The sequence below is a fragment of the Mesorhizobium sp. WSM4871 genome, assembly GCF_055811295.1.
The window spans coordinates 110596-163135 of record NZ_JBVVPU010000016.1 but is presented as its reverse complement, the minus strand read 5'-3'; the positions used below and the strand labels follow the sequence as shown (position 1 = coordinate 163135).

The window sequence follows — 52540 nt, the reverse complement described above, 5'->3', positions numbered from 1 at the left end:
CCCCCCCCCCCCCCCTCCCCCCCCCGCCGCCCCCCCCCCCCCCCCCCCCCCGCCCGCCCCGCCGCCCCCCCCCCCCCCCCCCCCCCCCGCCCCCCTCCCCCCCCCCCCCCCCCCCCCCCCCCCCCCCCCCCCCCCCACGACCGGCAGGCCGCAGATGAAGGCGACAAAGGTGTTGAGCGACGGATTTATCGACAGGCCGAAGATCGGAGCGACGACCAACGCGTTCCAGACCGGCGCCAAGGGCACGAACCAGACGAAGGCGACCGTCGCCGCGACGCCAAGCAGCGGCGGCAGCATAGCGCTCGCGCCCGGCCGGAAATGCTTCGACAGGCGGAGCAGATCGGTCTCCACCGTCATCTTGGTGCCGAGGACCGACAAGGTAAGGAAATCGACGTCGCCGGGCGCGGACAGGATTTGGACGAACCTTCGGCGTTTGACGAGCGAAGCCGCGTAACGGCCCACGAGGGCACCGATCAGCACAGGCACGGGCGCCAGCACCAGGACGGCCACCAGCGCGACTGCGACAATGACGATCTGCATTCCTATCCCCCCAAAACCTGGGCGACATCTGATTTCAGCCTCGTGCCTTAGTCAACTGCGCGAGGGAATAGCCAAACTGCTGGAACGATTCACGGAAGAGCGCGATGCCTTTGCGAGTTGCAGGCTTATCGAGATTGACAAAGTCAGGTGCGCGGCTTCGACGGCGTGCTCGGCATCTCCGTGGCCGTCCTGAACGTCCCACAGAGTCAAACTATCTGATCAAACTGACGCTCAACGAGGTCGCCGCAGCATCGGGATGAGCGTCGGCGACGAACCGACCTGGATCGCGCCGAGCGGTTCGAAGCCGTGCCGCTGGTAGAATGATATGTTGCGCGGGTTCGAGGATTCCAAATAGGCCGGCGCGTGATCGCGGTCGCACTGCGCGAGTGCGTACGCCATCAAGGCATCGCCGTGACCTGCGCCTTGATGCGCCGGGTCGACGCCGATCAGGGGCAGGTACCAATGCGGTTCGATCGGGTGGTACGTGGCCATCTGCTCGAATATGGCCGCGGTTTCAGGGGCGAGGGAGGATTCAACCGTGCTCTCGAGCACGGCGCCAAGCTCTTCCTCGTCGGAATGCACGCCGGGTGGCAGCCACAGCGCCGTCCCGGCGTAGCCGTCGGTGCAAAAGGCGCTTCCGTTAGAGAATGCCCTGCGCCCGAACGCGCGGGTCATTCGCGGCATGGCTGCAAGGTACGGGTGTGCATGCGGCCAGGTCCATCGCGCCATAGGGTCCGCTGCAAACGCCAGCACGATTATCTCGACCGCTGAATCTTCATCGGCTGAGGCCATAACTCTCACCGTCGGCGATTTCACGCTGTCCTCCTGACGTAGGTGGTTCGACGAGGCGCCCGCGCCCGTTCTCAGCCACACATCGTAACCCGGATGGAATGGGAGCGATACCGGTTGCTGTCGGCTCAGCGGTTCTGGAAAAGCTGAAGCGTCCTCCTGGTCACCAGCGATGTCCGCTTCTGGAGGACGGCAGGGGCCAGCGGAATGACCGGGATTGGGCGCAAAGCCGTCAACCGGTTTTGTTCACGGGAACGTCCGCAATCGCGCCCGCTGCTCGAAAGCCAAGTGCCCCTTCCCACCAATCCCAGCCATTGCCAGCAGCCAGCGTACTGAATTTTGACCCGATCCCTAGCCCAGCAGAAAACCCAGAGTAATCCCCAACTGGGCGGCGTAGTACAGCGCCCAGACCGCGTAACGCATCCACACGCGGTGCGGCGAGATGGCGGGCGCCAGGAATTTTTCCGCGGCCAGCAGCCCGTCGGAGGCCATGAACAGAACCGCGCCGCCGATGATCCAAAGGCTATTCAGGGTGAGCGCGGAAATCCCCATGGCGAGGATTGCCGCGATATAGACGCTGACCGGAAGGCGCAGGGCGGGGCTGACACGGCGCCAGAGCGCAAGAAGCATGGCGAGCGCGAAGACGGCCATCGCCACGGCAATCGCCCCGCGCCATGGTTCGGCCGAGAGCAACCCGAACCCGCCGCCGGAGCGCGCGAACAGCGCGACATAGAGCACATGCGCGGCGAGAAAACTGGCGAGTCCGCCGAGAAAGGCCTTTTCGCCGTCGCGCGACAGGAAGGCATCGCCGACGGCACTGAGCGCCAGCGCCGCGACGAGCAGCAATGGCCCGCCCTGCAGCGCTGCCAGCACGGCAAGCATTGCCACCGCCAGCGTCTTGGCCGCCGAACGCGCCAGCGTCGGCCGCATGTCCAGGGTGAAAGCGTAGATCACCGCCGCCGCGACGGAAAACACCAGTGTCGCATTGGCGTTGGCGTCGATGCCGCCGGGAAACGGCATCATGTCGCCGCCTCGCTCGCCGTCGGCTTGCGCAGGAACAGCGACTTCGCCGCCAGCGCCGCGCCACCGGTGATGAGCACGCAGGCCGCGAGAATGCGCAAGGAAGGCTCGGCGAAGCCCGCCGCAATCAGCACCAGCGTCGACAGCAGCGGCGCGGCATAGCTCGCCGCGCCCAGCACCTGGATGTTGCCGCGCTTGACGCCGATGTCCCAGGCATAGAAGGCAGCACCGACCGGCATCAGCCCGAGGCCGAGCACCGCCAGCCACTGGACGGCGCCGTCAGGCCACACCGTCTCTTCCAGCAGGAGATGGCAGACGAGCGAAAGGGCTGCCGTCGCCGCGCAGAACCAGGTGACGATGCTGGTCGGCACCGAGGGGAAGCGCCGCGACAACAGCGAATAGGACGACCACAGCACGGCGCAGACGCCGGCCATCGCATAGCCGAAGGCATAGCGCGCGTCGAAAGCAAGACCACCGCCCTTGGTGACGATCAGGAAAGTGCCGGCAAGGCCGAGCAGCGCGCCGGCGACATGGTTCCAGGCCAGCCGCTCGCCCGGCATCAACGCCGATCCAAGCACGATCAGCAGCGGCCACAGATAGGCGATCAGGCTCGCCTCCACCGCCGGCGCGTTGCGCAGTGCGGTGAAGTAGAAGAAATGATAGCCGAACAGGCCGGCAACGCCGATCAGCCAGACCTGACGTGGTATCTTCTGGCTCCTGTCGGCGACCGGCATGAACAGCCGCGCGACGAGCCCGACGCCGGTGCCGATCGTAAAGGTGATCGCAGACAGCAGGAAGGGCGGCACGGCGCCGGAAGCGTCGGTAAGCAGCGCCAGCAGCGCCCACATGGCGACCGCCGAGAAGCCGATCAGTGTTGCGCGCGCCATGCCCATCGGCCCTGTGCCTATTTCTGGCGGCGCGCAAACGCGCCTACTCGGTTGCTTCGAAACGCCCGGCGCTGACGGTGAGTGTGCCGATCTGCGTGGTGACCGTGGCGTGGATCGGCGCATATACGCCGGTTTGGCCGACCGGCGCAAACGTCACCATGATGACGGCGCGATCCCTGAGGTATTTCAGTGCTTTGCGGTTCTTGCGGTAACCCGCCACCGGCTCGAAGCCCATCTTGCAGGTGACGGTTTCGCCCTTGTAGCCCCGCACCGAGGTCGAGCCTTTCGAATCGTAGGTCAGCACCAGATTGGCGCGCATCTCGCCGTCATAGAGTTTCACCGTGCGCCCGCAGACCTTGTCGAGGCTGTCGGCATGGACGACGGTGGCGGCCATCGGATCGAGCACCGATGACAGGTCGCTGGCTGCCAGCGCTATCCAGTTCTTGGGATTGCGCTTCCTCGGCTCCGGCACGACCTTGGTCGATGTCACGACGCCATTGGCGAACTGGATATCGATCATCGAGGCCTTCTTGCCCGACTTGTAATCGGCGCGGAACGCCTGCGGCTGCAATTGCTTGCCCGAAATCTTGCCCTTTGACGAGATCGTGCCCTGCGTATCGTCGAACAGCGTGGCCAGCCCGGCGCTGGAGACGCTCCCGTCGATCGAATAGGTATCGCCTTCGTAACTGCTGGAGAATGTCGCCTTGGCCACCGAAAGGCCAAGGAAAGACACCGTGTACTCGCCCTTGAAGGATTGCGGCGCGGCAGTAGGCGCCGCAGTGGAGGTCGCGGTCGGCAACGCAACGGCAAGCAAGGCGAAAACAGCATGTGACGCACGAAGCATGGCGGGGATCGGTCCTCGTTTTTCGGCCGGAGATCGGCGGTATCGGCCTGGCATGTCCCTTTGCGACCGCTTATAGGCTGAATTCCGGCCTTAATATGAAAGGCCGCCGTCAGGGCTTGAACTCCAGTGGATGGTCAATGGCCAGGCGATGGGGGTAAAGCGATGGGGGCCCAGAAATAAAAAGCCGCCTTGCGGCGGGTCCCGCAGGCGGATCGTCGGCGCAAATCAGCACCATACCGAAATTAGTAGCATAACTGAGTGCACAAAGCAAGAACAAACCTGCCTGCCATCGGCTTTGGAGATGGCGAGAACCGACGGTGATATCCGACCTCGCCCCTTGCTGGGGTGATTGGCAGCTTGGCCGACGGAGCTTGACGCACGGGCGAAATGCAACTATGGAACGCCAACTTTTTCCATAAGGCCGCCTGACCGAAACCGCGCGCCACCCGGCGCGGGTCGAATGTTTGGCCAGACCGCGAACTGAAGGTTAGAACCATGTCCCGCACCTGCGAACTCACTGCCAAGGCAGTCATGTCCGGCAACAATGTGAGCCACGCCAACAACAAGACCAAGCGCCGCTTCCTGCCGAACCTCGTCAATGTGACGCTGATCTCGGAGGCGCTGAACCAGAATGTGCGCCTGCGCATTTCGGCCAACGCGCTGCGTTCGGTCGAGCATCGCGGCGGCCTCGACGCCTTCCTGGCCAAGGCCGACGCCAAGGAGCTGTCGCAGCGCGCCCGCCTGCTGAAGAAGCAGATCGCCAAGAAGCTGGCCGAACAGCCGGCCGCTTAAGCATTTCTTCGGGCGACCGCCTCTAAACACAAGGGAACGCGATCCGGCTTTCGGGTGGCGCTCCGCTGGTTCCATTACCCAGGATAAAAAAATGACTTCCTTCCAGCGATATTTGCCTTTCGTGGCCGCCATGGCGCTTGTCGTCGTGGCGTCGAACATTCTCGTCCAGTTCCCGATGCAGGGTGCGGTCGGCGGCCTGTCGCTGGGCGACTTGCTCACCTGGGGCGCCTTCACCTATCCCTTCTCCTTCCTGGTCACCGACCTTGCCAACCGCCGCTATGGCCCGGCCGTGGCGCGCAGGATCGTCCTTGTCGGCTTCATGACGGCGGTGGTCTGTTCGATCCTTGTGCCGCCCTTCCTGTTCCGCCACGGCCTGATCGAATTCGAGACGGCCGCCGACCGGCTGGTGCGCATTGCGGCGGCTTCGGGAGCAGCCTTCCTGACCGCGCAACTGCTCGACGTCACCGTGTTCAACCGGCTGCGCCGGCAGAGCTGGTGGCGCGCCCCGATCGTCGGCACGTTGGTCGGCTCGGTCGTCGACACGCTGGTCTTCTTCACCGTCGCCTTTTCGGCGGCCTTCGCCTTCGCCGGCCCGAGCGATGGCTTCGCGCTGGAGGCAGCGCCCCTGATGGGCGTGCTACCGGTTGAGACCATGCGCTGGGTGTCGTGGGCACTCGGCGATCTCTCGGTCAAGCTGCTCATCGCCGTGGTGGCGCTGATCCCCTACCGGTTGCTTGCCGCCCGCTGGAGCCAGCCGGCACTGGCTGTCTAGAGCATGATCCCCTGGGTCCAAATAGACTCCGCAAAAACCCCTGACGGCGCACAAGAGCTTCGCCTGAAGCGGCGCGGCACCGAATTCTCGATCATGCTCGGCGCCAACGAGCTGATGAACAGCCGCCTGAGCGGCTCCGAGGAGGCGCTGGCCAGGCTCTCCTGCGAAAGGATCGCCGGCCGCATTGATCCCAAAATCCTGATCGGCGGGCTGGGGATGGGTTTCACGCTGCGCGCCGCCCTTGCCGAGCTTGGCGCCGATGCCGGCGTCACCGTCGCCGAACTGGTGCCCGCCGTGGTCGCCTGGGCGCGCGGCCCAATGACAGAGGTGTTCGGCGGCTGCCTCGACGATCCGCGCGTCAGCATTCGCGAGGCGGATGTCGGACAGCTCATACGATCGGAGAAATCCACCTGGGACGCCATCCTGCTCGACGTCGACAACGGCCCGGAAGGGATCGTCTACAAAGCCAATGATGCTCTCTACGGTGCGGCCGGCCTCGGCGCCGCCCGTGCCGCGCTCAAGCCTGGCGGCGTGCTGGCGGTGTGGTCGCAGGGGCCGGACGCAGGCTTCACGCGGCGGCTCAAGCAGGCAGGCTTCGCCGTCGAGGAGATCAAGACCCGCGCCAACGGCAAGCGTGGCGCACGCCACGTCATCTGGCTGGCGACCAATGCGCAGTAGGTTTGGGCGGCCGAGGCCAGGCCCTTCCCCTCAATCCTCGTGCAGGATGAATTCCAGATAGAGGTTGCGCTGCAGGATCGAGTGGTTGTCGTCCGAGACCAGCGACACCATCAGCGCGCCGTCGTCGCGGGTCCAGATGTCGAGCCCTTCCATATTGTCGATCTGGTAGCTCATATCGGCTTCCAGCAGCACCGGCCCATCGGCAACGGCGCCCTTTTCGACACTTTCGCCGTAGATGCGCCGGACCCGCATTTTCAGGCCGCCGGCCATGGTAAAGCTGCGCTCCAGAAGCAGAAGGTCGCCGCTGGGCAGGAAGGCGCCATCGGTGATGTCGAAATCGCCATTGCGCTTGACGGTGAAGACGCCCTTTCTCGGCCCTTCGATGATGGCGGCAAAGATGTTGCCTGATTTGTCGAGGCTCTTTTCCGACACCACGACCAGCCCGCCCTCGTGCTGCCCGTAGGGATTGGCGCGGGTGACGGTCTCGAAGCCGCGATTGCGACGCAGCTCCCAGGCCGGAATCAGGAAGTCCAATTGCTTGAACGGCGCCTTCATATCGTCCGGATCGATATTGAACTGGGAAACGCGGTGGTCGCGTTCGAAGCCGACGGTGGCGATGCCGTCCTTGACCGCGAGGCCTTCGGCGTCGACCTCCGCTTTTTCGTCGACCGGCAGGCCCGATGCCTCGACCATCTGCTGCATACGGAAGTTCTGGATGCCGGAAGGACGCTTGTCGGCATCGTGGGTGATCGTGCCGAAGAACCAGAAGCCGGTGTCGGCGACGCCGATGAAGTCGCTGCCGGGTTTGAGGAAGCGGAAGGCCGACAGCGCGCCGAAATCGCGCGACGACGAGGTCATTTCCAGCCCGCCGACGAATTCGAGCGGCCCGAATTTCGTCTCCGCGCGGCCGATGTGGAACGCACGGATCGGGCGGGCGGAAATTTCGATCGGCTCAACCGATTCTGGGTCGGCAATGACCGGCGCCAAGGCCGCATCGGCAACGAACAGCGCTGCGGCGGCGAAAAGCGTCTGCCGAAAGCCGCCCCGCGAAAGGATCATCCGGCACGCCGCGTACCGCCGCGCCGCGTCTCGCGCGCGCTTTCCTCGCCAAACAGCGACGCCAGCTGCTCGGTCATGGCGCCTGCCAGTTCCTCGGCATCGACGATGGTGACGGCGCGCCTATAGTAGCGCGTGACGTCATGACCGATGCCAATGGCGAGCAGTTCGACCGGCGAGCGCGTCTCGATCAGCTCGATGACGGCGCGCAGATGCCGTTCGAGATAATTGCCCGGATTGACCGACAGCGTCGAATCGTCGACCGGCGCGCCATCCGAGATCATCATCAGGATCTTGCGCTGCTCCGGCCGCGCGATCAGCCGGTTGTGCGCCCACAGCAGCGCCTCGCCGTCGATGTTTTCCTTGAGCAGGCCCTCGCGCATCATCAGCCCGAGGTTGCGGCGCGCCCGCCGCCACGGATGGTCGGCGGATTTGTAGATGATATGGCGCAGATCGTTGAGCCGGCCGGGGTTCGGCGGCTTGCCTTCCTTCAGCCATTTCTCGCGCGCCTGCCCGCCCTTCCAGGCTCGGGTGGTGAAGCCGAGGATCTCGACCGAAACGCCGCAGCGTTCCAGCGTGCGCGCCAGAATGTCGGCGCAGGTGGCGGCGACCGTGATCGGCCGGCCGCGCATCGAGCCCGAATTGTCGAGCACCAGCGTCACCACCGTGTCGCGGAACTTGGTGTCGCGTTCCTGCTTGAAGGACAGCGGCTGCATCGGATCGATGACGATGCGCACCAGCCGCGCCGGATCGAGATAGCCCTCTTCGAGGTCGAAATCCCAGGAACGGTTCTGCTGCGCCATCAACCGGCGCTGTAGCCGGTTGGCGAGCCGGCCGACGACGCCGGACAGGTTGGCGAGCTGCTTGTCGAGGAAGGCGCGCAGGCGATCCAGCTCTTCTTCCTCGCACAGTTCCTCCGCACCAACGGTCTCGTCGAAGGTCGTGGTGAAGATCTTGTAGTCGATCTCCTTCGACAGATTGGTGAAGGGATTGTCGTTGCGGCGCGCCTCGCCGGGCGTCTCGGCGTCCGCATCGTCCTCGTCGGACAGATCGTCGGCGGTGGCGTCGGACGCCTCGGTCTCGGCCGACTGCTCGTCCTCGGACGACGCCTCGGTATCGTCGGACTGCGACTGCTCGGAGCCGGAATCGTCCTCGCCGCCCTCCTCGCTCTGCTCCTCGCCTTGCGGCTGGTTGTCGTCATTGTCTTCCGAGTCTTCGGTCTCCTGGTCGTCGCCGAGTTCCTCGGCCATTTCCATGGAGGCGAGCATCTCGCGCACGACACGGGCGAAAGCCTGCTGGTCATCGAGCTTCGCCGACAGCCCGTCGAGATCGGCGCTGGCCTTCTCCTCGACCCAGGGACGCCAGAGGTCGACCAGCCGCTCGCCGCTCTTCGGGACAGTGCGGCCGGTCAGCTTTTCGCGCACCATCAGCGCGAGTGCTTCCTCGATCGGCGCATCGGCCTTGTCCTTGACGTCGACGAGATTGGCCTTGGTGTATTTGTCCTCGAGCATCGAGCCGATATTGTCGGCCACACCCTGCATGGCGCGGCTGCCGATCGCCTCGACGCGGGCCTGCTCGACCGCGTCGTAGATGGCTCGGGCCTGTTTGCCCTCGGGCGCCAGCTTGTTGTGAATGCGCGCATCGTGGCAGGCGCGCTTCAGCGCCATGGAATCGCCGAGCCCGCGGGTGATGGCGATATCGGCCTTGGAGGCCTTCTTCGGCAGTTCGGGTAAGCGGGCGCGGCTGCCGGCAAGTGCGGGCCGATCCTTGGCGAACCCGACCTCGAGTTCCTTGTCGCCGGCAATCGCACGCATGCAGACCGTGACGGCGCGCTTGAAGCTGTCGGCTTCAGCCCCCGTCTTCGACTTGTTGCGCGTATTGTCGCCCGGACCCGCCATCGAGACCCTGCTTAGCCCAGCACCACATTGGCTGCTGATTCCGGCAGATCCTCTCCAAACGCGCGCTGGTAGAACTCGGCCACCACCGAGCGTTCCAGCTCGTCGCATTTGTTGAGGAAGGTCAGCCGGAACGCCATGCCGATGTCGCCGAAGATCTCGGCATTCTCGGCCCAGGTGATGACCGTGCGCGGGCTCATGACGGTCGACAGGTCGCCATTGATGAAGGCCGAACGCGTCATGTCGGCGACCCGCACCATCTTGTTGACGATCTCCTTGCCCTTGCCGTCGCGATAGTGCTTGGCCTTGGCCAGCACGATGTTCACCTCATTGTCGTGCGGCAGATAGTTCAGCGTGGTGACGATCGACCAGCGGTCCATCTGCGCCTGGTTGATCTGCTGGGTGCCGTGGTAGAGGCCGGTGGTGTCGCCCAGACCGACCGTATTGGCGGTCGAAAACAGCCGAAAGGCCGGGTGTGGGCGGATGACCCGGCTCTGGTCGAGCAGTGTCAGCCGGCCGGACGATTCCAGCACACGCTGGATGACGAACATCACATCCGGGCGGCCGGCGTCATACTCGTCGAAGCACAGCGCGACATTGTGCTGGTAGGCCCAGGGCAGGATGCCGTCGCGGAATTCGGTGATCTGCAGCCCGTCCTTGACCACGATCGCGTCCTTGCCGACGAGGTCGATGCGGCTGACATGGCTGTCGAGATTGACGCGCACACAGGGCCAGTTGAGGCGGGCGGCGACCTGCTCGATATGGGTCGACTTGCCGGTGCCGTGATAGCCCGACACCATGACGCGGCGGTTGTAGGCGAAACCGGCGAGGATCGCCATCGTCGTGTTCTTGTCGAACAGATAGTCCGGATCGATGTCGGGCACATGCTCTGATGTCACCGAATAGGCCGGCACCACCATCTTGGAGTCGAAGCCGAATTTCTCCTTCACCGACACCGTTGTGTCGGGCAGGTTGGCGATGTCGCGATCGACCTTGTTCATCTCTATCAACGTCTCCACGGGCGAAACGCCTGATTTCGCCGGCAATCTATTTTGTCCGGGGGCGGTCTTAGAGCCTTTTCCAACCTTATGAAAGTTGGAAAACGACACAAACCGTAAGGCTGCTCAGCACAATCCTGCCTGCTTGAGCACGCGATAGGCCTGGAGCACATCGCGGAACCGGTCTTCCGAACCTCTGTCGCCGCCATTCGCATCCGGATGGTGACGCTTCACCAGTTCCTTATAGCGCGCCTTGATATCCTTGCCAGTCGCCTTTGTATCAAGGCCAAGCGTTTCCAGCGCCTTGGCCTCAAGCGGCTTGGCCTTGCGCTCGCGCGGCGCCTTCGGGTCGTTGAACAGGTTGAAGGGGTCGCGCATGCGGTTGTAATAGCCGGCGCGGCCGGAACGCTGCTGGGCAAAGTCGGGCGAAGAGCGCGTCGAGGCGCCGGCGACGCCCATCTTCCAGGTCGGCCGGTGGCCGGTCATCGCTTCCTTCTGGAAACGGGCGACCTCGCTGTCCGGCACACCGGAGAAATAATTGAAGCCCTTGTTGTACTCGCGCACATGATCGAAGCAGAACTGGAAATACTCGCCCTCCTTCATGCGTCCGACCGGCGCGCGATGGGTGCCTGCCTCCTTGCAGCCATCCCACTGGCAGATCGGCGAGCGCGACTTCAGCTCCGCGTCCTTCTCCGGCCGGATGCGAAGCTTCTCGAAATATTTGGGGTACGGTTTCATCTCACCCATTTATGGGCTGTTCGCTAGTGCGAAACAAGAATTGACATTTTCGCGTTGATCGCCCTAACCGCTGAATCGCGGGATAAAGCGGGCGATTGGCATATTTTGTCGCGGCGGCGGCATTGCGCGTCCTTCGGGCGCGAAAAAAGGGCACTGATTTTCGGGAGTAGCTGCCCGCTACATGTGGTGAAGGGAAGTGCGAATGTCCATACAGGCAACGATGGAAGACAAGCTGAAAAAGGCATTCTCGCCGGAGCGGCTCGTCATCATCAACGAAAGCCATCTCCATGCCGGTCATCACCACCATGGCTCCGACCATCATGGCGCCTATGACGGCACCGGCGAGACGCATTTCCGCGTCCGCATCGTCTCCCCGGTCTTTGCCGGCATGAGCCGCATCGACCGCCACCGCGCGGTCAACGAATTGCTGGCGGAGGAATTGCAAGCTGGCGTGCACGCGCTGGCGATCGAACCGGCAGCACCCGATGAAAAGACCAGGTGGTAAGTCTCAGACGACTGTCGCCTGCAGGAAAGTCATCACCGCCGCGGTCAAGGCGTCGCCCTCCTCGCCGAAATCGCGATTGATCGACATGTGCGAATAGGCGCTGCCGTCGAACAGCGTGACCTCGGTCCCGGAGGCGCGTAAACGCGCGGCAAAGGCCTTGGAATCCTGCTCCCGCCCCGTTGCGCGCGAGTAGGCGACGAAGGTCGGCGGATGTTTGCGGCTCTCGATATACGTAGCCGGCGACAGCGCGCGCCACTGTGCCGGATCTGGAAAGGCCCGGGCATAGGTGCGCGTCATGCCGCCACTCCTGGCCAGCGCCTCGAGATCATAGGCCCTTGTATCGTCAAGGACGAGGGCCGCGACGCTGGGCAACCCGCCGCGCAGGCCGGTCAGCGCGGCAAGATGGCAGCCGGCCGAGTGGCCCATCACGGCGATGCGGTCGGGATCGCCGCCATATTTGGCGATGTTGGCGCGCACATAGGCATAGGCTTTCTCGACATCGCCAGCCTGGGTCGCGACGCCGGCCTGCGGCAGCATGCGGTAGTCGATCGAGACGAACAGGAACCCGTTATCGAGCAGGAAGCCCGGCTTGGCGTTGACATTATTGCGGTTGCCGATCCGCCAGGCGCCGCCATGGATGAAGAAGACCACGGGCCAGCCCCTTGCGCCGTCGGGCGCATAGATGTCGAGCTTGGCGGGTCCATAGTCGACGGTATGCGGCGACGGCTGGCTCGGCCGCCAGGCCGCCGACGCACCGGCAGGCAACAACGCCGCCATGGACGCCAGGACAAAACTTCGCCGATCGATCATCGCCATCTCCGACCGCTTTGCGGCAAGAGCAAGAGAGTGCACGCGAGCGCCGCGCGCGTCCAGTTAAGGATTGGCAACAGGTCGAGCGGATAGCGGCGCCTTCCTCACAAAGAAGGTTCCCGAAAACCTTGGTGATCGCGGCCGACTCGAGTATGTTTGAAGGGAACAATAGTGCTTTCCCACAGTTAGAGGGATGAGCCGATTGCGCATCAGGTCGGCTCCGAGGCAACCATCATGCGTGACAACCAATCCGACGTCTTTGATCTGTTTTCGGAGATTTATGCCAACGCCGCTCAGGAGGAGATCAGTCTTCAGCAATATATGCTGGCCTGCCGCGAAGACAAATCCATGTACGCTTCGGCGCCTGAAAGGATGGTCGAGGCGATAGGCGAGCCGAACCTGGTAGACACCAGCAAGGACGAACGGCTCGGCCGCATTTTTTCGAACCGCACGGTCAAGGTATATCCCTCCTTCTCCGACTTCTACGGAATGGAGGACACGATCGAGCGCATCGCCGGGTATTTCCGCTATGCCTCGCAAGGCCTCGAGGAGCGCAAGCAGATCCTCTATTTGCTCGGCCCGGTCGGCGGCGGCAAATCCTCGCTCGCCGAACGGCTGAAGAAGCTGATGGAGCAGCGCCCGATCTACACGCTGAAGGCCGGCAACCAGATCAGCCCGATTTTCGAATCGCCGCTCGGCCTTTTCCATCCCGATCGCATGGGCGACTTGCTGGAGGAAAAATACGGCATCGCCCGCCGCCGCCTGAACGGGCTTATCTCGCCTTGGGCCGCAAAACGCCTCGACGAACTGTCCGGCGACATTTCCAAGTTCAGCGTAGTCAAGCTGTTGCCTTCGCGGCTGCGTCAGATCTGCATCGCCAAGACCGAGCCCGGAGACGAGAACAATCAGGACGTTTCGGCCCTGGTTGGCAAGGTCGACATCAGACAATTGGAAAATTTCAGCCAGTCCGATCCGGATGCCTATTCGTACAGCGGCGGGCTGAACCGGACCACGCAGGGCCTGCTCGAATTCGTCGAGATGTTCAAGGCGCCCATCAAGGTCCTGCATCCGCTGCTGACGGCGACCCAGGAAGGCAGCTACAACGGCACCGAGAATTTCGGCGCCTTCCCCTACCAGGGCATCGTCGTTGCCCATTCCAACGAATCGGAATGGCAGCAGTTCAAGAACAACAAGAACAACGAGGCTTTTCTCGACCGCATCCTCGTGGTCAAGGTCCCGTATTGCCTGCGGATCACGGAAGAGAGGCAAATCTACGAAAAGCTGCTGCGAGAAAGCGAACTGGCCGCCAGTCCCTGCGCGCCCGAGGTGCTGGATATCCTCAGTCGCTTCACCGTCTCCACCCGCTTGGCGGAGCATGACAATTCGCCGCTCTACACCAAGATGCGCGCCTATGACGGAGAGAACCTCAGGGAAGTCGACCCCAAGGCGAAGTCGGTGCAGGAATACCGCGACGCCGCCGGCGTCGACGAGGGCATGACCGGCGTAAGCACGCGCTTCGCCTTCAAGATTCTCTCGCAGACATTCAACTACGACACCAAGGAGGTGGCCGCCGATCCCGTGCATCTGATGTACATCCTGGAGGAGGCGATCAAGCGCGAGCAATTCCCGAAGGAAACGGAAGCCGCCTATCTCGAGTTCATCAAGTCGGACCTGGCAACGCGCTACGCCGAGTTCATCGGCCATGAAATCCAGAAGGCCTATCTGGAGTCATACAGCGAGTATGGCCAGAACCTCTTCGACCGCTACATCGCCTACGCGGATGCCTGGATCGAGGATCAGGACTACAAGGATCCGGACACGGGACAAATTCTCAATCGCGAGGTCCTGGACAAAGAACTGTCGCAAGTCGAAAAGCCGGCCGGCATCGCCAATCCCAAGGACTTCCGCAACGAGGTGGTCAAATTCACGCTGCGTGCCAGGGCGCGGAACCACGGCCGCAACCCTTCCTGGACAAGCTATGAAAAGCTTCGCGAGGTCATCGAGAAGCGTATGTTCGGCCAGGTCGAAGACCTTTTGCCGGTGATCAGTTTCGGCTCCAAGCAGGACAGCGTCACGGAAAAGCGGCACAATGAATTCGTTCAGCGAATGATCGAACGCGGCTACACCGAGCGGCAGGTGCGCCGGTTGGTCGACTGGTACATGCGGGTGAACAAGGCGGGCTGAGAAAAACCCGGATGGTCCCATGCCGATCTTCATTGACCGCCGCCTGAACCCGAAGGACAAGAGCCTCGGCAATCGCCAGCGCTTCCTCAGGCGTGCGCGCGAAGAGCTCAAGCGGAACATTCGCGACCAAATCCGGTCGGGTCGCATCGCCGAGGTCGATCGGGAGCATGCCGTGCCGATGCCTCAAAAAGACACCAGCGAACCAACCTTCAACGATGCCAGGGACAGCGGCCGGCGTCAGCACATCCTGCCGGGCAACAGGACTTTCTCCCCCGGCGACCTGATCCCCAAACCTGGCGGGGGCGGTGACGCGGGCGGCTCGGCCCCATGGAGCAAGCCGTCAGAGGACGACTTTCGCTTTGTGCTTTCGCGCGAGGAGGTGCTCGATCTCTTTTTCGAAGATCTCGAATTGCCAGATCTGGTCAAGCTCAATCTCAAGCAGATCCTTTCATTCAAGTCCAAGCGGGCAGGTTTCGCGGCAACCGGGTCACCGACCAACATCAATGTCGGGCGCACCATGCGAAACAGCCACGGTCGCCGCATTGCGCTCGGGCGCCCCAAGCAGGCGGAGCTGGATGCGATCGTCGAGCAGCTCGATGTGCTTGAGTCGGAGCCCCCGGACGCGAAAGCGCGCGAGCGCATCCAGGCCTTGCGGGACGAACTCGAGCGGCTTGAGCGGCGGCGCAGGCGCATCGCCTATGTCGACCCGGTCGACATCCGTTTCAATCGCTTCGATCCCCGCCCGCAGCCGAATGCCAGCGCCGTCATGTTCTGCTTGATGGACGTATCCGGATCGATGGGCGAGCGCGAGAAGGATCTGGCCAAACGATTCTTCGTGCTGCTGCATCTGTTCCTGACGCGACGCTATGAGCGCACGGAAATCGTCTTCATTCGTCATACTCACGAGGCCCAGGAGGTGGACGAGCATACGTTCTTCTACCACACCCAGAGCGGCGGCACCGTCGTTTCCACCGCGCTCGCGGAAATGCACCGCATTATCGAGCAACGCTATCCGGCCGCTGAATGGAACATCTATGCCGCCCAGGCTTCCGACGGTGACAATTTCGCCACCGACTCCGAACGCTGCATAGAACTGCTCGACGGCAAGCTCATGCGCCTGTGCCAATATTTCGCTTATGTAGAAATCATCGATGAACGGGAAAGTCATATTTTCGGCAGGACAGACAATGGGACGTCGCTCTGGCGCGCCTACAGTGCCGTCGAGCAGAAATGGCCAAACTTCCAGATAAGGCGCATCGCCGCTCCGGCCGATATCTACCCGGTCTTTCGCCAACTCTTCGCCCGACAACCGGCTCTCAGCAAGAGCGCATGAGATATGGCGATGGTCAGTCAAGCCGACAAATCCGGGTTGCTGTTCTCCGGCTCCGACTGGGATTTCAAGAAACTGTCGCGTATCCATGACGAGATCGAAGCGCTGGCGATCGAGGAGCTTCATCTCGATACCTATCCGGTGCAGATGGAGATCATCTCCTCCGAGCAGATGCTCGACGCCTACTCATCGGTCGGCATGCCGCTGATGTACCGGCACTGGTCGTTCGGCAAGCATTTCCTCTACAACGAACTTCTCTACCGCAAGGGCGGACGCGGCCTGGCCTATGAATTGGTCATCAACTCCGACCCCTGCATCGTCTACCTGATGGAAGAAAACACTTTGCCGCTGCAGGCCTTGGTGACTGCCCATGCCGCGCTGGGACACAACCATTTCTTCAAGAACAATCACCTCTTCCGGCAGTGGACGGACGCCGCAGGCATACTGAGCTATCTGGACTTCGCCAAGGGCTACATCGCCCGGTGCGAGGAACGGCATGGCCTGGCCGCCGTCGAGGCCATCCTCGATGCGGCGCACGCGCTGATGGAGCAGGGCGTATTCCGCTATCATCGGCCGCCGAAACTGTCGTCGGAGCGGCAGCGCGAAGGGCTTCGCGAGCGCCTCGAATATGAGGAGCGCTCCTACAACGATCTGTGGCGGACGCTGCCGCTTTCGCAGGGCGCGGCGGGCAAGGCCGAAGCGAAAGGCGTGGCGGAGCGGAAGAAATCGCTCAATCTGCCAGAGGAAAACCTGCTCTATTTCCTGGAGAAAAACAGCCTCATCCTCGAGCCTTGGCAGCGCGAGATCATCAGGATCGTGCGTGCCGTAGCGCAGTATTTTTATCCGCAGCGGCAAACTCAGGTGATGAATGAAGGCTGCGCCACTTTCGTGCATTATACGCTGATGAACATGCTGTTCGAGCGTGGCCGGATCAGCGAAGGCGCCATGCTCGAAATCCTGCGCAACCATTCGAATGTGATCTTCCAGCCGGCCTTCGACGATCCGCGATTTTCCGGGATCAACCCCTACGCCCTTGGCCTCGACATGATGCAGGACATAAAGCGCATCTCGACCGAGCCGACGGCGGAAGACCGCGACTGGTTCCCCGACATCGCCGGTTGCGGCGCCTGGCGCGAGGTCCTGCTCGACGCCTGGGCCAATCACCGCGACGAATCCTTCATCCGCCAGTATCTTAGCCCGACCTTGATGCGGAAATGGCGGCTCTTTGTCCTCGACGACGGCGCCGGCCAGCCGCACTATGAGGTCGCATCGATCCACAACGAGCGTGGCTACGACAAGATACGTGCCGCGCTGGCCCACAGCTACGACGTGGGCGCGACCCGGCCCGACATCCAGGTGGTGGATGTGGACCTGCTCGGCGACCGGCAGTTGCGACTGCAGCACAAGGTGAAGGACGGCATCGTGCTTGAGGGTGACAGCCGCGACGCCACGCTCCGCCATATTCGCAGCCTCTGGGGTTATGAAGTCAGCCTGGCGGCGGTCGATGCCGAAACGGGCGCAACGCTGAGCGAACGCTCGACCAAGGAATTTTAAGAGCCGGAACCCACTGCGGCTAACTTTCACCGGCGGGGCGAATCCGCAATCTTGCAATCCGGTTCTTGTCGCGCTTCATCACGACGAAGCGCTTGCCGTGGAAGGTAAACGCCTGTTTCTCCTCCGGAATCGACTGCGTCTCGTGGATGACGAGACCGGCAATGGTGGTGGCTTCCTCGTCCGGCAGGTTCCAGTCGAGCGCCCGGTTCAGATCGCGGATCGGCACAGTGCCGTCGACGACGACCGAACCATCGGCCTCCTGCTTGACGCCCTGGATCTCGATATCATGCTCGTCAGCGATCTCCCCGACGATCTCTTCGATGATGTCCTCCAGCGTCACCAGCCCCTCGACCTCGCCATATTCGTCGACGACTATCGCGAAATGCGCCTTGCGGCGCAGGAAGGCGTTGAGCTGTTCCTGCAACGTCGTGGTGTCGGGCACGAACCACGGCTTTGACGCGATCTTCATCACGTCGATCCTGGAAAAGTCGTTGCCGACATCGTTCAGCGCGCGCAGCAGGTCCTTGGCGTGCAGCACGCCGACGATATTGTCGAGCGAGCCTTTCCACAACGGCATGCGGGTATGCGGACTCTGCAGGATCTCGCGCACCACCGCTTCCGATGGATTGTCGGCATTGACCGAGCGCATGTTGGTGCGGTGGACCATAACATCGGACACTTCGAGCTCGGCGAGGTCGAACAGGCCGCCGATGCGGTCGCGATCCTCGCGAACCACCTGGCCGTCGCGGCGGAAATCATCGACGGCGCCGCGCAATTCGTCATGGGCCGAACGCTGCGGCTCGATGCGCTGCAATTCATAGCCGAAGGCCGCGAGCAGGCCCGCGCGGAAGGCGAACGCCAGCAGGCCAAGCCCGGCAAGGATAGCAGCGACGATCCAGCCGGTCTCGCTCATATCCTGCTTTCCGCTGAGCCCGGATGGTTCTCCCTTAGGAACGACAGCACTTCCGACGCGGGCACATCCTTGGCGATGAAGGCCTGGCCGACGCCACGCGTCAGGATGAAGGTCAGCGCGCCGCGCGAGACCTTCTTGTCCTGGGCGATGAAGGACAGCAGCGCCTCGGCATCGGGCAATTCGCCTGATATGTCGGCCATGCGCCAGGGCAGGCCCACGGTGCGAAGGTGCGCCTCGACCCGCGCCGCATCGTCGGGGCTCGCCAGGTTGAGGCGTGACGAAAAACGGTGCGCCAGCGCCATGCCGATGGCGACGCCTTCGCCATGCACGAGCCGGGCGCCGTCATAGTGCGTGGCGGCCTCGAGCGCGTGGCCGAACGTGTGGCCGAGATTGAGCAACGCGCGGTCGCCGGTCTCGAATTCGTCGCGAGCGACGACATCGGCCTTGGCGCGGCAGGCCTCGGCGATGGCCTTGGCCCGCGCCGGGCCACCGGCAAACACCTCGCGCCAGTTCTCCTCCAGCCAGGCGAAGAAGTCCGGGCGATCGATAAGCCCGTATTTGGCGAGCTCGGCGTAGCCGGCGCGGAATTCGCGGATCGGCAGCGTGTCGAGCACCTCGGTGTCGGCCAGCACCAGCTTCGGCTGGTGGAAGACGCCGACGAGGTTCTTGCCGCGCGCGCTGTTGATGCCGGTCTTGCCGCCGACCGAGGAATCGACCTGGGCGAGCAGCGACGTCGGCACCTGCACGAAATTCATCCCGCGCCGCACGATGCCGGCGGCAAAGCCGGCTAGGTCGCCGATGACGCCGCCGCCGAGCGCGATGACGACATCGCCGCGCTCGAGTCTCGCGGCCAGCACGCCGTCCACCACATCCTCGAGATGCGCAAAGCTCTTGGTCTTCTCGCCCGCCGGCAGCGTGATGACGGCGCTCTGGATGCCGCCCTTTTCGAGGCCGACCCTCAGCGTTTCGAGATGTGCCGCGGCGACATTGTCGTCGGTGACCACCGCGGCGCGCGTGCCCGGCAAGCGCCGCGCAATCTCCGTGCCGGAGCGTTCAAGCATCCCCGGACCGATCAGTATATCGTAGGCGCGCTCGCCAAGCCCGACCTCGACGGTGACTGTATCCGCGCTCACGACCGCACCTCGCCCGTCACGGCTGCAACGCCGAAATGGCCGCAAAGCGCGTCCAGCACCTCGGCCGCGATGACCTCCTTTCGGTCGTCGCGGGTCGACACCGTGACATTGGCGGCGGCGTAGACCGGATAACGCTCGGCCATCAACCGCTCGAGCACAGCGCGCGGATCGGCGCTTTTCAGGAGCGGCCGGTTCTGCTTCTTGGAAACGCGCTCCATCAACAGGTCGATCTCGGCCTTCAGCCATACCGATACGCCATGGCCGGCAATGGCCTCCCGCGTCTGCGCATTCATGAAGGCGCCGCCGCCGGTCGACAGCACCTGCGGGCCGTGTTCCAGCACGCGCAGGATGACGCGCTGCTCCAGCGCCCGGAACTCGGTTTCGCCGTAGCGTTCGAACAGTTCGGGCACGCTCATGCGCGACACGCTTTCGATCTCCTGGTCGCTGTCGATGAAGGGCAATCCCAGCATCGTCGCCACCTTGCGGCCGATCGCCGTCTTGCCGGCGCCCATCAGGCCCACAAAGACGATGGATCGGTTGCCCAACAGGCCAAGCAGCGCGGCATGGCTCTCATCGGGAGGATTTGCTGGCAGCGCGTTCATGACACAGCGATATTTCCAAGCCTCTTTGCCGGGTATCGACATCAAAAGCCTGTTTGCGTCAAGCGCGGCGGTCGTCCGGCGTCGTGCGAGTTCCGTCCTTGAATTGGCCGGATTGGCGTCACATAAGGGCACAGGGTTTGGAAACGCAAAACAAAAAGACGGGCGAAAATTGATGCCGACACTGTTCCGCTTTGTCGTGACGCTCACGATTCTGGCCGGCATTGTCTATGGTGCAATGTTCGCATTGGCGATGTTCGTCGAGCCGAGAAAGACCGAGATGAGCGTGCGCATTCCCCCGGAAAAGCTGAACCCCCAGAAAAACTGAACCCCCAGAAAACTGAACCCACAGAAAACCGAACCCAAGAGAAAAACCGACCAAAAGCAATGAACAGCGCGGCCCGCATCGAAGCCTTTCTCGAAATGATGAGCGCCGAGCGGGGCGCGGCCGAAAACACGCTTTCGTCCTATCGCCGCGACCTCGAAAACGCCTCGGCCGGGATCGGTGGCGGGCTGGCGGCCGCCGGTGCCGCCGATATCCGCGCCTATCTCGATGACATCGCCGCGCGTGGCTTTGCCGCCACCTCGCAGGCGCGCAAACTGTCGGCGATCCGCCAGTTCTTCAAGTTCCTCTATGCCGAGGGCCTGCGCGGCGACGACCCCACCGGAACGCTGGACAGCCCGAAGAAGGGCCGGCCGCTGCCCAAAACGATGAGCGAGGCCGATACCGGCCGGCTGATCGACCGGGCGGCCGAGGAGGCAAGGGATGCCTCGCCCGGCGACGGCGACGACTTGGCGGCGCTGCGCCTGCATGCGCTGGTCGAGGTGCTCTATGCCACGGGCCTACGCGTTTCCGAACTGGTCGGCCTGCCGGTGACGGTGGCGCAGCGCGACGACCGCTTCTTCATGGTGCGCGGCAAGGGCGACAAGGAACGCATGGTGCCGCTGTCGGCCAAGGCGCGCAGCGCGATGCGGGCCTGGCTCGCAGCCCGGGCCACGGTGCCGGCCTTCGCCGATAGCCCGTTCCTGTTTCCGGCGGCAAGCGACAGCGGCTATCTCTCCAGGCAGGTCTTTGCCCGCGACCTGAAAGGCCTCGCCGCCAGGGCCGGCATTTCAGCGGCGAAAATATCGCCGCATGTGCTGCGCCATGCTTTCGCCAGCCATCTCCTGCAGAATGGCGCCGATCTCCGGGCCGTGCAGCAGTTGCTCGGCCATGCCGATATTTCAACGACGCAGATTTACACGCATGTGCTGGAGGAGCGCCTGGTCCGGCTGGTCAACGACCATCATCCGCTTGCCGACTAGGCGCCATATCGCTATGTGAGGACGACGTTTCGCCGCTCGGAGCCTTGATTTCAAGGGTCCGTCAGTCATTGCCTTCCGGTCTATCGGTCCGCCCAAGAATGTATAATTACCTCGATTTCGAAAAGCCGGTCCAGGATCTCGAAGGCAAGATCCTCGAGCTGAAGAAGCTTGCCGAGAATGGCGAGGCGGTCGATGTCGGCGACGAGATCAGCCGTCTCGAGAAGCGTTCGCGCGATGCGCTGCGCGACGCCTACAAGGCCCTGACGCCATGGCAGAAGGTGCAGGTGGCGCGCCATCCCGACAGGCCGCATTGCGTCGACTACATCAAGGCCCTGTTCAGCGATTTCACGCCGCTGGCCGGCGATCGCAATTTCGGCGAGGACCAGGCGATCGTCGGCGGCTTCGCCCGTTTCCGCGGCGAGCCGGTGGCGATCATCGGCCAGGAAAAGGGCTCGGACACGGCGAGCCGCCTCAAGCATAATTTCGGCTCGGTGCGGCCGGAGGGCTACCGCAAGGCGGTGCGGCTGATGGAACTCGCCGACCGCTTCAAGATCCCGCTCTTGACGCTGGTCGACACCGCAGGCGCCTATCCCGGCGTCGGCGCCGAGGAGCGCGGCCAGGCGGAAGCCATCGCCCGCTCGACCTCGGCCTGCCTCGGCCTGAAAGTGCCGTCGATCTCGGTGGTCATCGGCGAAGGCGGCTCGGGCGGCGCTATTGCGATTGCCACCGCAAATCGCGTCTACATGCTCGAACACGCCATCTATTCGGTGATCTCGCCGGAGGGTGCGGCTTCGATCCTGTGGCGCGACACCACCCGCTCGAAGGATGCGGCGACCAACATGAAGATCACCGCCCAGGATCTTCTGGAACTGAAGATCATCGACGCCATCATTCCCGAGCCGCTCGGCGGCGCCCATCGTGCCCCGGAAACCGTGATTGCCTCGACCGGCGACCTCATCGCCAGGACGATGAAGGAGTTTTCCGGCGCCAACATCGATTTTCGCGAGCAGCGCCGCGAGAAATACCTGTCGATGGGCCGCAACCTTTAGTTTGAGCTGGTTTCAGTGCCGCAATGTGGCGAGATTGGGCGCTTTCGCCACAAAATTGCCTTTGCATTCGGTTCAATCAGATTGCCGTGGGGGAATGGGTCCAGCGCTTGCGGTAAGGAATTTATTAGGCTTAACGGGCTTAGGGTCCGTCAATGTTCAGCATGCGGACCTTGCAGCGCCTGAGGCTGCGGTCCAAAAAGATGAAGACATAGCGACATCCATGTTTGCCAAGCTCGCCCGCACCGGACTTCTGATCGCCGCCCTAGGCGTCGCCGGCTGCAATGATTCTTCAATGAAGGACTTCGCCCCCTCGGCCAACAAGCCGTTGCCGGACAAGATATTGGCCGACATGAGGGCCAAGGGAATGGCCCGCACCTCGCCGGTGTTGGCCCGCATCTTCAAGGAAGAGGGCAAGCTCGAGATCTGGAAGGCCAAGACCAACGGCCGCTACGACATGGTCGCCAGCTACGATATCTGCAAATGGTCGGGCAAGCTCGGGCCGAAATACACCGAGGGCGACCGCCAGGCGCCGGAGGGCTTCTATACGGTCCGCCCGGCGCAGATGAATCCGAGGTCGAGCTACCATCTTTCCTTCAATATCGGCTATCCCAACGCCTACGACCGCGCCAATGGCCGCACCGGTTCCAATCTGATGGTCCACGGCGCCTGCTCGTCGTCGGGCTGTTATTCGATGACCGACGCGCAGATCGAGCAGATCTACGCCTTTGGTCGGGACGCCTTCCAGGGCGGCCAGACTGAGTTCCAGATCCAGGCCTTTCCGTTCCGCATGACCGCCGCCAACATGGCGCGCTATCGCAAGGACCCGAACTACGACTTCTGGAAGATGCTGAAGGTCGGCTACGACAATTTCGAGATCACCAAGGTGCCGCCGAAGGTCGATGTCTGCGAGAAGCGGTATGTCTTCAACCAGGTGGCGGCCGATGGCGCGACATTCAATCCGACCGGCGCCTGCCCCGCGACGACGCAGCCTGATTCGCTGAAAACCGCCTACAGCGCCTACCAAAGCACCTATGACGCGGCCTTCAATGGCGCGGTCAAGGCCTCGGTGCCGGCGCCCAGGCCGACGATTGCCGGCATCAAGGAAGCCAGCATCGTTTCCGATTGGTCGAAACGCCGCGCCCGCGGCGAGCGCGTGCCGATCGAGCCGCCGTCGCTCAACGCCGACGGCTCGGTGAGCGAGACGGCGCGCATGGGCCGCATCGATTCGCCGGCCGGTCGCAAGATGGCCGCGATCGACGCGGAAAAAGCCGCCAAGCAGAAGGCCGAACAACAGAAGCTTGCCGCCGTGGAAGCCGCGAAGGCCGAGAAAGAGGCGGCCAAGGCGCAGGCTCTGGCCGAAAAGGAAACGGCCAGGATTAATTCTCTGGCGGAAGAGGAGGAGGCCAGGACCGCCGCCGAAGCGCCTGTCGCGACCGCGACTATTGCGCCGCCTGAGGCCGCCGCGGCCGAGACGCAGGCGGCGAATGCCGATGAAGGCAGGGTAACAAAGCTGAAGAACAAACTGCTCGGCATGTTCGGCGGCTGAGAGCCTCGCCTTGACCAAGCGCGCTGTCGTTTACGACCTCAAAGGGCTGAACTGTCCCCTGCCCGTGCTCAAGGCGAAGAAACGGCTGGCCGCCATGGCGCCAGGCAGCCGGCTCTGGCTCGAGACCACCGACCCGCTCGCGGTCATCGACATCCCCGCCTTCTGCTCGGACGCCGGTCATCAATTGGTCGAAACGGCAGCGGTTTCCGGCGGCCATCGCTTTCTGGTAGAGCGCGGCGGCAATCGCAGATGAAAAGCCAAGGCCTTCGCTCTACGATTACCCCCACCCCTAACCCCTCCCCACAAGGGGGAGGGAGACTTCCGCTGGCGCTGACCACGGCAAATTGTCTTCTCTTTCGACGCCAAAGAGGGAAGTAAAGGCGTGCGGCAGCGTTCCCTCCCCCTTGTGGGGAGGGTTAGGGTGGGGGTCCTCTTCGCAAAAAATCCATACGCGATTGCCCTGCCGTTCACGGGGAGATTGGCTGTCGCTTCGGCTTTCGCCAATCACCAACGCTGAACGAAAAGCCTACCGCCCGGCAATCGCCAGCGGGTTGTCTTCCAGCGCCGCACGATCCGGAGTGTCGATCGACGGCTTGTTGGTGAAGGCCGCGAACAGCCGCCGCACATAATCTTCCGGCATGTCGAGCGTGATCAGCACCAGCCGCGTGCCGCGCTGGCCGTCCGGCCAGGACGACAGTTGCACAGGCGGATGCAGGATCTTCTGCACTCCGTGAATGACCAGCGGTCGCGACGGGTCTTCCCCGAGCTCGATGACGCCCTTCATGCGCAGCAGGCGCTCGCCATGCGCCGAGCGCAGCAGGTCGAGGAACATCTCGATCGCCGAAAACGGCACCGGTTCATCATGGACGAGCGAATAGGAGCGCACCCGGGAATCGTGCCGATGGTCATGCTCGTCATGATCGTGGTCGCCATGATCATGATCGTGATGCGCCTCTTCTCCCAGCCAGCGCTGAACATCGGCGGATTTGGTGGCCGGATTGTAGAGGCCGCAATCAAACAGCGCCGCCACGCCTGTGCTTGTGTCGCCAACATCGAGCACTTGCGCACCCGGATTGATCTGCCGCAGCCGGGCTTTCAGCGCCTCGACCTCGCGAGGATCGGCGGCCAGGTCGATCTTGGTCAGCACGATGCGGTCGGCGACGGCCACCTGCTTGACCGCCTCGACATGATCGTCGAGCGTCGCATTGCCGTTGACCGCGTCGACCAGCGTGATGACGCCGTCAAGCCGGAAGGCCTGGACCAGCGCCGGATGCGCCATGATCGACTGCAGCACCGGCGCCGGATCGGCAAGGCCGGTGGTTTCGATGACGACGCGGGCAAGCCGGGCGATGCGGCCGGTCTGCAGCCGGTCGACGAGGTCGGCCAGCGTGTCGACCAGTTCGCCGCGCACCGTGCAGCAGAGGCAGCCGTCGGAAAGCTGGATGATGCCGTCGGAGGCCTGCTCGACCAGGAGATGGTCGATCGCCACCTCGCCGAACTCGTTGATGATGACCGCCGTATCGGCGAGCGCGGGATCCCTGAGCAGCCGGTTGAGCAGAGTCGTCTTGCCGGCGCCGAGAAAACCGGTCAGCACCGAGACGGGGATGGGAAAGCCGGCCATTGGCCTAGTTCAAGACCTTGGCTGGCTCGTCGCCCTGGGCAGCGGTGGAGGAGCCGGCCACCGTCGGCTCGGCACCGGGCGGCGGCGGCACATCGGGGCGCCAGGTCGGCAGCGGCACATCGGCATATTCCTGGCCGGTCTCATCGAGCATGGCCCTCGGCTTCGGCCCGGTGGCGCCGCCAAGGCCGACGGCGACCAATGTCGGCACATGGTCGAGCTTTTCCTGGTAGGGAGACTTCGGCACTTCCTTGTCGCCGACAGGCGCTGCTGCCTCCGATTGCGCCTCGGGCGGCTTCTTCGTGCAAAGCTCGTCGCGCAGGTCGTTGACCGACGTCGTGTCGCCATAGGCGGGCAGCGCCGCGATCGTGACCCAGTTCGGCTGGGACGTCGCAAAACCCTGGTCGAGCAGTCTGGCCGCCGTCTCGGCGCGGCTGACGGCGGACTGTTCGCCGAGCACCACGGCGACCAGCGTGCGGCCGTTGCGCGTTGCCGAGCCGATCATGTTGAAGCCCGAGGAGCAGACGAAACCCGTCTTCATGCCGTCGGCGCCGGGATAGCGGCCGATCAGGAGATTGTAGTTCGCAATCTGCTTCTTGCCGACGGCCAGGCCCTCGATCGAGAACCAGGGAACATATTGCGGAAAGTCCTTGCGTATCGCCATCACCAGCAAAGCGAGGTCGCGCGCCGTCGTATATTGCTCCGGCGAATAAAGCCCGTTCGGATTGACGAAATGCGATCCGGTCATGCCGAGCCGGCGCGCCTCGGCGTTCATGCGTTCGGCGAAAGCGGCTTGCGAACCGCCGACATTCTCGCCGACAGCCATGGCAATATCGTTGGCCGATTTGACCAGCATCATCTTCAGCGCATTGTCGAGCCGCATGACCGAACCTGGCTTGAAGCCCATCTTGCTCGGCGGTTCGCCCGCGGAATGCTTCGTCACCTTGATCGGCGAATCGAGCTGGACCTCACCGGCCGCGATCGCACGAAACGTCACATAGGCGGTCATCAGCTTGGTCAGCGACGCTGGATACCAGCGCTTGAAAGCATCCTGGTGCTGGAGAATCTTGCCGCTCTTCAGGTCGAACACGATTGTCGGATTGGCCAGAGCCGGTCCGGCCAACATTGCAAGCGCCACGGCGCCCGCCAACAAAATTCCAGGGAAATGCCTGTAGCGCATGGTGTAATCCGAAATCGCCTCTTGCCGTAGTCGCCCCTGGCTCCGTAAGATTTCGTTACGCGATTGCCAGCATGATGGTCCGATCCCTCAACCCGGACAATAGTGTTTGCGGTGCTATTTACCCTATGTGACGTCAAGATGGCAAAGCGCCTGAATGACAATTGTAAACGAACAGGCATAATAGCAAAACAGCAGGCGCAACCTGCCTGCTCCAACAAGCCAAGATGGAACCATCATGCCAATCCTGAACCGCGCCGCCGAAATGCAGGACGAGGTCGCCGGCTGGCGCCGCCATTTGCACCAGACGCCAGAGCTGAATTTCGACGTCTTCAAGACCGCGGCTTTCGTCACCGACAAGCTCAGGGCATTCGGCTGTGACGAAGTGGTGACCGGGCTCGGCAAGACCGGCGTCGTCGGCATCATCCGCGGTCGCCAGGGCGACGGCGCGACCATCGGGCTGCGCGCCGATATGGATGCGTTGCCGATCAACGAGATCACCGGCAAAACCTACGCCTCGACCGTTCCGGGCAAGATGCACGCCTGCGGCCACGACGGCCACACCGCGATGCTGCTGGGCGCCGCAAAGTATCTTGCCGAGACCCGCAATTTCACCGGTTCCGTCGCGGTGATCTTCCAGCCCGCCGAAGAGGGCGGCGGCGGCGGCAATGAGATGGTCAAGGACGGCATGATGGACCGCTTCGACATCTCCAAAGTGTTCGGCATGCACAACATGCCGGGCCTGCCGGTCGGACAGTTCGCCATCAGGCCGGGCCCGATCATGGCGGCGACCGCCGAATTCACCATTACCGTCAAGGGCCGCGGCGGCCATGCGGCAATGCCGCACGGCACGATCGACCCGATTGTCATCACCAGCCAGTTGGTCGGCGCGCTGCAGACGATCGCCTCGCGCAGCACCGATCCGGTCGAGGCGGTCGTGGTGTCGGTGACGAAATTCCACGCCGGCGATGCCTATAACGTCATTCCGGAGAGCGCCGAGATCGCCGGCACCGTGCGCACGCTGAAGAAGGAAATCGCCAAGAAGTCCGAGGAACGCATCCGCACCATTTGCCAGGGGGTGGCCACGGCCTTCGGCGCAACGATCGAGGTCGATTACAACGCCAACTATCCCGTCACCTTCAACCATGCGGAAGAAACGGTCTTTGCCAGCGATGTCGCGGCAGGGATAGCCGGCGACGCCCAGGTGCACCGTGCCATCCAGCCGGTGATGGGCGGCGAGGATTTCTCCTATATGCTGGAAGCCCGGCCCGGCGCCTTCATCTTCATCGGCAATGGCGAGACCGCCGGTCTTCACCACCCGGCCTACGACTTCAACGACGAGGTCATCCCGCACGGCATGAGTTACTGGGTGAAGCTCGCGGAGACTGCGCTGGCGGCGTAGCTGGCGGCATCGGGCGGCGCGGCATAATTGCCTCAGTCCGCCTCTTGGCGAACCGCCCCGAAGCGGTTATGTGTCGGGCCGCGTGGTCCCGTAGCTCAGTAGGATAGAGCGGCAGATTCCTAATCTGTAGGTCACAGGTTCGATTCCTGTCGGGATCACCAATGTTTTCAAAACCTTAGGCAAATCACGCCGAAATTTTTGCGAAATTGGTACGGAGAATTTCGTAGACCAACGGACTCTGGCCACACATGTTGCAAGAACGAAGTGGCGCAATCCGTTGCGAAGCGAGGCGCCAGCTTACGGATGTTCCTAATCGCTTTGCTAGAGCATGATGCCTAGAAGTGTGAAGCGGTTTTCGGACGACATCATGCTCTATCTCTTTGATTTGGAGCCGGATTCAGATTTCAGATCGACTTGACCTGAAATCATCCGGCTCTAGCGTGCCGCCGGCATCCACTCACCCCGCCCTCTTGGTGACGGCCAATCCACCCAAAGTCGCCATGCAAAAGCCTCTCGGCGATGGTCGAGATCAGCAGGTTTGGTCGATGATCTGAACGGAGACTCAAGCTGCGGCCAATGCACCGGCAATGGCCTCGGTGGAATGTTTCGCGAGATCCTTGGCCAGCTCGCCCATCAGCTTTGCTCTCAACGGAGCCTGAAAGTGCCTGCGCAGCTCACCCAGCGTGCGCGGATCGGCGATCACGACGACATGCTCGAATGCGTCCGTCAGCGCCTCGCGATTGAGATAGGCAGCCACGGCTGCGGCCAAGTCGTCTTCCCGCAGGCGGGAGTCGTCAGGATTGGCGGTGGAGCTGCGATGCCTGCCGCCCGAGCCAGTGTTCGCCAGGTGCAGCTCCGGCTCGGGCATTTCGACCAGGTCGATCCGAGGTTCGTGACCTTTGTTGCGGAACAGACGCAGCTTGTCGCCGTCGGCCACCGCGACGAGGGTACCATTGGTCAAAATCATGTTGTTTTCTCCTTTGACGTGCGGATCAATATCCAATGCAGTCTCTGGCCATCGTTGGCGACGCAGCGGCCACCGATGAAGTCGCCGCATCGAACTCGTGAGCCATCAGATTATGGAAATACGATCGTCCACGGTTCGCACGCCCGGTGACGACCAGGCGGCACGTTCCGCTGCCTGGCGCTCTGACCACGCCCGGACCTTGCCTTCAAGGGTAACCTTGCCATCCAGAACGTTGACGCGGATCGAGTGTGCTTCGGTTTCGGCATCGCGCTTCAGGGCATTCTCGATGCGCTTCTTGATGTCGGATACCGAGGCTCGTGGAATGATGTCGATCTGGTTGGCAACGCCGACGACGCCCGCCAGGCCGCGCACGGCCTCGGCCGCGGCATTCTTCTGGTACTGCCATTCGAGTTTCCCCGTTAGCGTGATCCATCCGTCCTGCACCTTGACCTGCACCTTGTCCCTCGGAATGGAGACATTCCAGGTGATCGCATCGACCGCGCGCTTGGCGATCTCGTCGTCGGCGGTTCCTTTCAAGCCGACCAGCCGAACTTCGATTTCCTCGGCGAGGCCCTTCACGCCCTTGACGCGCTTGACCACATTTTCGGCGGTTATCTTTTCCCAATAGGAAGAAACATGCCCGGTCAGTGTGACGATGCCGTCTTCGACGGCGACGCCGATGTGGGCACCGTCGATGCTCGGTTCGAATTCCAACTCATCGAGAATGTTCTGACGCAACGTTAGATCCGTCATGGTCTGTCTCCTGTTTGTTGAGCGGACTTCTCGCCCGCAACGACAACAAAAGCATTCTTTGCGCCCCTGCTCATTGATCCGGCTCAATGTCGGCTCAGAGACGCGGCGCGTTCTAACGATCATGCTCGCAAGCGAGTATTGACGCCAGCCGCTGAAGCAAGCTGTCCCTCATCCAAGGGGCAGCTCTTCCAGTCCGCCCCGTCGCTCTCGCGACGCGCCGGAATCCCGCCCAGACCTGTCAAGAGTCGGCGGGCAAATTTCAAAAAATAAATGGGATTCACTTCTCCGATTTTCGCCCTAGAATCGTAGCCTGCATCTCAAGAACAGTCGCCGAAACGCCTGCGCGCACCCACGCGCGGGGCCAGCCGGAGGGCGTCATGAGCATCAGCCGCCGAGAGTTTGTTTCCGGCGCGGCAATCACTGCCGTCGGCACCGCTCTGCCGGTGTCCGTCGCGGCGGTGCCGCCGCTGACAGAGCCCGACGACATCGCGCTGATGCTTGATGCCATGGAACGGCAGATCGGAAAAATTCGCGAAGCCCTGGCGGAAGGCGGACCTGATCCGGCCGGGTCCGCTCTCGATGTCAGGCGTTTTGCCCTTGTCCTCTACCACCGTGCCCACATGCTGGCGGGGAATGCGGATGTGGTCCGGAAGTTGGCTTTGAACGAAAGCTTTGCAGAGCAACAGGCGAAGCATGAAAGACGCCGACGCGACAGAGGCATGGCCTGGACCAAAGTCAGAGATCGGGCGGACGCCATTCAGAACGTCGGCAAGCATATCGCGGGAGGAGAATGCACGCCCGGACAGCGGCAAAGCTATGCCCGAAAGATCGGGGAGGAATGTCGCGCCCTCGCCGGCGACGTGGATGAACTGCTCAACGTGATTGTGCGAACAGTGTAGGAAGGTCGTGGGGCACGAGTTGACGCCACGCGATTATCGCGAGCTTGCCGAGCAGAGCAAACGCAGGCGCCTGGCGATTGTGCCGGACACTGCGATGAACCGGTACTCTATCGCCGCGATGATGATCTTTGAAGAAACGATGGATCGCCTTTCACGAAACCCGAGCGCGTTCGAAGACGAAACGACAAGGATGATCCAGCGCCAATCAGCCGTTGCCGAAGAGTTCGGAGTGCAGCCATAGGCAGGGTGAGCTGAAGAGATCAAGATCCCGGAGCAGTTCAATTTAACGCCCGCGCCGCGCGGGATCACGAGGAGGGTGCCATGGGTATTAGTCGCAGGCAGTTCGTTTCGGGTTCCGCGGTGGCCGCCATGGGCGCGGCAGTCCCGTTCTCGGAGGCTTCGGCGGGCGATTATTCGCCGCTGAAGCAGCAGAAGGACATGATGTCGATGCTCGAAATCCTCGAAAGACAGATCGGGACGATGCGAAACCTGATCGCCGCGAGCGAAGCCGATCCGTTCAGGAGTGGAAAGGTTGCTCGCGAGCAAGCCAGAAGGCTCGCACTCCGCGCCCAGATGTTCGCGGCCAGGGCGCGTGTCGTGAAAAATCTTTCAATAGGCGAAAGCCTTGAGGCGCAGAGGGAAGAGCACGAACGGCGGCGTCTCGCACAACAGGATGCGGGATATTTCACGCGCAACCGCCTCCATGCGATCAAGGATTTCGGCAAGCTGGTCGATCAGTCGATAGACGATCCGCGTCGTCAGCGCCGATACGCGCGAATGGTGACGCGAGAAGTCAGATGGCTGGAAAGCGACATTGAGCGCCTTCTCAAAGCCGTTCTGTAGAAGGCTCAGTGTTCATGGCGGCACTTCCCGAGCCGGTTCCCCGCAAGAACCTGTTTGCCAATGGAGACGACGAGGCATGGCAGGAGCAGTTTCACATGCTGCGCTATGTGCTTCACATGAGGCCGCTGCAAATCGCGCAGATCGATTACGGTCTCGACCCTGATAATCCGGATGCATGGATGGCGTTTTCCTGGGCGCATGAGATCGGTGGATTATTCCCTCGTGTGGATGCGGTGGCGATGATGGCAGCCGTTCTCCGGGAGCGAGAACATGCAAAAAGGATTGACGCATGAAAATCGTGAAAACCGGCGAAGATGCTTTTCGCATGGATATGGAAAAGGAGGACGCAGAGGAACGACAGATCGAGCACAGCATCCGCACCATCTCCAGCATGCTGGCCTACATCAACGAACATGGGTTCAGCCCGGAAGTGCGGTCGCGGGACCGGGCAGGATACTGGCGGTATGCGGAAGTAGAACGCTCGCTGGGATTGATCAGAGACGCGGCGGTTACGGCGCTTTTGCATATCAAGTTTCTGGATTTTCCAGAGCAGGGCAGACCGCCCGACAAGACGGGTATCCAGTAGCACTCCGCAAACCGGCTATCGCTTCAACGCCGTGTGATTGATGCGTGGATGCTCTTCATCCTTAGTCGAAAGCGAGCAGAGGGTTAGAAATAGCTAACTCCGCGCAATTGGCTCCCGAGGTAATGTTAAGCCATGCCGGCAGCTTTCTAGGTGGAATCCCATAAGGACCAAACCGGATTTCGCGATTTCGTCTATTGCACCATTGATCTCATAAGCACGGGCAGATGGTCGTATCGATCTTGGTGATATCAGCCTCACAATCGGGACCGACTTCCCGTGCCTCTCCGCCCCCCAGGCAGAAGGCATGAGCAACTTGCCGGGCCTGCGCACCAGTGAGATCGTGAGATGGCAGACCCTGCAGCACGTAACGGCCCAGCGGCGGTAAACTCGACCGCCGGTCACCGTCCGGAACACCTTCCCGTGCCCGGCACGCAAGACGAAAGTCGTCGGATTTGACTTGCGTCAAGGATGCCTTCGCCATTCCATCCAAAGATGAATCCATGTGGCAACCGATATCGACCGCCCCTTTCGATCGGGATTTGGAATTGGCCGTTATGGACAGGGACGGCCCTCACGCGCTCGTTTTCCCCTGCAGGCGTGTACTGACAGGCTGGATTAAGTCGGACACGAAGGAGCGGGTCGGTATCTCACCTAGCCATTGGCGAATATGGGAACCTGCCAATAACGAGTCTAGAGCATGATGCCGAAGCCGGATCCAGATTTCAGGTCGACTTGACCTGAAATCATCCGGCTCTAGCAGCGTTGGCGCATTTTTCTATTTATTTTGCCTGTTTTTTTCCCTCATCAGCCTGCCCGGCTTGTCTGAGTTTTTCTTCCTCTTTCGCAAGCAGGTCGAGCAGGGTCTTCCGCTTGACCTCGTCCTGTTCCCCGGTCAAGCGCTGTCGAAAATGCGCGATATTTAACTGGGCGATCCGCTTATCCACTCATCACATAGCAGCCGCAGCGGCTTCCCTGTTTGTACGTTTACAACATAGCATAGCCGGATTTACAGGCATCGCGACAAAAATCGGGTGCATCGAGTAGCCGCAGTTCGATCCCTTTCAAACCGCCGCGCCTGATCCCGCCAGTATGCGTCAGTTCCACCAAAGGCGTGCTTCAGGTGCGCGGGACCTCAGCAGCCTTGGAACCATTCCCGAGACGAATGTCCCCCCTTGAGCAATCCGCACCTGCGACGATGCCGTCTCGTTGATGCAGGTCAAGGCCGCCAACGTCACCGTATGATTTCCTTGGCTTCAGGCAGTTTGCTGTGAAGGAGGCAATCAATGTTGAATGTGCGAGGTATTTTAGCTGCAGGACTGATGCTGAGCGTAGTCGCAATGCCTGTTGTGGCTGGGGCGGAAGACAATGAGTCCGGTTGGTGGCCTCGGTGGGGCATGGGCCGGATGATGATGGGTCAATGGAGTATGGGCGGCCCCATGGGCGGCTATGACTCGGACGAGATACTCGATCGTATTGACGGGCGCCTCGCTTTCCTCAAGACGGAACTGAAGATCACCGACGAGCAGACCCCTTCCTGGGACGAGCTTGCCGGCGTGATCCGCAGTACAGCCGAAGCGCACAACGCGCTGATGCAGGCCATGATGAAGGAATTCCAGGGCGGTGAGTTTCTGAAGAAGCCCCTGCCCGAGCGCCTGGCCTACCAACAGAGCCATCTCGAAGCGCGCCTTGAGCAGGTGAAATCCATCAGGGCGTCGGTCGAAAAGCTATACGCAACGCTGAGCGACGAGCAGAAGAAGGCAGCCGACGACATCGTCCTGCCGATGATGGGCATGGGCATGGGGCGCTCCGGCGGCTTCGGGCCTGGAATGATGTCCCGATGAAGAAATCGCTTCGTCAGCTCTGGCCGGTGGATTGACCGATGTTTTGCGATCGTCAGGAGGCCGGACAAAAGCTTGGCGTTGAGTTGGAGAAACTCGGTTTACATCAGCCGGTCGTTCTCGCCTTGCCGCGAGGTGGTGTCCCTGTCGCGGTGGAGGTGGCCAAAGCCCTGAAGGCGCCACTCGATCTGGTGATCGTGCGCAAGGTTGGCGCGCCGGGAAATCCTGAACTGGCTGTCGCGGCCATCGTGGATGGCAACCCCCCGGACATCGTGCTGAACCGCGAGATCGTCGAGGCCTACGCACTCGACGATGACGAGCTTCGCGTCTTGATCGCCAAGGAGCGCCCAGAACTGGAACGGCGCCGGCTCACCTATCGTGGCAAGCGCCAACCCTTGTCGATCGCCGGAAAGACGGCCATCATCGTCGATGACGGCGTCGCGACCGGGACGACCATGAAGGTTGCGATCCGGGCGCTGAAGCGACGGTCGCCGCGCGAGATCGTCGTGGCAATCCCTGTTGCGTCGCCCGACACGTTGGTCGAGCTCGCACAGGAGGCGGATTGGATCGTATGCCTTAGCCAACCGCCGCGCTTCCATGCCCTCGGTCACCACTACCGCAGCTTTCCCCAGCTTACCGATGATGAAGTGACGGAAGCACTGGCCAAAGCTGGGCAGGAACGCAATGCGGATCAACGAACAATCCGACATGTTCGAATATAGCGTTGAAGCCCGACGGACCGATGCGCGAGGCAGCGTCGCCACGACCAAGAATGCCGCGCTTGTTCTCGACACTTGCCTTGAAGGTCGTTCCGATGCCTTCAATCCAGCCGAACTGCTTCTGGCGGCCATCGCCGCCTGCATGATCAAGGGCATCGAGCGCGTCACGCCGATGCTCGGTTTCAAGCTGCGCGGCGTCAAGGTCGCGTTGCACGCGGTTCGGCGCGACAGCCCGCCAGGGATTGCCTCCATCGACTACGAACTTGTCGTCGACACCGATGAAACCGACCAGCGGCTGGAGCTGCTGCACAAGAACGTGCGCAAGTACGGCACGATTTCCAACACCGTGGCGGCGGCCACGAAACTCGAAGGCACGATCAGGAGAAAAGCATGAGCCGCCTGCATGTCGAAAACCATCTCGTGTCGCGCATCGGCTGGCTGCGTGCCGCCGTGCTGGGGGCCAATGACGGGATCGTCTCGACCGCCAGCCTGATCGTCGGCGTGGCGTCGGCCGCCGCGCCGACTTCGCAGGTTCTGGTTGCCGGCATAGCCGGGCTGGTGGCTGGCGCCATGTCGATGGCGGCCGGCGAATATGTCTCGGTCAGTTCCCAGTCAGACACCGAGAATGCCGACCTCGCCCGCGAACGCGAGGAACTCAGGATCCAGCCGGAGTTCGAGCGCGAGGAACTGGCGCAGATCTACGTCAAGCGCGGGCTTAAAGTTGGCCTGGCGCGCCAGGTCGCCGATCAGCTGATGGCCAGGGACGCGCTGGCCGCGCACGCCCATGACGAACTCGGCATCTCCGAAATGACAACGGCGCGGCCGATCCAGGCGGCGCTGACCTCGGCAGCGACCTTCAGCGTGGGCGCGGCCATGCCGCTGCTCATGGTGCTGGTGTCGCCGGCCTCCATGCTTGTACCGGCGGTCTCGCTGGCGTCCCTGCTTTTCCTCGCCTTGCTGGGCGGCATCGGCGCTCACGCGGGCGGCGCCAACATTCTTCGGGCGACGCTGCGCGTCACCTTCTGGGGCGCTTTTGCCATGGCCCTCACCGCCGGTATCGGCGCGCTGGTCGGCACCGCGGTGTAAGCTGCGGACGAGCCCAGCGCCCGGATCCGACCGCGCGTTTACCCCGTACTGTCGTCCGCCGGACATTTCGGCAAGAGATCAGTCCGGTCGCTTGCGGCCGCTGATTTTATCGCGTGCAGCCCATACCTCGACGAGCAGCATCGTCACCGTGACAGCCAAGGGTCCCAGTATGAATCCTGGAGCCCCGAACAGGGCGAGCCCACCTATCATCGATATGAAAGCGGGAATCGTGTGAAGCCTCAGCTGGTTTCCGACCAACATCGGACGAAGAACGTTGTCAATCCCGCCTACGACGATGCCGCCCCACGCCGCGAGGATAAGAGCCTTGCCCCAATCGCCATCAAGCAAGAGGAGGATTGCCGCCGGTATCCACACGACGAACGAACCCAACACTGGCACGACGGAAAGCAGGCTCATCACTACGCCCCAAAAAAGGGGCGTCGGCAACCCGAGGATCCAGAACATCAGCCCGCCCAAGGAACCCTGAACTGCTGCCACGGCGAGCGTCCCGTATACCGTGGCATGGACGGTATTGAACACTCGCTGAAACAGCCGCTCGGTGTCAGCGCCGTCCAGCGGCAGCCAGTCGCGGAACAGGCGCGCGACTGCGTTCCGATCACGCAGGAAATAGAACAGCATGTAGAAGGTCAGCAGGACTTCTGCCACCTGCAACACAGAGCCCTTGACGAACGTCGCACCGGCGTTGCTCAGCCATGTTGCGAGACTCGCCATCATCGAGGGCAGATCGATCTGTTGGTTTATCCACTTTCCAATAGGTGCGATGCCGGGATGGGCGTCCAGGAGACGCTGCAGCTCTCCATCAGCCACCCGTGCCCGGACGGAGGCTGCCCCAGAGGCTGCTTCCTCGACCAGCCGCCCTGCCAGCAAAGCTGCCGGGGCAACAACGAGGAGCACTATCGCCAAGACCGAAATCATCGCGGCAAGGTTGGGATGCTTAAACTTCGTCTCGATCCAGGCATGGAAAGGAGCAGAGAGGATTGCCAGGGCCAGCGCCCATGTGATCGCGCCCAAGAACGGCTCGGCCAGAAGCACGCAGACGACAATCCCAACGATCGCGGCGGCGGCAAGCACAAGCGTACCCAGGTGGCTTCCATGAACTCGTGGATCATCAATGTTCATTGTGCCAACACCGAAACGGTTCGTTCTGGAGTATCCTTCACGTTTCCAACCTTTGTTGACAACCAACTCTTTTCCAACCGACGACCGGTCGTGGACTGGCTTATTGAACTTACGGGCTAGGCCTTCAGCCGTTCCCGCCAGAATGGCTTCAGCAATTCCAGGCATCCCAGGACGGCAGATCCCGCGGTCAGCGCTACTGCCAGATCGCTGAGATGCGGCGGTCCGAAGCGGAAAAGACTGGTGGCAAACGGCCACAGAAGCGTCCCGCCCAGCATCAAAGCGACAGCCACGACAACAATCATCAGCGACCGGTTCGGCCTGATGAGCGCGGTCAGAAGCGATGCGCTGAAGGAGCGGTTGACAAAAATCAGTCCCACGATTGTCAGCACCAGCGAGAAAAACGTCAGGGCCCGGATTTCGTTCTCGACCATGCCCTGTCTCAGCGCGACGAGGTAGATGCCGGCGAGAAGCGCGAAGGCGAGCGTTCCCTGGATCAGCCCCCACCCGACCAACGGCCAGGAGAACAGTGACGAGTCCTTTTTGCGAGGCGGACGGCGCATGACATCGTCTTCTTCGCTTTCGGCCTCGAAGACCAGCGAGCAGACGGGATCGATCACCATCTCCAGAAAGCGATATGTATCGGCCCGAACAGGATCGGCAAGCCAAACAGCAACGGCAGCAGCGAGAGACCCGCGATCGGCACGTGGACCGCGAAGATGAACCCCATGGCCTTGCGCAGATTATCGAAGATGCGGCGGCCAAGCCGAACGGCTTTGACGATTGAACTGAAATCGTCGTCGAGGAGGACGATCGACGACGCCTCGCGTGCGACGTCGGTGCCACGGCCACCCATGGCAATCCCGATGTTGGCTGCCTTGAGCGACGGCGCGTCATTGACCCCGTCGCCAGTCATGGCGACGATTTCGCCACTCGATTTCAGCGCGTTGACAATGCGAAGTTTCTGTTCGGGCAGGCTGCGCGCGAACACGGTTGCGCTCTTCAAGCGCAGTGCCAGTTCGTCGTCGCTGAGCGCCTGCATCTCCATGCCGGTCACGACGCTTTCGGCATCAAGGCCGGCCAGGCGCGCGATCATTTTGGCGGTTGCGGGGTAGTCGCCGGTGATCATCATCACCCGGATGCCGGCGGAACGGCAGTCGCTCACGGCTTCGGGAACACTCGCGCGCAGTGGATCCGTCAGGCCGACCAACCCGAGAAATTCAAACTCGAAATCGTGTTGCGTCTCCGGCAAGTCGGTGCCGCGATGCGACGCGTGGGCCACGCCGAGCACGCGCAGCCCCTCGGTCGCCATGGCTTCGATCGAGCCTTTCAGTGCCTTGAACTCCTTTGCGTTCAGATGGCATAGCGCCCCGATCGCCTCGGGCGCGCCCTTTGCCGCAACCAGCGAATTGCCCCGGCCTCTTGTCGACCGCCAGACATTCGACATCGCCAGCAGTCCGGGTCGAAGCGGATATGCGTGGACCAGTCCCCAATCCGGATTGCCCACAATGTCGTGTTTGGACAGCCGTTCCTTGCCGAGCTTGTGGAATGCGATCTCCATGGGATCGAAAGGTATCTCGGCGCTGGCAAGCACACCCGTCTCGGCCAGATCGGCGAATGCCGCCGGCAGAACGGTGTCCGGCTTGACCGCCGTCCGAAACGACTTTCCATCAGCCGTCCGAAGTTCGGCAATAGTCATCCGGTTCTCGGTGAGTGTGCCTGTTTTGTCGGTGCAAAGGATGGTCGCCGAGCCGAGGGTTTCGATTGCCGCGGCCCTGCGGGTCAGGACGCGCGCCTGTGATATGCGCCACGCCCCCATGGCCATGAAGATCGTCAGCACGACGGGAAACTCTTCCGGCAGCATGGACATGCCAAGCGCGATGCCCGCGAGCACGGCGTCAAGCCATCCGCCTCGCAGAAGCCCGTAAAGCAGGACCGCAACGACGCTGACCGCGCCGCCGACCATTGCAAAAATGCGTACGACGCGCCGCATTTGCGCCTGCAATCGCGGCGGTTCTGTCTCCATGGAACGCAGCGAGTGGCCGATCTTGCCGATTTCACTTCGCGGCCCCGTCGCCAGGACTTCGCCCATGCCTGAACCGCGAACGATGAGCGAACCCGAGAATATGAAAGGCAGGTCGTCACCGCCTGGCCTGCGTTCGGTCAGTGGCGGGGCGCTGTCAGCAGCAATCTTTCGGACCGGCACAGATTCGCCGGTAAGCAGGGATTCGTCGCTCTGAAGGTCCTGGCTCTGGAGAAGGATGGCATCGGCCGGCACCCGGTCACCCTCGCCGAGCACGATAAGATCCCCCCGAACAACCTCGCGACCGGCAATGCGCTTGCGTTCACCACCGCGGATGACCAGGGCGCGAGGGCTGGTGAGATCACGCAGCGCCTCCAGAACATGCTCGGTGCGTGTCTCTTGTATGATGGTTATGCCGATCGACATCGTGCCAAAGGCCAGCAGGATCAGCGCTTCCTCCAGATTGCCCAGAAGCAGATAGACAACGCCTCCGCCAAGGAGCAGCGCCAGCATCGGCTCGCGAATGACCTCGAAGGCAATCCGCAACGGCGTGCGTCGACTGGACCTTGGCAGTTCGTTATAGCCTTCGGCAACAAGTCTAGCTTGCGCCTCGGCCTCTGAAAGGCCGGAAAACACATCCGCCGTCGAGACGGGTTGGGTCATGTCAACTGTCTCTGTCTGACTGTCAGCCGATGTCACGGCAGCCTCTCACGAGACGCTATTCAGTGCGACAGGAGGATCGGAAGCCGCGGATCCGCGAGAACGCCCTCGGTTGCGCCGCCAAGCACGAAATCCCTGATCCGCGAATGACCGTATCCACCCATGACCAGCAGCTTGCCGCCGATCTTGAGCGAATGCTCCTGGAGAGCAACACCGATCGAACGATTACCGGTCTGGATCGAAGTGGCTTCGACGGTGAGTCCGCGCATTCGCAGGCCCTCGGCAAGACGTTCGCCGATGTCCTTTCCGGACAGCGGCTTTTCGTCGGTCACGCTGACGACCGTCACCTTGGAAGAGCGTTCCAGGAACGGCCGTGCGTCGGCGACGGCCCGTGCCGCCACGCGGCTGCCGTCCCAGGCGATGACGACATGGTCCAGCACACCGACATCGGTGGAATCTGGAAGAAGCAAGGTCGGCCGACCCGAACCGAACAGTACTGCTTCGGCCGTCGTTCGCGCCGTCTGGTTATCGGCTGACATGCCGACCAAACAGACATCAAAATAGCGGGAGTGCTTTGCGGCAACGTCACCCATCAGGGCCGGCTGTGCCGTCAATTCCTGCGTGGTGAGGGTCACACCGCCATGCGCTGCTTCTTGCGTGCTCGCATCCAGCAGAACGCTGCCGCACTTGCGGCTGGTCGCCTCGACCTCCCGTATCTTGTTGGGAAGATCGAGCAAGTAGCTCGAGAGCGCATTCGAAACGTCGGGAATGTCGACATTGACGGCAATTGCATGAAGTGTTGAGCCGAGTTGCTTGGCGACGGCAACTGCATTTGCGGCTACGGCCGGAGAATTCGCTCCAGGGTAGGTCGCCAGACAGAGGACTGCCATGATCTTCATCTGATTTCGCCTCCATAGCAGCGGTCAAGCGACCTTCTCGCCGACCCAGGCGACATCCATAGAGGCAATGGGCGGCTTCAGCTTTGATCCACCGCAAAATTCGTATCCACTAGATGATGGACACGCTGATTCAGGAATTGCCACATGGTCGAAAGACCGGGTCCGGCCGCTTGATCCCAGCCGCGACGTTTCTCAGGTCAGGCCACTGTAGCCGTGGTCATGTCCCTTGCTGGTTCACGCGGGAGTTGGGGCTGGTTGGTTGGCCGCTTTGAACTCTGCCGGCGCATCGCTGTCGATGTCCTGCTTCGAGCCGCCGCGCAGCGCCACGTAGATAGCGGGAATGACGAGCACCGTCAGCAGCGTCGACGAGGCGAGGCCGAACAGCAGCGAAATCGCCAACCCCTGGAAAATCGGGTCGGTCAGGATGACTGCCGCCCCGATCATCGCTGCGATCGCGGTGAGCAGGATCGGCTTGAAGCGGATGGCGCCGGCCTCGAGCAACACGTCGACCAGCGGCCTGTCGGCGCCCTTGGAATGGCGAATGAAATCCACCAGCAGGATCGAGTTGCGCACGATGATGCCGGCGAGCGCGATGAAGCCGATCATTGAGGTGGCCGAGAACGGCGCATCGAAGGCCCAATGGCCGAGCATGATGCCGATCAGTGTCAGCGGGATCGGGGTCAGGATGACCAGCGGCAGCCTGAACGAACCGAACTGCGCTACAACGAGAATGTAGATGCCCAGGATCGCCACCACGAAGGCCGCACCCATGTCGCGGAAGGTGACCCACGTCACTTCCCACTCCCCGTCCCACAGAAGTGTAGGTTTGGATTCGTCGTCCGGTTGCCCGTGCAGTGCGATCGTCGGTTTCGGCAGGTTGCCCCAATCGGCCTTGGCGATGGTATCGTTCACGGCGAGCATGCCATAAACCGGCGCCTCGAATGCGCCCGCGAGTTCCCCCATCACCATCTCGGCGGGTCGCCCGTTGTGACGGAAGATGGGGTAGGATGCAGGCTCGCGCGTCACCCGCACGACGTCGCCGAGTTCCACCACGTCACGTGCGCCGGGCAGCGCGTTCGCCGGGACCGGCGTCGTAAGGGCGCGCTGGTCGACGACGCCGTCGCTCTTCGAGAGCGCCACGCGGATCGGGATCGGTTGGCGGCCGCCGCCGCGGTGGGAATAGCCGACCGTCGTGCCGCCGTAGAGATAGTTCAGCGTGTCGTACACGTCGGACTGCTCGACCTTGTAATATTCGAGATTGTCCTGGTCGATCGACAGCCGCATGCGCTGCGGCTGGTTGTGGAAGCTGTCGTCGACGTCGACGATGAACGGGATAGAGGAGAAGGTCTCGCGCACCTTTGCCGCCACCGCGCGGCGCGTCTCGGCGTCAGGCCCATAGATCTCCGCCAGCAGGGTCCCGAGCACCGGCGGACCAGGCGGTGGCTCGACCACCTTGAGCACGGTGCCTTCCGGCATGGCAATGCCCCTCAGCCGTTCGCGGATGTCGAGGGCGATGGCATGGCTTGGACGACTGCGCTCTCCCTTCCCCACCAAGTTGACTGCGACGTCGCCCTGCTCGGGTCCGGAGCGAAGATAGTAATGGCGCACCAGGCCGTTGAAATTGAAAGGCGTTGCTGTACCGGCATAGGTCTGGAACGAGACCACCTCGGCCACGTCGGCGAGACGATTCACTACAGCCTGCAACAGCCGGTTGGTGTCCTCGACAGAGGAGCCTTTGGGCAAGTCGGCAACCACCTGCAATTCGGTCTTGTTATCGAACGGCAAGAGCTTCACCGTGACGTGCCTGGTGTAGATAAGCACCATCGAAGCCATGGTCGCTGCGCCGACGACAAGCAGGAAGGTCCACGACCGAAGCCGCGACTTCAAGATGGGCCTTGCGACCGCGATATAGGCGCGACCGAGCGCCCCACCGCTGCTACTGGCATCATGGGCATGCGCCGAGGCGTGGCCCTTCTTGCCGAATTTCATCATCAGCCACGGCGTCAGCGTCACCGCGACGAAGAAGGAGAACAGCATTGCCGCCGAGGCGTTGGCCGGGATCGGGCTCATATACGGACCCATCAGACCAGACACGAACAGCATTGGCAGGAGCGCCGCGACCACGGTGAGCGTCGCCACGATGGTCGGATTGCCGACCTCGGCTACGGCGTTGATCGCCGCCTGCTTGCGGGACCGACCATCATCCATGGCCCAATGCCGGGCAATGTTCTCGATCACCACGATCGCATCGTCGACCAGGATGCCTATGGAAAAGATAAGCGCGAACAAGCTGACGCGGTTCAGCGTGTAGCCCATGATTCGTGAGGCAAACAACGTGAGCAGGATCGTCGTCGGGATGACAACGGCCACCACCAGCGCCTCGCGCCAGCCAATGGCGACCGCCACGAGCACGACGATGGATATGGTCGCGAGGCCGAGGTGGAAGAGCAGTTCGTTTGCCTTCTCGTTCGCGGTCTCGCCGTAGTCGCGCGTCACGACCATCTCGACGTCCTTCGGGAAAATTTCCCCCCGCACTTGGTCAAGGCGCTTGACGATCGTATCCGCGATGACAACGGCATTGGTGCCCGGACGCTTGGCCACCGCCAGCGACACGGCCGGCGCCCGTTGAAGTCCCTTGTCGGACTTGACGATGTTGGTGACCCGGTTCTCCGCCGGCGACGTCGCCAACACAATCCTGGCCACGTCACGCACATAAACCGGCCGCCCATCCCGCGCGGTCAGAAGCAGGTTGCCGATATCACCGAACGTCTGCAGGGTCTGGCCGGCGACCACCACGCGCTGCTTGCCCTCGTCACGCAGCGTGCCAATCTGGAAGGACGTGTTGGCGCCGGCGATCTTGGCCGTCAACTGCTGCAGCGTGATGCCGTAAAGAGAGAGTTTTTCCGGGTCCGGCTCGACCTGGATCGCTTCCGGCTGTTCGCCGACGATGTAGGTCAGGCCAATATCCGGCAGTTTGGCGACCTCGACTTGCAGCTCGTGCGCCAGCCGCGTCAGATCGGCCGAAGAATAGCGATTGGCGGCCTCGGGCGTCGGCGTCAACGTCACCACCACAATCGCGACGTCGTCGATGCCGCGCCCGACGATCAGTGGCTCGGGTATGCCAACCGGAATGCGGTCCATATTGGCGCGCACCTTGTCATGAACGCGCAAAACGGCGGCGTCGGAACTTGTGCCGACCTTGAAGCGCGCAGTCACCAGCGCACCGTCGTCCGCGGTTTGCGAATAGACGTGCTCAACACCATCGATGCCCTTGATGATGGTTTCCAGCGGCTCGGTCACGAGCTTGACGGCATCCTCCGCCTTCAGCCCATTGGCCACGACACGAATGTCCACCATGGGCACGGAAATCTGCGGCTCCTCTTCGCGTGGCAGCGTCACAAGGGCGACAAACCCAAGCGCCAGCGCCGCTAGCAGGAAGAGCGGGGTCAGCGGCGAAGCGATGAACGAGCGGGTGAGCCCGCCGGCGATGCCAAGTTTCATGGCAGGACGACCTTGTCGCCTTCGGCGAGCCCGGTCAGAACCTCGACCCGAGGCTGTCCGCCATCCTGGTACCGCTCGCCGAGCACGACTGCCACGCCGAGTGGTCCGTCCGCCGCATCGACTGTGACGTAGTCGATCCCATGTACCGTGCTGACCGCCTGCGGCGGCACGCCGAGCATGGTCCGCTTCGCGACGGGGATCGACACCAAAGTACGCTCGTTTACGAAGAAGCTGCCGATGTCGGCGACCTCGACATCGGCGATGACGCGGCCGTTCTCGATCTCCGGATAGACCTTGGCGATGCGCCCTTGGCGGGCCTTGATGAAACCGCTTTCCACGCCGATGCCGCGTTCGGCGATATCGACCTGAGCTCCCTCCGTGATCTCCGTCGCGTGCCGCTCCGGCAGCGACAGTCGCAGATAGTACTGTCCCGACGCGATCCGGGCGACCGTTTCACCCGCCATGATCACCGAGCCGGCCGTCACTGGAACCGTCAGCACCCGACCGTCGGCCGGAGCCAAGGTGTCGCCTTCCTTGGCGCTCTGCTGGGTAACGGCCTTTTCGGCAATCGCTGCCGCCAGCTGGCTCGTGATGACGTCGAACTGGGTCTGAGCTGCATCGACCCGGCTCTGGGTCGCGGCGCCTTTGGCCAGCAAGTCCTGCGCGCGCTGCAGATCGGTCTTGGCATTCTCCATCTGGGAATTGAGGGCGCCGATCTTGGCATCCGCTGCGCGAAGCTGCAGCGCTATTTTGTCGTCGGCTACGGTAGCGACCACATCACCCTTCTTGACGACCTGGCCTTCCGTCATCCGCACCTCGGTGATGGTGCCGGAAATGCGAGCGCGTGCCGGCACGATCGTGCGGCTCTCGACCTGACCGTAAACCGCCTTCATCTCGATGACGGTGGCTGCCTTGACTGTGAAGTCCGCCGCCAACGCGCCGCCGTTGACGAGCAGCGTGATGCCGAGCAGAAGCCCGTTGGCCGGGAGGAATCGTACGTATCTCATCGCAATGCGCCGTTCACGGAACGAATTGAAAGGACGGGAGGCGCGAAGGCACCTCCCGTATGGGTCGCCGGTCCTGGAAAGTCGGCTGTTACTTGAAGGCGACGCCGCTCTTGCAGCCAACTTTCTTGAAGACGATAGCTGCCGGGCACCAGCCGGTAAGCGAAGCCTGCACCATGTTAAGCCCGGCAAAAACGGTCAGCAGGAACCAGTAGGGCGAATGGTAATAGCCGAGCGCGACGGAGATCAGCACCATGAACCCCGCAAACATCAGAACTGCCTTGTCGATAGTCATAATCTTGTCTCCTGAAATCTGCGCCGTGCCTATTCGGCCGGCTCCATGTGAATGGCCTTGAGCTTCTTGATGCCGAGCAAGTCGAGTGCCAGTCCCTCGTAGAAGGTCTCGCTCTTGCCCTGACGGACCTTGTGCAGGAAGTATTTCTCGAACCCCACTTTGGCCGCGTGCACCCACTTGCCCTGCGATGACCAGTTGACGTTGCGTGGCGGGATCTGCGGCTGCGCCACGAAGGCGATGCCCTCGTCGCCGAAATCGGCCAGGCAGACCGCGTTCCAGGTCGCGACAGCCCGCGGTTCCTCGCCGCGCAACAGTGCGCCAATGTTTTCCGCCGTCGCCGTGACCATGGATTCGATCATGAAGCCGGTCTTTGGAACACCAACCGGCAGCGGCGTCTTGCCGACTGGGGGAATGGCGACGCAGACACCGATCGAAAAGATGTTCGGATAGATCTGGTTTCGCTGATGCTTGTCGATCGTGACGAAGCCGCGCGGATTGACCAGGCCCTCTATGTCCTTCACCGCCGCCACGCCACGGAAGGCCGGAAGCATCATCGAGAACGTGAAGGGCAGGTCGTGCTTGGCCTTCACCGAACCGTCCTCGTTTACTTCCTCCACATGCATGGTTCCTGCGTCGACCGACGACACCTTGGCGTTCGTGATCCACTTGATGTGCCGATCGCGCATGGCACTCTCGAGCAGGCCCTTGGTATCGCCGACGCCATCCAGGCCGAGATGACCGATATAGGGCTCGGGCGTCACGAAGGTCATCGGCACCCGGTCGCGCACCTTGGCCCTGCGCAGCGCGGTGTCGAGGATGAAGGCGAATTCATAGGCGGGCCCGTAGCAGGATGCCCCCTGGACGGCGCCGATGATGACCGGACCTGGTTCTCGGACGAGTTCATCGACCTTCGCCTTCGTCGCGGTCGCATGGTCGATGTGGCAGATCGACTGCGTATATCCGGCAGGTCCGAGGCCGGGCACCTCATCGAACGCGAGGTCCGGCCCGGTCGCGACGATCAGGTAGTCGTAGTCGACGAACGTACCGTCATTGAGCTCGATCCGGTTTTCCTTCGGATACACTTTCTTGGCGCCTTCGGGTCTAAGCGCGATGTTGCGCCGCTTGAAAGTTGCGGCGAGGTCGACGGTGATGTCGTCGCGCTTGCGCCAGCCGACGGCCACCCAGGGATTGGAAGGCACGAAGGAATAGGATGTGCCGAGATTGACGACCGTCAGGCTGTCCTCGCGGCGCAGCTTCTCTCGCATTTCATAGGCCATGATCGTTCCACCAAGACCGGCCCCGAGGACGACGACATGTGACATAGGACTTCTCCCAATGTTCCCTGTTCGAGTAACCTGACAGCAAGGCTGCAGCCTTGCGTTGATCTGGCTCAATTCCTAAACCGGGGAGCGCGATGGTAAGGTTGCGCCGCTCGCGAGCCTGCCGATGGGCTTGCAATTAACATTCAAAGATTATAAATTCAAGAGAATGAATGTAAAAGAGATGATCCCGGCTTCGGGAAAGGCGGCGGACCTGCTCAGGAGCCTGTCCCATCCGCAACGGCTCCTGGTCCTTTGCGCGTTGGGGAAGGATGAGCGCTCTGTCGCGGAACTGCGCGAGTTGCTTGGCATCGACCAGGTGCCGATGTCGCAGCAACTGATGCGGTTGCGTGCTGACGGCCTGGTCGAGTCGCGGCGCGATGGCACGACTGTCTACTACCGCATCACGCGGCCGGAAGTGCTCACGGTCGTGGAAGCGCTTCACTCGGCTTTCTGCCCCTGACGAGAAGCTGTTGCCATCGGCAATCCCAAAGGCGGATGCGCTGCATGCCGCATCGCGAGGAAACAGGAGAAGTGCAATGTTTGGATTTGGGTCGCGGTCGTCGGTCAAAACGCTGACGCCGACGCAACTGCGTCAGATGGGCGACACTGTCACGCTTGTCGATGTCAGGGAGGACGCCGAATGGGCGTCCGGACATATAGAAGGGGCCATTCATATTCCCTTGGGCAGGCTTCGTGAGAAGATGGCGCTCATCCCATCCGACAAACCCGTTGTGTTTTATTGCCAGGCCGGCGGCCGCTCGTCGCAAGCAATCGCCATCGCCAAGGCTGGTGGACAATCGCACGACACCCATTTGGGCGGCGGCATCGGCGCCTGGCGTGCGCATGGCTTTCCTCTGGCAAGCTGATACGGCTTGCGCTTTTCGCGTCAATTAATAAATTTACGCATGGAATAATTTACTGATACGCGTTGAAACCAGAGAACTTGTCCGTAAAATTTCGCCTTGCAGTTGCACGCCGGCTGACCGTATGTAGAGCCGGGCAGCGCATGGAGCCAGGTCCATGACGCGAGGGTTTGAATGTCGATGACGCACAAGACGATGGAGGATTTCGCCCGTTCCTGCGGCGTCTCCAGGCCGACACTGTCGAAATTTTTCGACGATCCGACCAGCGTCAAGCCGGCAACGCGAAAACGCATCGAGGAGGCGCTGCGCTCGTCCGACTACCAGCCCAATCTGTTCGCGCGCAACCTCAATCGCAAGCGCACCCGCAGCATCGGCATCATGGTGCCGACGGTCGCCGATCCCTTCTATTCGGAGATGGTCAGTCGCATCGAGCTTCGGCTGCGCGACGAAGGCTACTGGCCGATCGTCATCTCCTCGCACGGTTCGCGCGATCTCGAAGTGGAGGCGACGCGAACCATCCTGTCGCTGAAGGTTTCCGGTGCGCTCATCGCGCCGCTCGGCCTGCGCTCGGACCGCCTCACGCTGGAAAAGCTGACACAAGCCATACCAGTCGTCTATTTCGACACCTATCTTGAGGGCGGAACGCCCTTCGTCGGCAACAACAACGCGCAGAGTGTCTCGACCATCGTCGACTATCTGTGCCGGTCCGGCGACGCCCCGGTCTATTTCGATATCCCGCACGTCAACCATAACTCGCCGGAACGGCTGGCCAGCTATGTCGGCGCCATGCAGCGGCTCGGGTATGAGCCTGTCGTCATCGGCAACACCGACGACTACACATGGGATTTCGAACGGATCGGCTACGAGCAAACCGAAAAGATGCTGGACGATGGCGGCCTGCCGGGAAAGACCATCCTGTGCAACAACGACCGTCTGGCCTTCGGCGTGATGGCGGCAGCGTATGCGCGCGGCCTCAAGGTCGGTCGCAAGGGCGATTGCGACCTGCGTGTCGCGGCCCATGACGATCATCCGCTGAGCCGCTACACTTGTCCCGGCCTCACCACCATGGCGCAGGATTTCGCCGCCATGGCTGGGCGCAGCGTCGAGACGCTGCTGGCCCTGATGGACGACGATGAGGCGACGGTTACCGCCAAGGTCAACCTCGACGCGACGCTGGTGATGCGTCAGTCGGCCTGAGCCTTGCCAAAAGCCGGATCGAAGCCGCGCCAGGCCGCGACCGCGGCACCGACAGCTTGCCGCGCCGCCGGACCATGGCGGCCCATCGAGACGAAGCCATGGATCTGTCCCGGCCAGCGCCGCAACACGACCGTTACGCCGTCATCTTGCAGACGTTTCGCATAAGCCTCGCCTTCATCGGCCAGGATATCGTGACCGGCGATTGCGAGGAAGGCCGGCGGCGCTCCGGCAAGGCTTGCCGCCTTCAGCGGCGAGACGCGCCAGTCGTCGATGTCGCTGGCTCTGCTTATGTAGTGATCCCGGAACCAGGCCATGGTGGCCGCGGTGAGGCCAAAACCGTCGGCAAAGCGGCGATAACTGTCCGCCGTCTGAGACGCATCCGTGTTCGGATAGAACAGCAGTTGCGTCGTCACTTTGATTCCGTCGTCGCGTGCGAGCAGGCTGAGCACCGTAGCGAGATTGCCGCCTGCGCTATCACCGGCGATGGCAACGCGCCTTGCGTCGATACCGAGGTCGCCGGCCGCCTGTCGCATGGAGGAGAGCACGGCGCGGCAATCCTCGACCGCGGCCGGGAATTTATGCTCCGGCGCCAGCCGGTAGGCGGGCGAGACGACGACGCAGGCCGCCATGTTGGCGAACCAGCGGCAGATCTCGTCATGGGACTCCAGATTGCCGATCACCCAGCCGCCGCCATGCAGATAGAGCAGCGCGGGAGCATCTGTTGCTGGCGCGTCGTGCCCGCGATAGATCCTGAGCGTCAGCGGGCCGCCCGGCCCGGCGATGGTTCGCTCGCTCAGCGAAGCGACCGGCTCGCGCTCGCCCTGGAGTGCGGGAAATCCCTCGTCATAGGCGCGGCGCGCCTCTTCGGGCGTCCCGGCCTCGAATGGCCGGACGGCGGCCTGCCGGCCGAGGTCGAGCACGTGCCGAGCCTCGGGATCGAGTAAAGGCACGGAGGGCGATGTCGTCATGGGCGGATCTCAGGCAAGCAGGCTTGCCGCCTCGTCTTCGCCAAGCAGCGGCGGTTGATCGACTGTGCCGTTGACGGCGACCGATTCGCGACTCTCCCCCGAAGCCAGGATCGCCTCCATGATCTCCAGCACATGCAGTGCGAGGTCGCCGGAGGCGCGCGGCTTCCTGCCCGTTGCCAGCGCCCGCGAAAGGTCGGCAACGCCGAGCATGCGGTAGTTGGCGCGGTCCGGCGCGGCGAACGGCCAGTTGCGCGCGCCGTAGAGCTCGCTTTCGCTGTGGAAATCGGCCCAGTCGGCGCCTCGCTCCGACAGCGAGACCGTACCGCCGAACGTGTCGGGGTCGGGCAGGCGCAGCGAGCCCTCCGTCCCGTGCAGCTCGATCGGGTGGTTGGAGTGCTTGAAGACGTCCCAGGAGGCGCCGAAGGTGACGGTGGCGCCGGAACGGAATTCCAATAGCGAGAGGATGTTGGTCGGGGTGCCGACCTTGAAGCTGGTGTTCTTGAAGGGACCTTCGGCGGTGATCAGCCGCTCTTCCTGGCCGCGCGTCGCCATCGCCATCACGCGCTGGATCGGCCCGAGCAGATTGACGAGCATCGTCAGGTAGTAAGGCCCCATGTCGAAAACCGGGCCGCCGCCGGGCTGGTAGTAGAATTGCGGATTGGGATGCCAGTGCTCCATGCCGCGCCCCATCATGAAGGCGGTGCCGGTCACCGGCCGACCGATCGCGCCCTCGTCCATCAGGCGGCGTGCGCGCCGCCCGGCGGCGCCGAGGAAGGTATCGGGAGCCGAACCAAGCAGCAGCCCGCGCTTCGCCGCCTCGTCGACAAGCCGGCGGCCGTCGGCAGCCGAGGTTGCCAGCGGCTTTTCGGTGAAGACATGCTTGCCCGCCGAAAGCGCTGAAAACGAGATGTCGAAATGCGCCGCCGGGATGGTCAGGTTGAGGACAAGGTCGATACCCGGATCGGCCAGAAGCGCGTCGACGCTGAGAGCCCGGATGCCGTACTCACTGGCGCGAAGGGCCGCCATGTCGGGCGATATGTCGGCGCAGGCGCGCAGCTCCACCTCGCCGAACAAAGCCGCATTGCGCAAATAGGTCATCGAGATGTTGCCGCATCCGACAACGCCAACGCCGAGCTTTGCCTTTGATTTTGGCTGCATTTCGGTCTCACCTCCCAACGCGATAATAGCCTGTTTGAACCGTTGAAGCGGCAACGGATCACATTCGAAAGCCGCTATAAAGCATTTTAATTCTTGACGCGCGTAAAATTTTTATGGAACATGCGGAAATGCTGGTTGGGAGGCTGCCAGCGCAAGGAGGAGAAAATGACTGACATGAAAAAAGGGCCGGTTTCCGGCTCGAAGTCTGCTGCGCATGTGACCATCGCCGACCGTCGGCAGTTTCTCATTGGCAGTGCCGGACTGCTGGGAGCGGCGACGCTCGGCACCGGGCTTGGCGTTCGCCGGGCTCGCGCCCAGTCGCGCGCCGAAATCAGCTTTGCCAGCGCTGCCTTCTTCGGCAAGGAAACCTTCGGCGACCTGATCAAGGCCTTCAACGAATCGCAGGACCGCGTTCTGGTCAAGAACATCGAACTGCCGCCGCCGAGTTCCTCGACGGAAGTCTATCAGGGTCTCGTCCAGCAGCTTGCCCGCCGCACCGGCACGCCTGACGTCTTCAGCCAGGACGTGATCTGGATTGCCGGCTTTGCCGCCGCCGGCTGGGCCCTGCCGCTCGACGAGTATTTTCCGGCGGACAAGCGCAGCGCCTACTTCACCGGAACCCTCAACGCCTGTACCTATGGCGGCAAGCTGACCGCCCTTCCCTGGTTCATGGATTCGGGCATGTTCTACTACCGCAAGGACGTGCTGGAGAAGCATGGCGGCAAGGTGCCGGACAACTGGGCCGACATGGCGACTATCGCCGCCGCGGCGCAGAAGGCCGGCGATGTCGATTTCGGTTATCTCTGGCAAGGCAAGCAGGCCGAGGTTCTGGTCTGCGACGCGGTCGAGATCATCACCTCCAACAATGGCGCGATCCTTGCCCCCGACGGCAAGTCGTCGCAGATCAACCAGAAGGCGGCCGTCGAAGCGATCCAGTTCCTTCACGATACCATTGCCAAGACCAAGATCAGCCCGCAGGACGTGCTGTCCTGGGACGAGGAACCGTCGCGCCAGCCCTTCACCTCGGGCAAGGCTATGTTCATGCGCAACTGGTCCTATGTCTATCCGATCGCCCAGGACGCCAAGGCCTCGCAGGTGGTCGACAAGGTTGGCGTAGCACCATTGCCGTCCTTTCCCGGCGGCAAGAGTGCGGCCTGCCTCGGCGGCTACCAGCTCGGCGTCAACGCCAACTCCAAGCAGCGCGAAGCCGCGATCGAACTTTTGACCTGGCTGTCGTCGACCGAAACCCAGCACCGCATCGCCTTGAACTTCGGCCTCGCGCCGACGCGCCCGGCGCTGTTCCAGGACGAGCAGATCAAGAAGGAACAGCCTTTCATGGCGAGCCTCGAGAAGGTGTTCACCGGCGCCACGGCGCGGCCGATCACGCCCGAATACGCCAAGGTGACGCTCGCGCTCCAGTCCGGCATCTCCAAGGCGCTGGTTTCGGGCAACGTCCAGGCCGAGATGGACGCGCTTTCCGATCAGATCAACAAGATCGTCGGCTAACCAATGTCCGCGGCGGCCACTGTTCCCGGCATTGGCCGGCCGCGGCTTGGCAAGGCGCTTCCGGGCGCCGTCTGGGCCTTGCTCCTGCTGACGCCGGCCTTCGTGTCGCTGGCGTCGGTTTCCTTCTATCCGATCGTCAACGGGCTCTACCTCTCGCTCACCAATACCTCGCTGATCACCCA

At 62.5% G+C, this 52540-nt stretch carries 53 protein-coding genes, 1 tRNA gene and 1 pseudogene (1 of these 55 cut by a window edge); 28 read left to right on the top strand and 27 right to left on the bottom strand.

Features of this window, described 5'->3' with window-relative positions:
- The 5 genes from AC0L2H_RS28335 to AC0L2H_RS28315 form a co-directional block, all read right to left on the bottom strand.
- A partial coding sequence (locus AC0L2H_RS28335; protein ID WP_473593318.1) for a hypothetical protein occupies positions 1-540 on the bottom strand: 540 nt, incomplete at its 3' end.
- 231 nt (positions 541-771) lie between these two features.
- Positions 772-1356, bottom strand: coding sequence for a GNAT family N-acetyltransferase (locus tag AC0L2H_RS28330; RefSeq protein WP_473593317.1), 585 nt, complete (start codon positions 1354-1356; stop codon positions 772-774).
- A gap of 324 nt (positions 1357-1680) precedes the next feature.
- Complete coding sequence (locus tag AC0L2H_RS28325; RefSeq protein WP_473593316.1) at positions 1681-2352, bottom strand: lysoplasmalogenase family protein; 672 nt, start codon at positions 2350-2352, stop codon at positions 1681-1683.
- A complete protein-coding gene (gene yddG, locus AC0L2H_RS28320; protein WP_473593315.1) occupies positions 2349-3236 on the bottom strand; it encodes an aromatic amino acid exporter YddG in 888 nt (295 codons plus the stop codon). The genes AC0L2H_RS28325 and yddG overlap by 4 nt, the downstream gene beginning before the upstream one ends.
- 43 nt (positions 3237-3279) lie before the next feature.
- Complete coding sequence (locus tag AC0L2H_RS28315) at positions 3280-4080, bottom strand: DUF3108 domain-containing protein (RefSeq protein WP_473593314.1); 801 nt, start codon at positions 4078-4080, stop codon at positions 3280-3282.
- A gap of 495 nt (positions 4081-4575) precedes the next feature.
- Between AC0L2H_RS28315 and rpmB the strand changes: the two genes are divergently transcribed.
- The 3 genes from rpmB (at position 4576) to AC0L2H_RS28300 (ending at position 6322) form a co-directional block, all read left to right on the top strand.
- Positions 4576-4872, top strand: coding sequence for a 50S ribosomal protein L28 (gene rpmB / locus AC0L2H_RS28310; RefSeq protein ID WP_006328411.1), 297 nt, complete (start codon positions 4576-4578; stop codon positions 4870-4872).
- A 91-nt stretch (positions 4873-4963) separates the two neighbouring features.
- Entirely contained in the window at positions 4964-5644 is a 681-nt protein-coding gene (locus tag AC0L2H_RS28305) for a queuosine precursor transporter (protein WP_473593313.1), read from the top strand.
- Between the two features lie 3 nt (positions 5645-5647).
- Positions 5648-6322, top strand: coding sequence for a hypothetical protein (locus AC0L2H_RS28300; protein ID WP_473593312.1), 675 nt, complete (start codon positions 5648-5650; stop codon positions 6320-6322).
- A gap of 30 nt (positions 6323-6352) precedes the next feature.
- On the opposite strand, the gene AC0L2H_RS28295 is transcribed toward AC0L2H_RS28300, so the two are convergent.
- The 4 genes from AC0L2H_RS28295 to AC0L2H_RS28280 all read right to left on the bottom strand — a co-directional run bounded on the left by AC0L2H_RS28295 (position 6353) and on the right by AC0L2H_RS28280 (position 11018).
- Positions 6353-7381, bottom strand: a complete 1029-nt coding sequence (locus tag AC0L2H_RS28295) for an esterase-like activity of phytase family protein (protein ID WP_473593311.1) — start codon at positions 7379-7381, stop codon at positions 6353-6355.
- Positions 7378-9276, bottom strand: a complete 1899-nt coding sequence (gene cobT, locus AC0L2H_RS28290; RefSeq protein ID WP_473593310.1) for a cobaltochelatase subunit CobT — start codon at positions 9274-9276, stop codon at positions 7378-7380. The genes AC0L2H_RS28295 and cobT overlap by 4 nt, the downstream gene beginning before the upstream one ends.
- An 11-nt stretch (positions 9277-9287) precedes the next feature.
- Positions 9288-10274: a cobaltochelatase subunit CobS gene (gene cobS / locus AC0L2H_RS28285; RefSeq protein WP_473593309.1), complete on the bottom strand. Its 987-nt coding sequence runs from the start codon at positions 10272-10274 to the stop codon at positions 9288-9290.
- 123 nt (positions 10275-10397) lie between these two features.
- Entirely contained in the window at positions 10398-11018 is a 621-nt protein-coding gene (locus tag AC0L2H_RS28280) for a J domain-containing protein (RefSeq protein WP_473593308.1), read from the bottom strand.
- Between the two features lie 193 nt (positions 11019-11211).
- Between AC0L2H_RS28280 and AC0L2H_RS28275 the strand changes: the two genes are divergently transcribed.
- Positions 11212-11514, top strand: coding sequence for a BolA family protein (locus AC0L2H_RS28275; protein WP_473593307.1), 303 nt, complete (start codon positions 11212-11214; stop codon positions 11512-11514).
- Positions 11515-11517: 3 nt separating this feature from the next.
- On the opposite strand, the gene AC0L2H_RS28270 is transcribed toward AC0L2H_RS28275, so the two are convergent.
- Positions 11518-12324, bottom strand: coding sequence for an alpha/beta hydrolase (locus AC0L2H_RS28270; protein ID WP_473593306.1), 807 nt, complete (start codon positions 12322-12324; stop codon positions 11518-11520).
- Positions 12325-12558: 234 nt separating this feature from the next.
- Here AC0L2H_RS28270 and AC0L2H_RS28265 point away from each other — a divergent pair, with 234 nt between their 5' ends.
- From AC0L2H_RS28265 to AC0L2H_RS28255, 3 genes are read left to right on the top strand one after another with little or no spacing between them, the layout of a single operon-like run.
- On the top strand, positions 12559-14508 hold the full coding sequence (locus AC0L2H_RS28265; RefSeq protein ID WP_473593305.1) for a PrkA family serine protein kinase: 1950 nt from the start codon (positions 12559-12561) through the stop codon (positions 14506-14508).
- Positions 14509-14527: 19 nt separating this feature from the next.
- A complete protein-coding gene (locus AC0L2H_RS28260; RefSeq protein WP_473593304.1) occupies positions 14528-15841 on the top strand; it encodes a YeaH/YhbH family protein in 1314 nt (437 codons plus the stop codon).
- A 9-nt stretch (positions 15842-15850) separates the two neighbouring features.
- Positions 15851-17392 carry a SpoVR family protein gene (locus AC0L2H_RS28255; RefSeq protein WP_473593303.1) on the top strand — a complete coding sequence of 514 codons (1542 nt, stop codon included), beginning with the start codon at positions 15851-15853 and terminating at the stop codon, positions 17390-17392.
- Positions 17393-17411: 19 nt separating this feature from the next.
- Here the strand turns inward: AC0L2H_RS28255 and AC0L2H_RS28250 are convergent, their stop codons facing one another.
- From AC0L2H_RS28250 to AC0L2H_RS28240, 3 genes are read right to left on the bottom strand one after another with little or no spacing between them, the layout of a single operon-like run.
- The gene (locus AC0L2H_RS28250; RefSeq protein WP_473593302.1) at positions 17412-18305 is read right to left on the bottom strand and encodes an HlyC/CorC family transporter; all 894 of its coding nucleotides are present in this window, start codon (positions 18303-18305) and stop codon (positions 17412-17414) included.
- Complete coding sequence (gene aroB / locus AC0L2H_RS28245; protein ID WP_473593301.1) at positions 18302-19438, bottom strand: 3-dehydroquinate synthase; 1137 nt, start codon at positions 19436-19438, stop codon at positions 18302-18304. Before aroB ends, AC0L2H_RS28250 begins: the two co-directional genes overlap by 4 nt.
- Positions 19435-20040 carry a shikimate kinase gene (locus AC0L2H_RS28240; protein ID WP_473593300.1) on the bottom strand — a complete coding sequence of 202 codons (606 nt, stop codon included), beginning with the start codon at positions 20038-20040 and terminating at the stop codon, positions 19435-19437. Before AC0L2H_RS28240 ends, aroB begins: the two co-directional genes overlap by 4 nt.
- Before the next feature lie 172 nt (positions 20041-20212).
- Between AC0L2H_RS28240 and AC0L2H_RS28235 the strand changes: the two genes are divergently transcribed.
- From AC0L2H_RS28235 to AC0L2H_RS28215, 5 genes are all read left to right on the top strand, one after another.
- Positions 20213-20365, top strand: a complete 153-nt coding sequence (locus tag AC0L2H_RS28235; protein WP_473593324.1) for a histidine kinase — start codon at positions 20213-20215, stop codon at positions 20363-20365.
- A 59-nt stretch (positions 20366-20424) separates the two neighbouring features.
- The gene (locus tag AC0L2H_RS28230; protein WP_473593299.1) at positions 20425-21342 is read left to right on the top strand and encodes a site-specific tyrosine recombinase XerD; all 918 of its coding nucleotides are present in this window, start codon (positions 20425-20427) and stop codon (positions 21340-21342) included.
- 98 nt (positions 21343-21440) lie between these two features.
- Entirely contained in the window at positions 21441-22391 is a 951-nt protein-coding gene (locus AC0L2H_RS28225; protein WP_473593298.1) for an acetyl-CoA carboxylase carboxyltransferase subunit alpha, read from the top strand.
- Positions 22392-22611: 220 nt separating this feature from the next.
- A complete protein-coding gene (locus AC0L2H_RS28220) occupies positions 22612-23937 on the top strand; it encodes a L,D-transpeptidase family protein (protein ID WP_473593297.1) in 1326 nt (441 codons plus the stop codon).
- A 10-nt stretch (positions 23938-23947) separates the two neighbouring features.
- Positions 23948-24190, top strand: coding sequence for a sulfurtransferase TusA family protein (locus AC0L2H_RS28215; protein ID WP_473593296.1), 243 nt, complete (start codon positions 23948-23950; stop codon positions 24188-24190).
- A gap of 273 nt (positions 24191-24463) precedes the next feature.
- Here AC0L2H_RS28215 and AC0L2H_RS28210 read toward each other — a convergent pair whose 3' ends face one another.
- Complete coding sequence (locus tag AC0L2H_RS28210) at positions 24464-25558, bottom strand: CobW family GTP-binding protein (protein WP_473593295.1); 1095 nt, start codon at positions 25556-25558, stop codon at positions 24464-24466.
- A gap of 4 nt (positions 25559-25562) precedes the next feature.
- Positions 25563-26735: a D-alanyl-D-alanine carboxypeptidase family protein gene (locus AC0L2H_RS28205; protein ID WP_473593294.1), complete on the bottom strand. Its 1173-nt coding sequence runs from the start codon at positions 26733-26735 to the stop codon at positions 25563-25565.
- A 235-nt stretch (positions 26736-26970) separates the two neighbouring features.
- On the opposite strand from AC0L2H_RS28205, the gene AC0L2H_RS28200 reads away from it, so the two are divergent.
- Both AC0L2H_RS28200 and AC0L2H_RS28195 read left to right on the top strand, forming a co-directional pair.
- A complete protein-coding gene (locus AC0L2H_RS28200) occupies positions 26971-28134 on the top strand; it encodes a M20 aminoacylase family protein (protein ID WP_473593293.1) in 1164 nt (387 codons plus the stop codon).
- Positions 28135-28218: 84 nt separating this feature from the next.
- A tRNA-Arg gene (locus tag AC0L2H_RS28195) sits at positions 28219-28295 on the top strand.
- 401 nt (positions 28296-28696) lie between these two features.
- Here AC0L2H_RS28195 and AC0L2H_RS28190 read toward each other — a convergent pair.
- Positions 28697-29137 carry a baeRF12 domain-containing protein gene (locus AC0L2H_RS28190; RefSeq protein WP_473593292.1) on the bottom strand — a complete coding sequence of 147 codons (441 nt, stop codon included), beginning with the start codon at positions 29135-29137 and terminating at the stop codon, positions 28697-28699.
- Positions 29138-29206: 69 nt separating this feature from the next.
- The gene (locus AC0L2H_RS28185; protein WP_473593291.1) at positions 29207-29854 is read right to left on the bottom strand and encodes a BON domain-containing protein; all 648 of its coding nucleotides are present in this window, start codon (positions 29852-29854) and stop codon (positions 29207-29209) included.
- 377 nt (positions 29855-30231) lie between these two features.
- Between AC0L2H_RS28185 and AC0L2H_RS28180 the strand changes: the two genes are divergently transcribed.
- The 5 genes from AC0L2H_RS28180 (at position 30232) to AC0L2H_RS28160 (ending at position 32182) form a co-directional block, all read left to right on the top strand.
- The gene (locus AC0L2H_RS28180) at positions 30232-30753 is read left to right on the top strand and encodes a hypothetical protein (RefSeq protein WP_473593290.1); all 522 of its coding nucleotides are present in this window, start codon (positions 30232-30234) and stop codon (positions 30751-30753) included.
- A 19-nt stretch (positions 30754-30772) separates the two neighbouring features.
- Positions 30773-30994 carry a hypothetical protein gene (locus AC0L2H_RS28175; protein WP_473593289.1) on the top strand — a complete coding sequence of 74 codons (222 nt, stop codon included), beginning with the start codon at positions 30773-30775 and terminating at the stop codon, positions 30992-30994.
- A 197-nt stretch (positions 30995-31191) separates the two neighbouring features.
- Positions 31192-31596, top strand: coding sequence for a hypothetical protein (locus tag AC0L2H_RS28170; RefSeq protein ID WP_473593288.1), 405 nt, complete (start codon positions 31192-31194; stop codon positions 31594-31596).
- 14 nt (positions 31597-31610) lie between these two features.
- Entirely contained in the window at positions 31611-31889 is a 279-nt protein-coding gene (locus tag AC0L2H_RS28165) for a hypothetical protein (protein ID WP_473593287.1), read from the top strand.
- Positions 31886-32182, top strand: coding sequence for a hypothetical protein (locus AC0L2H_RS28160; RefSeq protein WP_473593286.1), 297 nt, complete (start codon positions 31886-31888; stop codon positions 32180-32182). The genes AC0L2H_RS28165 and AC0L2H_RS28160 overlap by 4 nt, the downstream gene beginning before the upstream one ends.
- Before the next feature lie 779 nt (positions 32183-32961).
- On the opposite strand, the gene AC0L2H_RS28155 is transcribed toward AC0L2H_RS28160, so the two are convergent.
- Positions 32962-33126 carry a hypothetical protein gene (locus AC0L2H_RS28155; protein WP_473593285.1) on the bottom strand — a complete coding sequence of 55 codons (165 nt, stop codon included), beginning with the start codon at positions 33124-33126 and terminating at the stop codon, positions 32962-32964.
- 339 nt (positions 33127-33465) lie between these two features.
- On the opposite strand from AC0L2H_RS28155, the gene AC0L2H_RS28150 reads away from it, so the two are divergent.
- Genes AC0L2H_RS28150 through AC0L2H_RS28135 form a run of 4 tightly spaced genes read left to right on the top strand, consistent with a single transcriptional unit; the run spans position 33466 to position 35825 of the window.
- The gene (locus AC0L2H_RS28150; RefSeq protein ID WP_473593284.1) at positions 33466-34023 is read left to right on the top strand and encodes a Spy/CpxP family protein refolding chaperone; all 558 of its coding nucleotides are present in this window, start codon (positions 33466-33468) and stop codon (positions 34021-34023) included.
- 38 nt (positions 34024-34061) lie between these two features.
- The gene (locus AC0L2H_RS28145) at positions 34062-34742 is read left to right on the top strand and encodes a phosphoribosyltransferase (protein WP_473593283.1); all 681 of its coding nucleotides are present in this window, start codon (positions 34062-34064) and stop codon (positions 34740-34742) included.
- On the top strand, positions 34729-35133 hold the full coding sequence (locus tag AC0L2H_RS28140; protein WP_097574216.1) for an OsmC family protein: 405 nt from the start codon (positions 34729-34731) through the stop codon (positions 35131-35133). The genes AC0L2H_RS28145 and AC0L2H_RS28140 overlap by 14 nt, the downstream gene beginning before the upstream one ends.
- Complete coding sequence (locus AC0L2H_RS28135) at positions 35130-35825, top strand: VIT1/CCC1 transporter family protein (RefSeq protein WP_473593282.1); 696 nt, start codon at positions 35130-35132, stop codon at positions 35823-35825. Before AC0L2H_RS28140 ends, AC0L2H_RS28135 begins: the two co-directional genes overlap by 4 nt.
- A 78-nt stretch (positions 35826-35903) precedes the next feature.
- On the opposite strand, the gene AC0L2H_RS28130 is transcribed toward AC0L2H_RS28135, so the two are convergent.
- The 7 genes and pseudogenes from AC0L2H_RS28130 to AC0L2H_RS28100 all read right to left on the bottom strand — a co-directional run bounded on the left by AC0L2H_RS28130 (position 35904) and on the right by AC0L2H_RS28100 (position 46666).
- Positions 35904-37031 carry an AI-2E family transporter gene (locus tag AC0L2H_RS28130; protein ID WP_473593281.1) on the bottom strand — a complete coding sequence of 376 codons (1128 nt, stop codon included), beginning with the start codon at positions 37029-37031 and terminating at the stop codon, positions 35904-35906.
- A gap of 50 nt (positions 37032-37081) precedes the next feature.
- Positions 37082-39648, bottom strand: a pseudogene (locus tag AC0L2H_RS28125) (cation-translocating P-type ATPase).
- 59 nt (positions 39649-39707) lie between these two features.
- Complete coding sequence (locus tag AC0L2H_RS28120; RefSeq protein WP_473593280.1) at positions 39708-40544, bottom strand: universal stress protein; 837 nt, start codon at positions 40542-40544, stop codon at positions 39708-39710.
- 234 nt (positions 40545-40778) lie between these two features.
- Positions 40779-44045 (bottom strand): efflux RND transporter permease subunit, encoded by a 3267-nt coding sequence (locus tag AC0L2H_RS28115; protein WP_473593279.1) that lies wholly within the window; start codon positions 44043-44045, stop codon positions 40779-40781.
- Positions 44042-45052 carry an efflux RND transporter periplasmic adaptor subunit gene (locus AC0L2H_RS28110; protein WP_473593278.1) on the bottom strand — a complete coding sequence of 337 codons (1011 nt, stop codon included), beginning with the start codon at positions 45050-45052 and terminating at the stop codon, positions 44042-44044. The genes AC0L2H_RS28115 and AC0L2H_RS28110 overlap by 4 nt, the downstream gene beginning before the upstream one ends.
- Before the next feature lie 88 nt (positions 45053-45140).
- Positions 45141-45344 (bottom strand): YgaP family membrane protein, encoded by a 204-nt coding sequence (locus tag AC0L2H_RS28105; protein ID WP_473593277.1) that lies wholly within the window; start codon positions 45342-45344, stop codon positions 45141-45143.
- A gap of 29 nt (positions 45345-45373) precedes the next feature.
- Positions 45374-46666, bottom strand: coding sequence for an NAD(P)/FAD-dependent oxidoreductase (locus AC0L2H_RS28100; RefSeq protein ID WP_473593276.1), 1293 nt, complete (start codon positions 46664-46666; stop codon positions 45374-45376).
- Between the two features lie 124 nt (positions 46667-46790).
- Between AC0L2H_RS28100 and AC0L2H_RS28095 the strand changes: the two genes are divergently transcribed.
- From AC0L2H_RS28095 to AC0L2H_RS28085, 3 genes are all read left to right on the top strand, one after another.
- Positions 46791-47126 carry an ArsR/SmtB family transcription factor gene (locus AC0L2H_RS28095; RefSeq protein WP_473593275.1) on the top strand — a complete coding sequence of 112 codons (336 nt, stop codon included), beginning with the start codon at positions 46791-46793 and terminating at the stop codon, positions 47124-47126.
- A 76-nt stretch (positions 47127-47202) separates the two neighbouring features.
- Positions 47203-47532, top strand: a complete 330-nt coding sequence (locus AC0L2H_RS28090) for a rhodanese-like domain-containing protein (protein WP_473593274.1) — start codon at positions 47203-47205, stop codon at positions 47530-47532.
- Positions 47533-47703: 171 nt separating this feature from the next.
- A complete protein-coding gene (locus AC0L2H_RS28085; RefSeq protein ID WP_473593273.1) occupies positions 47704-48726 on the top strand; it encodes a LacI family DNA-binding transcriptional regulator in 1023 nt (340 codons plus the stop codon).
- On the opposite strand, the gene AC0L2H_RS28080 is transcribed toward AC0L2H_RS28085, so the two are convergent.
- Positions 48714-49694: an alpha/beta hydrolase gene (locus AC0L2H_RS28080; RefSeq protein WP_473593272.1), complete on the bottom strand. Its 981-nt coding sequence runs from the start codon at positions 49692-49694 to the stop codon at positions 48714-48716. The genes AC0L2H_RS28085 and AC0L2H_RS28080 overlap by 13 nt on opposite strands.
- Before the next feature lie 9 nt (positions 49695-49703).
- Complete coding sequence (locus AC0L2H_RS28075) at positions 49704-50852, bottom strand: Gfo/Idh/MocA family protein (RefSeq protein ID WP_473593271.1); 1149 nt, start codon at positions 50850-50852, stop codon at positions 49704-49706.
- 165 nt (positions 50853-51017) lie between these two features.
- Here AC0L2H_RS28075 and AC0L2H_RS28070 point away from each other — a divergent pair, with 165 nt between their 5' ends.
- Both AC0L2H_RS28070 and AC0L2H_RS28065 read left to right on the top strand, forming a co-directional pair.
- Positions 51018-52358: an ABC transporter substrate-binding protein gene (locus AC0L2H_RS28070; RefSeq protein ID WP_473593270.1), complete on the top strand. Its 1341-nt coding sequence runs from the start codon at positions 51018-51020 to the stop codon at positions 52356-52358.
- Positions 52359-52361: 3 nt separating this feature from the next.
- A protein-coding gene (locus tag AC0L2H_RS28065) for a carbohydrate ABC transporter permease (RefSeq protein WP_473593269.1) crosses the window boundary here: on the top strand, positions 52362-52540 show its 5' end (the start). It continues 751 nt past the right edge of the window; 179 of the gene's 930 nt are visible here — the first part of the coding sequence; its start codon is at positions 52362-52364; the stop codon falls past the right edge of the window.

What these genes read in the sequence shown, in the direction of transcription:
- AC0L2H_RS28325 (WP_473593316.1), bottom strand. Translation starts at nt 2,352, where the DNA reads ATGATGCCGTTTCCCGGCGGCATCGACGCCAACGCCAATGCGACACTG.
- yddG (WP_473593315.1), bottom strand. Translation starts at nt 3,236, where the DNA reads ATGGCGCGCGCAACACTGATCGGCTTCTCGGCGGTCGCCATGTGGGCG.
- AC0L2H_RS28315 (WP_473593314.1), bottom strand. Translation starts at nt 4,080, where the DNA reads ATGCTTCGTGCGTCACATGCTGTTTTCGCCTTGCTTGCCGTTGCGTTG.
- rpmB (WP_006328411.1), top strand. Translation starts at nt 4,576, where the DNA reads ATGTCCCGCACCTGCGAACTCACTGCCAAGGCAGTCATGTCCGGCAAC.
- AC0L2H_RS28305 (WP_473593313.1), top strand. Translation starts at nt 4,964, where the DNA reads ATGACTTCCTTCCAGCGATATTTGCCTTTCGTGGCCGCCATGGCGCTT.
- AC0L2H_RS28300 (WP_473593312.1), top strand. Translation starts at nt 5,648, where the DNA reads ATGATCCCCTGGGTCCAAATAGACTCCGCAAAAACCCCTGACGGCGCA.
- AC0L2H_RS28295 (WP_473593311.1), bottom strand. Translation starts at nt 7,381, where the DNA reads ATGATCCTTTCGCGGGGCGGCTTTCGGCAGACGCTTTTCGCCGCCGCA.
- cobT (WP_473593310.1), bottom strand. Translation starts at nt 9,276, where the DNA reads ATGGCGGGTCCGGGCGACAATACGCGCAACAAGTCGAAGACGGGGGCT.
- cobS (WP_473593309.1), bottom strand. Translation starts at nt 10,274, where the DNA reads ATGAACAAGGTCGATCGCGACATCGCCAACCTGCCCGACACAACGGTG.
- AC0L2H_RS28280 (WP_473593308.1), bottom strand. Translation starts at nt 11,018, where the DNA reads ATGGGTGAGATGAAACCGTACCCCAAATATTTCGAGAAGCTTCGCATC.
- AC0L2H_RS28275 (WP_473593307.1), top strand. Translation starts at nt 11,212, where the DNA reads ATGTCCATACAGGCAACGATGGAAGACAAGCTGAAAAAGGCATTCTCG.
- AC0L2H_RS28270 (WP_473593306.1), bottom strand. Translation starts at nt 12,324, where the DNA reads ATGATCGATCGGCGAAGTTTTGTCCTGGCGTCCATGGCGGCGTTGTTG.
- AC0L2H_RS28265 (WP_473593305.1), top strand. Translation starts at nt 12,559, where the DNA reads ATGCGTGACAACCAATCCGACGTCTTTGATCTGTTTTCGGAGATTTAT.
- AC0L2H_RS28260 (WP_473593304.1), top strand. Translation starts at nt 14,528, where the DNA reads ATGCCGATCTTCATTGACCGCCGCCTGAACCCGAAGGACAAGAGCCTC.
- AC0L2H_RS28255 (WP_473593303.1), top strand. Translation starts at nt 15,851, where the DNA reads ATGGTCAGTCAAGCCGACAAATCCGGGTTGCTGTTCTCCGGCTCCGAC.
- AC0L2H_RS28250 (WP_473593302.1), bottom strand. Translation starts at nt 18,305, where the DNA reads ATGAGCGAGACCGGCTGGATCGTCGCTGCTATCCTTGCCGGGCTTGGC.
- AC0L2H_RS28240 (WP_473593300.1), bottom strand. Translation starts at nt 20,040, where the DNA reads ATGAACGCGCTGCCAGCAAATCCTCCCGATGAGAGCCATGCCGCGCTG.
- AC0L2H_RS28235 (WP_473593324.1), top strand. Translation starts at nt 20,213, where the DNA reads ATGCCGACACTGTTCCGCTTTGTCGTGACGCTCACGATTCTGGCCGGC.
- AC0L2H_RS28230 (WP_473593299.1), top strand. Translation starts at nt 20,425, where the DNA reads ATGAACAGCGCGGCCCGCATCGAAGCCTTTCTCGAAATGATGAGCGCC.
- AC0L2H_RS28225 (WP_473593298.1), top strand. Translation starts at nt 21,441, where the DNA reads ATGTATAATTACCTCGATTTCGAAAAGCCGGTCCAGGATCTCGAAGGC.
- AC0L2H_RS28220 (WP_473593297.1), top strand. Translation starts at nt 22,612, where the DNA reads ATGTTTGCCAAGCTCGCCCGCACCGGACTTCTGATCGCCGCCCTAGGC.
- AC0L2H_RS28210 (WP_473593295.1), bottom strand. Translation starts at nt 25,558, where the DNA reads ATGGCCGGCTTTCCCATCCCCGTCTCGGTGCTGACCGGTTTTCTCGGC.
- AC0L2H_RS28205 (WP_473593294.1), bottom strand. Translation starts at nt 26,735, where the DNA reads ATGCGCTACAGGCATTTCCCTGGAATTTTGTTGGCGGGCGCCGTGGCG.
- AC0L2H_RS28200 (WP_473593293.1), top strand. Translation starts at nt 26,971, where the DNA reads ATGCCAATCCTGAACCGCGCCGCCGAAATGCAGGACGAGGTCGCCGGC.
- AC0L2H_RS28185 (WP_473593291.1), bottom strand. Translation starts at nt 29,854, where the DNA reads ATGACGGATCTAACGTTGCGTCAGAACATTCTCGATGAGTTGGAATTC.
- AC0L2H_RS28180 (WP_473593290.1), top strand. Translation starts at nt 30,232, where the DNA reads ATGAGCATCAGCCGCCGAGAGTTTGTTTCCGGCGCGGCAATCACTGCC.
- AC0L2H_RS28170 (WP_473593288.1), top strand. Translation starts at nt 31,192, where the DNA reads ATGATGTCGATGCTCGAAATCCTCGAAAGACAGATCGGGACGATGCGA.
- AC0L2H_RS28165 (WP_473593287.1), top strand. Translation starts at nt 31,611, where the DNA reads ATGGCGGCACTTCCCGAGCCGGTTCCCCGCAAGAACCTGTTTGCCAAT.
- AC0L2H_RS28160 (WP_473593286.1), top strand. Translation starts at nt 31,886, where the DNA reads ATGAAAATCGTGAAAACCGGCGAAGATGCTTTTCGCATGGATATGGAA.
- AC0L2H_RS28150 (WP_473593284.1), top strand. Translation starts at nt 33,466, where the DNA reads ATGTTGAATGTGCGAGGTATTTTAGCTGCAGGACTGATGCTGAGCGTA.
- AC0L2H_RS28145 (WP_473593283.1), top strand. Translation starts at nt 34,062, where the DNA reads ATGTTTTGCGATCGTCAGGAGGCCGGACAAAAGCTTGGCGTTGAGTTG.
- AC0L2H_RS28140 (WP_097574216.1), top strand. Translation starts at nt 34,729, where the DNA reads ATGTTCGAATATAGCGTTGAAGCCCGACGGACCGATGCGCGAGGCAGC.
- AC0L2H_RS28135 (WP_473593282.1), top strand. Translation starts at nt 35,130, where the DNA reads ATGAGCCGCCTGCATGTCGAAAACCATCTCGTGTCGCGCATCGGCTGG.
- AC0L2H_RS28120 (WP_473593280.1), bottom strand. Translation starts at nt 40,544, where the DNA reads ATGAAGATCATGGCAGTCCTCTGTCTGGCGACCTACCCTGGAGCGAAT.
- AC0L2H_RS28115 (WP_473593279.1), bottom strand. Translation starts at nt 44,045, where the DNA reads ATGAAACTTGGCATCGCCGGCGGGCTCACCCGCTCGTTCATCGCTTCG.
- AC0L2H_RS28110 (WP_473593278.1), bottom strand. Translation starts at nt 45,052, where the DNA reads ATGAGATACGTACGATTCCTCCCGGCCAACGGGCTTCTGCTCGGCATC.
- AC0L2H_RS28105 (WP_473593277.1), bottom strand. Translation starts at nt 45,344, where the DNA reads ATGACTATCGACAAGGCAGTTCTGATGTTTGCGGGGTTCATGGTGCTG.
- AC0L2H_RS28100 (WP_473593276.1), bottom strand. Translation starts at nt 46,666, where the DNA reads ATGTCACATGTCGTCGTCCTCGGGGCCGGTCTTGGTGGAACGATCATG.
- AC0L2H_RS28095 (WP_473593275.1), top strand. Translation starts at nt 46,791, where the DNA reads ATGGGCTTGCAATTAACATTCAAAGATTATAAATTCAAGAGAATGAAT.
- AC0L2H_RS28090 (WP_473593274.1), top strand. Translation starts at nt 47,203, where the DNA reads ATGTTTGGATTTGGGTCGCGGTCGTCGGTCAAAACGCTGACGCCGACG.
- AC0L2H_RS28085 (WP_473593273.1), top strand. Translation starts at nt 47,704, where the DNA reads ATGTCGATGACGCACAAGACGATGGAGGATTTCGCCCGTTCCTGCGGC.
- AC0L2H_RS28080 (WP_473593272.1), bottom strand. Translation starts at nt 49,694, where the DNA reads ATGACGACATCGCCCTCCGTGCCTTTACTCGATCCCGAGGCTCGGCAC.
- AC0L2H_RS28075 (WP_473593271.1), bottom strand. Translation starts at nt 50,852, where the DNA reads ATGCAGCCAAAATCAAAGGCAAAGCTCGGCGTTGGCGTTGTCGGATGC.
- AC0L2H_RS28070 (WP_473593270.1), top strand. Translation starts at nt 51,018, where the DNA reads ATGACTGACATGAAAAAAGGGCCGGTTTCCGGCTCGAAGTCTGCTGCG.